This is a genomic window from Streptomyces spororaveus (genome assembly GCF_016755875.1).
Classification (GTDB): domain Bacteria; phylum Actinomycetota; class Actinomycetes; order Streptomycetales; family Streptomycetaceae; genus Streptomyces; species Streptomyces spororaveus.
Map to the genome: position 1 here is coordinate 788,486 of NZ_BNED01000005.1, position 55,353 is coordinate 843,838.

Here is a 55,353-nt window from a genome sequence, read left to right on the forward strand (position 1 = left end):
GGGCGGCGTCCAGGACGAGGGTCCGCGCGGTGGCAGGGGTCTCGGGGATGCGCACGCGGAGCAGGGTGACGTCGTCCGGATCGTCGGGAGTTCGCTCACCACCGCGTCGAGGGCACGCATCAGCTGCCAGGACGGTATCCCGGCCTTCGCCCGTGCGTGGGAGGCGGGCCGCAGTTGCCCCATGACGGCAGCGGCGTCCAGCCCGCGTCCCGTCACATCGCCGATCACCACGCCCACCCGGCCGCCGCCCAGCGGGATCAGGCCGAACCGGCCGCCGCCCAACCCGGCGTCCTGCCGGGCCGGGAAGTAGCGGCTCGCAGTCGGCGTCCCCGGCACGTCCGGCGGTGAACCCGTGAGGCTGCGCTGAGGGTGAGAGCGATGTGGCGCTGCTGCTCGTAGAGCTGGGCGGGCATCTCCTCGGCGGCTTTGCGCTCCGTGACGTCGCGAATGGCCGCGGAGAACGAGCGTCCCGTCGGGGGTTTCCAGGGGACTCAGGCTGATCTCCACCGGAAACTCGCGCCCGTCCCGGCACAGCCCGTACAGCTCCAGCCCCGCCCCCCTTGGGCCTGACCTGCCGGTTGACGAAGTAGCCGTCGCGGGAATCGGAGTGGTGGCCGCGGAACCGGTGGGGTACGAGCACCTCAGGGCCAGTGGATGGACTGCCTGGACGGCGGGGTGGAGGCCGTCACGATCGGATATCCATAGGATCATCGCACATGCAAACTCCATGGAATGAACGTACCGCGCAGAAACCGTTGGCCCACCAACGAGTGCTGCTACCAATTGCCATGCGCCCGAGCCCGAGTTGGGAAACCACCTCGTGGTCGTGCGCGAGTCCCCCGCCTCCGGCAAGAACGGAATCCACCCATGGCAATCGCACTCCGCAAGACGCTCGCCGTCGCAACGCTGGCCCTGAGCGCCTCCCTCCTGCCGGCCGTCGGGGCACAGGCCGTAGACACCGCCGCCCCGTCCCTGCGCGCTCCCAGCCTCTACTGCCTCGCCAACGCCTGGGAAACCCCGAATGTCTCCACGAAGCCGTGCGATGCCGCCGACCGAGGCCAGCACTGGACCGTCTCGGGCCAGCAGATCTCCCTCAGCAACGCGCGGGGCTACTGTCTCGCCAACACGTGGAACGCTCAGGACGTCTCGGTGAAGCCTTGCAACCCCAAGGACCAGGGCCAGTACTGGACTGTCTCGGGCCAGCAGATCTCCCTCACCTATGCGCCGGCCTATTGCCTGGCCAACGCCTGGCAGACCCCGAACATTTCAACCAAGCCGTGCGACTCCGCCGACCGCGGCCAGCGCTGGGTGATCTTCAACGACCAGATCAGCCTCGCTGCAGCCTGACCCCTGCCCACCGCCGCACCCTGCCTCTGCCCGGGCTCCCCGCGGTCCGGGGGAGGCGGGTGAGGAAGGCCGCCCTCAGGATCGAGAGCGGGGACGAGCCCGTCCGGAGGTCTCACCGATCGGTGATCACGATCTCGCGCTTGAGGATCTTGCCTGTGGGACCCTTGGGGAGCTCGGCCGCGAAGGTGACGATCCGGGGGTACTTGTACGCCGCCACCCGGTCCCTGACGTACGCCCGGATCTCCTCGGCCGTGGCCTCGGCACCGGGCCGGAGCACGATCACCGCCGCGATCTCCTCCCCGTGGAACGAGTGCGGCACGCCGACGACGGCGGCTTCGGCGACGGACGGGTGTGCGTACAGCACCTCCTCGACCTCACGCGGGTACACGTTGTAGCCACCGCGGATGATCAGGTCCTTCTTGCGGTCGACGATGAAGTAGAAGCCGTCCTCGTCGACACGCGCCAGGTCACCGCTGTGGAACCATCCGCCGTGGACCGCCTCCGCCGTGGCCTCGGGGCGGTTCCAGTAGCCCGTCATGAGGTTCTCGCCGCGGATCGCGATCTCGCCGACCTCTCCCGAGGGCACCGCGCCGCCGCCCTCGGCCACGAGCCTCATCTCGACCCCGCGGACGGGCTGTCCGATCGAGCCCGCCTTGCGCGGGCGGTCCGGGTGGTTGAAGGCCGCGACCGGTGAGGTCTCGGAGAGTCCGTATCCTTCGAGGACGGTGACCCCGAAGCGCCGCTCGAAGCCGTGCAGCACCTCTACCGGAAGCGAGGCGCCGCCGGAGACCGCCAGGCGGAGCCCGCGGGCGCTGAAGCCTTCGGGGAGCTCGGCATGGAGCAGCGCCGCGTACATCGTCGGCACGCCGAGGAACACGGTGACCCCGTCGCGGGCGATGGTCTCCAGGGCGCGCTGCGGCTCGAACCGCGGCAACAGCGTCAGTGTGGCGCCGGCGGCAACGGCCGTGTTCAGCGCGCAGGTCTGGCCGAAGGCGTGGAAGAGGGGCAGGCCACCGAAGAGCACGTCGTCGGGTCCGACCCGAAGCAGCGTCTCGGCCGTGGTGGCGGCGTTGGTGGCCAGGTTCCGGTGGGACAGTTCGGCGCCCTTCGGCGTCCCGGTCGTGCCCGAGGTGTAGAGGATGAGGGCCGGGTCGTCATCGGTACGGTCGACGACGCCGGGCGCCGGTTCGTGGGCCCGCAGCAGGTCGTCGAAGTCCGCGGGCTCGGTCACCAGGCATTCGGTTCCGGTCTCGGCAGCGGCCTTCACGGCCTCCTCCGCGAACAGAGGGAACACCAGCGCGACCCGCGCCCCGCAGTCGCGCAGGGTGAAGGCCACCTCACGGGCTCTGAGGAGCGGATTCATCGGCACGACCACACCGCCGGCCCGCAGGATGCCGTAGTAGACGACCGGGAACAGCGGCACGTTGGGCATGGTCAGCGCGATGCGGTCGCCGGGCCGGACGCCGCGGTCGCGCAGGAGGGCGGCGACCCTGGCGCTCGCGTCGTCCAACTGGGCGTAGGTGAGCGTGCTGTCGTCGTGGCGGACGGCGATGCGATCGCCGTGGGCCGCGGCGGAGTCCACGAGGAACGTGGCGAGGTTGGTCATGTCGGCAATCTCCTTGGGTTCGTCTCGGTTTGCGACGAGGCAGCCCGAGGGCGGATCACGTCACGAGGGTGGTGACCCCGTCGCGGGCGCGGGCGGTACCGGTGCCGTGCGACCGGGCCGACCGGAGCCGCAGCCATGGCGCCTGAGCCCGGTGATGGTGTGGGTGTTCCGCCCCGGTGCGGCGACGGGCCCGATCGGGGCGCGTGCGGCGGCTCGACCGCGCGCGTCACACCGTCCATGTCCGCCTCCGTGCCCTCGCGTGTTCGCCGGCCCAGGGCGGTCGCCAGGTGCGGACCGGGCCGGTGAACGGCGCCATGCTAGGTTGCCCACTCCACGCCGCGCTTATCCTGGCGTGACATGAGACTTTTCTTTTCGGGACAGTCTTGGAGCGTGCACATGAGGCCCCTGGTCCGCACCGCAGCCCTCAGCGGCTACGTCGAGCTGTGTCGATCGCTCGGTATCGACCCTCAGCCGCTGATGAAGCGCGTGGGCCTGGACACTGCCGCCCTCGCCGTCCAGGACCGGTGGATCTCCGGCTCCGCCGCGGTCCAGGTGCTGGAACTGTCGGCAGCCGCCACGGGCCACGAGGACTTCGGATTGCTCATGGCGGAGTTCCGGCGCTTCTCCAACCTCGGCCCCATCAGCCTGGTCGTCCGCGAGGAACCCGATGTGCGGAGCGCCCTGGGGCTGTTGATCCGCCATCAGCACATGTACAACGAGGTCCTGGACACCCGGCTCTCCGAGGGGGACGGGCTGGCCACCTTGAAGGTCGACCTGCGTCTCGGCGAAGCGATGCACACCCGGCAGGCCACGGAGCTGGCCGTCGCCGCCTACCACCGGATCCTGCGCGACTTCCTGCACACCCGGTGGCAGCCGCTCTCCGTCTGGTTCAGACACCCGGCACCGGCAGTTGTCTCGACGCACCGGCGCGCCTTCGGCCCCATCGTGGAGTTCGACCGTGAGTTCGACGGCATCGTCTTCTACGCGGGCGATCTCGACGCGCCCAACGCGATGGCGGATCCGCTCCTGCGCGCGTACGCCCACCAGTACTTCGAGGCGATCACCGTGCCCCGGGACACCACCGCCGCGGACCGGGTGCGCGAGCTGATCGAGGTCCTGCTGCCGACCGGGCGCTGCTCGATCGAGCAGGTCGCCCGCAGCCTGGGCGTGGACCGGCGGACCGTCCACCGGCACCTGGCCGCCTCGGGCGAGACGTTCTCCTCGCTCCTGGGCGCCACCCGCCGGCACCTCGCGGAGCAGTTCGTCGCGAATCCACGGCGCTCACTCACGGAGATCTCCGACCTGCTGGGCTTCTCGTCGCTGAGCGGCTTCTCGCGCTGGTTCCACGAGCAGTTCGGATGCAGCCCCCGGGCATGGCGCAGCGCCAGGAGCCGACCCCGGCTCCCCGGCCAGGACTGACACCGCGGGCCGGCCGGGCTCGGCCGAGCCATGCCACGCCGGCCCACTCGGCACAGCCCACGCGATGTCCCCAAATGACAAATTATCTGTCCCTGAGAGTCAAGCGATCGCCGTTGCCCGCCCCTACCTTGGCACCACCGCAGAGACGCGGTCGGCCGCCGGACGGAAGCGGGGTCCCCTGTGCACGCTTCCCCCGAATCGGCCGATCGTACGAGGGCCGCCATGCGCCCGCTGTCCCCGGTGACCCGCATCCATCCTCGCCGGGCATCTCAGCCCCTCGCATCGCGCGCGGCGATGCTTCCGGTGAGTGATCACCGATCGCACGAAGGAGACGGACCGTGCATTTCCACGACGACTCACTTTTCCCGGAGAACCAGGAGAAGCTGGTGATCCAGGCTGCTCCCTACGGGCCGGAGTGGCTGCCCGGCGACGCCGACGACCTCCCCCTGACGATGGACGAGCACGTACAGGCGGCCGTGGACTGCTACAACGCCGGAGCCACCGTGCTCCACATCCACGTACGTGAGCTCGACGGCAAGGGCTCCAAGCGGATGTCCATGTTCAACGAGCTGCTGGGCCGGCTGCGCCAGGCCGTGCCGGACATGGTCCTGCAGATCGGCGGCTCGATCTCGTTCGCTCCGGAGGGCGAGGGCAGCGAGGCCAAGTGGCTGAGCTACGACACCCGCCACCTGCTGGCCGATCTCGACCCCGCGCCCGACCAGGTGACGATCGCGATCAACACCAGCCAGATGAACATCGTCGAGATCATGACCGACGACGACCTGGCAGGAACCTCGATTGCGAAGCCCGAGTACTACAAGGCCTACCGCGACATGGTCGTCGAGGCGGGCCCCGACTTCTACCTGGAGCACCTGGAGCGGCTGCGCGAGAACGGCATCCAGCCGCACTTCCAACTCGCCACGCTGGCCCAGCTCGAAACCGTGGAGCGGCTCATCCGAGCCGGCGTCCACACCGGCCCGCTGATCCTCAACTACGTGGCCATCGGCGGCGGTTTCGCGGGCCGGCACCCGGCAGACCTGATCGAGTTCGTCCGTCGCACCCCGGACGGCGCCGTCCTCACCATCGAGAGTTCCATGCGCGCGGTGGCGCCGATGAACGCGATCGGCATCGCCCTCGGTGTGCACGTGCGCGTGGGCAACGAGGACAACCTGTGGCGGCGGAAGGGCGAGCGCATGACCACCCTTGAGCAGATCGAGCAGATGGTGCACATCTCCGAGGCGCTCGGCCGCGACATCGCGACGGGCGCCGAGGCCAAGAAGATCTACAAGCTCGGCGAGTACTACTCCGGCGCCAACGAGACGCTGGCCCGTCTCGGCATGGTGCCGAACCGCCGTCCCGGTCAGCGCGGCCCCATGCTGCGCGTCGTCTGATCGCGGCACGGGACCACCACGCCGCCGTGCCGCCACGCGGCTACGGACCCCCGGGGCTGCCAGCCCCCGGGGCTGCCGTGACCCCCGGCACCGGCGGCCCCTTCCTCTCTTACCCACCTCCCACGAACAACGGAGCACGCCCATGGCTCACGCCATTCGCTTCAAGGAGACCGGCGGTCCCGAGGTCCTGCGCCGGGAAGAGGTCGTCGTCGGCGACCCCGGTCCGGGCGAGGTACGGATCCGGCACGAGGCCGTCGGACTCAACTTCGCCGACACCTACTTCCGCAGCGGCCTGTATCCCGCACCGCTGCCCGCCGGACTGGGTGTCGAGGCCGCGGGGGTGGTCCAGGCGGTGGGCGAAGGCGTCACCCATGTCGCCGAGGGCGACCGGGTCACGTACACCGGAAGCCCGCTCGGTGCCTACAGCACGGAACGGGTCATGCCCGCCGGCCCTCTGATCCGGCTGCCGGACGGCATCGGCTTCGAGACAGCCGCCTCGATGACCATGCGCGGCCTCACTTCCGCCTACTTGTTGCGCAGGATCCACCCGCTGAAGGCCGGGGAAACGATCCTGCTGACTGCGGCGGCGGGTGGCGTCGGCCTCATCGTCTGCCAGTGGGCCAAGCTGCTCGGGCTGACCGTCATCGGCACCGTCTCCACCGAGGAGAAGGCCGAGCTCGCCCGTGCCCACGGCTGCGACCACGTCATCCGCTACCAGCGCGAGAACGTGGCCGAGCGGGTGCGCGAACTGACGGACGGCGTCGGCGTCCCGGTCGCCTTCGACAGCATCGGCAGGTCCACCTACGCCGCCTCGCTGGCCTCGCTACGGCGCCGCGGTCTGCTGGTCTGCTTCGGTACGGCGTCCGGACCGGTCCCACCCATCGACGCCATGCAACTGGCGGTCAACGGCTCCCTTTTCGTCACCCGGCCGGCTCTCGCCGACTACATAGCCGACCCCGCGGAGCGGGCGGCGCTGGCGGGAGAGCTCTTCGACCACGTCGCTTCCGGACGCATCGCCATCGAGATCAACCAGCGCTACGCGCTCGACGACGCCGTACGGGCACACCGCGAGCTGGAGTCGGGGCGGACCACGGGATCGTCCGTCTTCGTCCTCTGAGCCGCTGCCACATCACGCGCGTCTCCACCCTCTCCAGGAGGAAGCATCATGGAAAACACCGTCTCTTCGCCGGAAGGCGCACCCTGGTCGGTGCGCGCCCACTCCCACGGCTCGATCAAGGTCGAGCCGCTGACCTGCACCATCGGCGCCGAACTCTCCGGAGTGAACCTCGGCGACGCCGTGCGCGACGACGACCTGTTCGCCGAGATCAAGGCCCTGCTCCTGCAGTACAAGGTGCTGTTCCTGCGGGAACAGGACATCACGCGCGCCGACCATGTCGCCTTCGCCGAGCGCTTCGGCCCGCTGGAGGACCACCCGGTGGCCGGCAGTGACCCCGACCACCCCGGCCTGGTCCGGATCTACAAAGACCCGGACAGCGCGCCCGAGCACTACGAGAACGCGCTGCACACCGACGCCACCTGGCGCGAGAACCCGCCCATGGGCGCCGTCCTGCGCTGCATCGAGTCGCCCCCGGTGGGCGGTGACACGATCTGGGTCAACATGGCCGAGGCCCACCGCCGACTGCCGGAGCACGTCAAGACACAGATCCAGGGACTGCGCGCCCGGCACAGCATCGAGGCCACCTTCGGCGCCGCCATGCAACAAGAGGAGCGTCACGCGCTGGCAGCGCGGTTCCCCGACGCGGAGCACCCGGTGGTGCGCACCCACCCCGAGACGGGCGAACAGATCCTCTTCGTCAACGCCTTCACCACGCACTTCGTCAATTATCACACCCCCGAGAACGTGCGCTTCGGGACGGACTACGCCCCCGGCGCGGGCCTCCTGTTGAACTACCTCATCAGCCAGGCCGCCGTCCCCGAGTACCAAGTGCGCTGGCGCTGGACGCCGAACAGCGTCGCCATCTGGGACAACCGCTCCACCCAGCACTACGCAGTCCAGGACTACTGGCCCGCCGTCCGCAAGATGGAGCGCGCCGGAATCGTCGGCGACCGGCCTTTCTGACCCTTTCCCTTTCCGCCAAGAGCAGTTGAGGTGATGACAATGGGGTTTCTCACCACTGCGGAACCCGCCCCGGGAAGAACCGGTTCCGGTTCCTCGGAGTGGCCCGTGTCCCGGCGCTACGCCTGGGTGGTCTTTGCACTGAGTTTCGGACTCCTGCTCTCGGACTACATGTCCCGGCAGGTCCTCAACGCCGTCTTCCCGATGCTGAAGGCCGACTGGCTGCTCTCGGACTCCCAACTGGGTTCCCTGAGCGGTGTCGTGGCCCTGGCGGTCGGTCTGCTCACCCTTCCGCTCTCGCTGCTGGCCGACCGGTGGGGCAGGGTGAGATCCCTGGTCATCGCGGCCGCGATGTGGAGCCTGGCAACCCTGGGCTGTGCGGTGGCGGCGAGCTACGACCAGATGCTCACCGGCCGGCTCTTCGTCGGCATCGGCGAGGCCGCGTACGGCAGTGTCGGTATCGCCGTGGTCCTCAGCGTCTTCCCGCACGCCCTGCGGGCGACGCTCTCGGGGGCCTTCATCGCCGGCGGGGCCTTCGGCTCGGTCCTGGGCATATCCATCGGCGGCGCCGTGGCCCAGGCGTACGGCTGGCGCTGGGCGTTCGGCCTGATGGGCGTCTTCGGCCTGGTGCTCGCGGGCGTCTACGCCGTGGTGGTCACGGAGAAGCGGCTGGCCCCGCGGCAGGACCCGGTGGAGGACGGGTCCGGCGCGGATGAACGCGACCGTCTGCGCGTGCTCCTCCCGCGGCTGTTCTCCTCCGTCTCGGTGGTCAGCGCCTACGTCGGCAGCGGTCTGCAGCTGTTCATCGCGGGCGCCCTGATCGCCTGGCTGCCCAGCTACTTCAACCGCTACTACGACATGCCCACCGCGAAGGCCGCTGCGACCGCGGGCCTGTTCGCCCTGATGATCGGTATCGGCATGATCGTCGGCGGCATCGTCTCGGACCGGATCAGCCGGCGCGCCCCGGTCCGCAAGTGGGCCGTCGCCATCGGCTGCAGCGTGGGCTCCCTCGTCCTGCTGATGACCGCGTTCCGCCTGCCGGCCGGCCCCGTACAGCTGCTCGTGCTGGGGCTGGGAACCGTGCTGTGTGCCGGAACGGCCGGGCCCGGGGCCGCCATGGTGGCGAACCTGACGCCCGCTGCCATCGCCGCCACAGCGTTCGCCACGCTCACGCTGGCCCAGAGCCTGCTCGGACTCGCCCCCGGCCCCGCGGTCACCGGGATGCTCGCCGACCGGCTCGGTCTGCTCGGCGCGCTCCGGCTCGTCCCGCTCGTGGCGGTCGCGGCCACGGCAGCGTTCCTGATCGGCCGCCATTCCTACGACCGTGACGTACGCCGTCTGACCGGGGTCGCTCCGCGGACGGAGCCGCAGAAGGCGGAGGTGTCCTCATGAGCGCCACCACCGAGCCGGTGGTCGTGATCGTCCCCGGCCTGCGCGACCACGTCGAGGAGCACTGGCAGACCCTGCTGGCGAAGCGGCTCACCGAGGCCGGTCGCGGCGTCCGCACCGTTCCCCCGCTGACGCGGGACCGGCTGAGCTGCGAGGCAGGGGTCGCCGCGCTGGACAAGGTGATGGTGCAGATCGCGGGGCCCGTCGTACTGGTTGCCCACAGCGCCGGTGTGATCACCACCGTCCACTGGTCCCGGCGGCACCCGGCGCAGGTGCAGGTACAGGGGGCGCTGCTGGTGACGCCGCCGGACTTCGAGCGGCCCTTGCCGGAGGGCTACCCCACCACGGACGTGCTCGACGGGAACGGCTGGATCCCGGTGCCCCGCTCGCCGCTGCCCTTCCCCGCCATCGTCGCGGTCAGCTCGAACGACCCGCTGGGCACCGTCGGGCGAGGAGCCGAGCTGGCCCGGAACTGGGGCGGCCGCCTCGTGGAACTCGGCGATGTCGGCCACCTCAACCCCGCCTCCGGCCACGGCCCGTGGCCGAGGGCGGAGGAACTCCTCCGCGAGCTCGGACACAGCTGATCCCCCGGTGAGGTTCGCAGAGTGCGGCAGGCGCAGGTCCGGGGTTCGTACATCGGCTTCAACCGTGCAGCTGGACCGGCCCGGTTCCGGGGCTACTGGTGGTCGGGAACGTACTGGTAGCCAACGCGGCGCACGGTGGTGATGCGGCCCCGGTGAGCGGGCCCGAGCTTGCGGCGCAGCCTGGCCACGTGGACGTCGACCGTACGGCCGTCGCCGATGTGTCCGTAACCCCAGATGTCCGAGATGAGGGCCTCACATGTGTGGACCGTGTACGGATGGGCCACCAGGTGGGCCAGGAGGTTGAACTCCAGGTAAGTGAGGTCCAGTTCGCGTCCGTCGACCTCGACCAGCCGACGCGCGCTGTCGACCCGGACGGCATCGTCGAGCCGGACGGCGTCGGGGTGCGGGGCCGGTTCCGGCTCGGGTGCCGGAAGGGTCCCGGGTTCGAGGGGATGGGTCTCCGGGCGTATGCCGTGCGCGATCATCACCGCGGCCGGGTCTGCGTCCGCCGGCAGGAACACGAGGTATCCGACGCGGGCGCCGCCGATCCCGTGGGCGGAGACGGCGGGCGGACGGTCGCCGACCAGCTGGAGGCGCGGGGCCGGGGAACGGCGGACGGCGGTGGCGGGTACCGGTGCGGGAAGTGCGGTGGTCACGATGAGCCCCTTCGGCTGCTCGGAATGAGGTACGGACGCCGAGTGTCGGGCCGCGACAGGGCAGGGGTCTCCGTGACGGATGCGGCGCGAGGGCCGACGCGCCGCACGCGGGGCGGAACCCGTACGACTCAGAGGGCTGGGGTCACGGGAACAGCGGGCGCGCGAAGACGAGCGGCAGCCGGAGGGCTGGCGCACATCCGGGAAATGCCCTGTCGAAGAAGCCCTAGACAGGTCGGCAGACGGCGCTGGCGACGCGACGGAGGTCAACGTGCCTGCGGCGTACGAGCAACGGCTGCGACGGGGACATGGCCACATCGTGAGGTGCGCGGCGGCCGCGCGTCAATACTTTCCTATTCATTCACTAGGAAAGGCCGCCGACCTGCACGGTCTCTCATCCCGAGATCGTGTCGTCCGCGATTCGGTCACACTCTTGCCCGGCAGGCGGCTTCGAGCGAGTATCCCTATCAATCCGATGGGAAAGGTGGGGATTCGGTGAACCGGCCGGCCGATGCCACCCAACAACGTTCCGGAGTAACCGAAATGACCACCGCCATCCCCCATGGCACCGACGGCCGGCGATCCACCGACGAGCAGCGCCGCTCGCTCCTGCGTACCGCCCGCGACGTGGCGGACGACTTCGCCGCAGACGCCATCGCCCGTGATCAGGCGGGCAAGCCGCCGGCCGACGAGACGGCCCGGCTGCGCGAGGCGGGCCTGCCGGCCGCCCTCACCCCGCCCGGGCCCGACCGCGGGACGGACTGGCGCACCGGATGCGCCGTCATCCGGGAGATCGCCGCGGCGGACAGCTCCGTCGGCGACCTACTCGCCCGCCACTACGTGCACACCTGGAGCGGACGCTTCTACGCGAACCACCACCACGCGACCGCCCTCGAAGAGGAGTCGGTGGGCGAGCAGTGGCTGTGGACCGGTGCAGTCAGCGCTCCGCTCTCCCACGACGACACCGACGGACCGGGGCTCACGCTGCGGCGGCGCACCCCCGGCTACGTGCTGAGCGGGCGCCGGTTCGTGGACACGGCGGCGACCGCGGCCGACCAGATCGTGGTCGACGCCGTCTACGCGGCGACCGGGGACGTCCTCGTCGTACGGATCCCACCCAGCGCACAGGGGGTGACCGTCGAGTCCGCCCACGACCGGCTCGGGCAGCGCCTCGCCGGAGCGGGCGAGGTCGTCCTGGACCGGGTCGCCATCACGCCCGAACAGGTGCTGGGCCGCCGGCCGCACGACGAGGAGTCGACCGCACCCTTCACCGCACTCGCGGAGCCGGCGCTCCGGCTCGCCCTGTGTCACGTCGCCCTCGGCATCGCCGAAGGCGCCCTCACCGAGGCGCGCGACCTCAGCAGGGGCGGCCGCGCGCACCGGCTGCCCGGCGAGGACCCGGACCTCTTCCTGACGTACGGGGAACTCGCCTCGGCCGCCCAGACGGCCACCGCCGTGGTCAACCGGGCGACGGACGTGATGGCGCGGGCCCTCGACACGGGTCCGCACCTCGACGCGGAAGGAGCCGCTGGCGTCGCGGCCCTGGTCGCCACGGCCGAGACCGTGACGTCGAAGGCCGCCCTGCGCATCACCGCCCGGGTGCTGGAACTCGCCGACGCGCCCGGCCTGGACCGGTTCTGGCGCAACGCCCGGGTCCTGACGGCCCACCGCCCGGCCGCCCACCGCCTGCGCTCCATCGGCGAGCACTACCTCAACGGCTCCCACCCCGCGGTGACTGCCTTCCGCTGACGCGGGCCCGCGCACCTGCCCGGCGGCCGGCGGCCACCCGCGAGGGGACAGCGGCCGGATCGATGCAAGATAATGTCCGTATGCGGATCTCAGCCAGGGCGGACTACGCGGTACGTGCCGCACTGCAGCTTGCCGCGTCGCAGGATGACGGGCCGGTGAAGGCAGAGGCCATCGCCGACGCCCAGGACATCCCGCACAAGTTCCTCGAGGGCATCCTGAACGACATGCGCCGGGGTGGTCTCGTGCTGAGCCAGCGGGGCGGCAACGGCGGGTACCGGCTGGCCAAGCCCGCCCAGTCCATCAGCATCGCGGACGTGATCCGTGTCGTGGACGGACCGCTCGTCTCGGTGCGCGGGGTGCGCCCTCCGGACCTGTCCTACACCGGCCCCGCCCAAGCACTGCTCCCCCTGTGGATCGCGCTGCGGGCCAATGTCCGCGAGATCCTCGACGGCGTGAGCCTCGCCGACGTCTCGTCGTCCGACCTGCCCGCGGACGTATCGGCACTGGCCGATACCCCTGGCGCCTGGACCAATCCCTGACCCCTGCCCCACCTGCGCATTCTCACATAACGAGATTATGCCGTCCATTATTCGGTCACCCTCTTGGGGCGGGTGTCCGCCTCTGCCAATATGCCTACCAACCAGGTGGGAAAACTAGGAATCAGGGGAGGCGAGCCGTGCGAACACTGCATCGCGCAGGCCGGATGCTGTCTCTGACCTCCCGCCGGCACATCGACCTGCTCCGCACGGCCGGCGCCATCTGTCAGCCCGGCTGACATCACCCTCCGGACCCCGCTCCACGTGTAGTCAGCGCTGAGCACCGTCGGACGTGCCTCTCGGCCGACCACGCCGACCGCGTGGAGTCGAGCGCGGGCGTCCGCATGACGGGCTCGACCTCCGACTCCGAGTTGTCCGACACCCCTTCGTTCCTCGCGACCGCAACCCCGTCGCCCACCGCTCACCGCGCTCACCGCCGGCCGTCGGTTCCGTGTGCGTCGGCGGCGTCGCTTCGGCCTTCTCCGCACCTCCTCGAACCCCATCCCGTGAAAGGACACCTCCGTGTCTGCCGCAAGACCGCTCACCACCCTGCGCGCCATCGCCGTCACCGCGACGCTTCCCCTGCTGCTCACCGCCTGCGGCTACGGCTCCGAGGCCAAGAAGGACGAGCCCAAGGCCGCGGACGCCGGCGACGCCGGCAAGAAGCTCTCCGCCTCCGAGGTACGGATCGGCTACTTCCCGAACCTGACGCACGCCACCGCTCTGGTAGGCCTCCAGGAAGGCCTGATCGAGAAGGAACTGAACGGCACCAAGATCAAGCCGCAGTCCTTCAACGCCGGCCCGTCCGAGATCGAAGCCCTCAACGGCGGATCCCTCGACATCGGCTTCATCGGCCCCTCCCCGTCGATCAACGGCTACGTGAAGTCCAAGGGCTCCAACCTGCGGATCATCTCCGGATCCGCCTCCGGCGGCGTGAAGCTCGTCGTGAACCCGGACAAGATCAAGACCCTGGACGACCTCAAGGGCAAGAAGATCGCCACCCCGCAGAAGGGGAACACGCAGGACGTCGCGTTCCTCAACTGGATCTCCGAGAAGGGCTGGAAGGTCGACCCGGAGTCCGGCAAGGGCGACGTCTCCGTCGTCCGCACGGACAACAAGGTCACCCCGGACGCCTTCAAGCAGGGCTCGATCGACGGCGCCTGGGTGCCCGAGCCCACGGCCTCCAAGCTCGTCTCCGACGGCGGCTCCGTCCTCCTCGACGAGACCGCCCTGTGGCCCGACAAGAAGTTCGTGATCACGAACATCATCGTGTCCCAGAAGTTCCTCAAGGAGCACCCGGACGTCGTCGAAGCCGTACTGCGCGGCACCGTGAAGACCAACGACTGGATCCACGCCAACCAGGACAAGGCGAAGGCCTCCGCCAACGCCAAGCTGCAGGCGGACAGCGGCAAGGCCCTCGACGCCAAGATCATCGACCCGGCATGGCCCGGCATCGCCATCACCGACGACCCGCTGGCCTCCACGCTCAAGACGCAGTCGGAGTGGGCGGTCAAGGCCAAGCTCATCGAGGAGCCCGACCTGGCCGGCATCTACGACCTCACGCTCCTGAACAAGGTACTGAAGGCCGCCGGCAAGCCCGAGGTCTCCGACGCCGGCCTCGGCGCCAAGTAACCCCGCAATCCAGCCATCCCAGGAGGTGACGACCATGGCTCCCGGAGAGCACGTCACCCTCCTGGGTACCCCGGGGTGGGGAAAGCAGCAACAGCCGCTGCCCCATACCGTCGCCAGCCCGGCCCGCTGAAACCGTTCGATGACATCGCCGTCCGACGCCTCCGCATCCGCATCCGCCAGGAGACCCTCACGCTCCTCCACGACCTCCTCGTTCCCGCTGACGCGGAACTACGCCCTCACCCCCGAGGGCCGGCGGACAACGCAACACGAAATCCAGCCGCGCAGCTCCCCCTACGCCCCGGCATCCGACAGATCAGTGGGACAAAACCACCGACAGAACGTCGAGCCCAGACGATGCGGCATGCCGACATCACGAGCCGAAGAACCTGAATGTAATCAACACCTAATTACAGCTTCCGAACGCGACAGCGAGCCGCAGCTCACATCCCTTCCGGCCGCAACGGCAGGTCGCGATACCGATCGAATGCCTCGCGGGCGTCTGGAACGAACCCGCGATGACGGACCAGGGCAGTCAGTTCGGACTCAGTCAGCCAGTCGTACCAAGCGACCTCCGAAGGGTCGGGCTGAAGCGGTTCTGTGACAACGACCTCATGCAGACCGAGCCAATACGGGCTGATCGCACCCTCGCACAAGAACTTGAACACGAAACGAGGACGGGTGCGAACGCCAAGTTCTTGCTCCAACTCCCGCGCAGCAGCATCCTCATACGACTCGGCCACATCCACGGCGCCTCCGAACATCCAGTTGAGCTGCCCCGGGAAAAGAGCGACATCGTCTGGACGGCGGTGGACGAGGATCCGTCCCGCACTGTCGCGACACACGATCGTCGCTATGCGGTGCAACCACTGGTGACGGATTGCCTCCCCCCTGTCCACAACAGCCAGCACCTCGTCACGCTCGTCGACCCGCTCAACAAGTTCACTCATGGAGCCCACCCTCCCAGAGGGAACCATGAAGTGCGTTGAGAAGGTCCAGTGCCTCGCGTACGACCCTGGCGTCACACGCCGCGAGGGTGGACTTCCCTGACTCGACGTCCTCAAGAACGTGATCAGCTCGATCGGATGACCTCGCCGGGGCCGTTGAGGGCGGCCAGGATGGGGGCGCCCCGGCCGGTGAAGGCGAAGTCGTCGATTCCTGCCACACCGGTGGCCCGGGTCCGGACCGGGTCGAAGCGACCGTCCCGCAGGACGGAGGTCGGCATCCAGGTGCCCGCAGGCAGCGTCCGCCCCGGTGAGGCGCCGGAAGCCGCCGCTCTGCGCGAGGCCCGCGAGGAGACCGGCCTGCCGGACTTCAAGATCGTCCGCAAGCTCGGCGAGACCGAGTACGACATCAGCCCGTACCGGTTCGAGATCCAGCACCGGCACGTGTTCCACCTGGAGCTCACCGAGCCGACCCCGGAACGGTGGATGAGCCAGGAGGACCACGACGGCGAGCAGGAGCCGACCTACTGCGAGTGCTTCTAGCGCGCACCGTAGCGCCGTCGGGGCCGACCTACCTCGGCGTTGGTCCCGACGGCACATCCACAAAGACGGACAGCTACTTCGCGGCCTCTGCCCGAAGGATGCCGGCGCCGATGGCGCCCCGGAGGACGTGGGCGATCTCCTCGGGCTCGAGGTCGATGCCGTCGAGCCTCTCCACGGTCAGCGGAATCTCCTCCAGCGCGTACTCGCCGCGGCCCTCGGCACTGAACTCGGGCCCGGTGCGGTCCTCGAAGGACCAGGTCGCGATGCGGGCGAGGTAGAAGAGCTGGCGCTCGTCCTCGGACTCCATGGTGTGAAGGAGGCGGACGATGTCGGCCTTCCCCGCAATCTCCTCGTGGATCTCACGGTGGAGAGCGGCCTCCCAGGACTCGTCACTGGCTTCGACACCACCACCGGGCAGGACCCAGTACACCGGGATGCCGGGCTTGGTGCGACGGATGACCAGCATGGTGTCGTCGGCGGTGACGAGGACGGCGCGGACTCGTTCGATCATTTCGGTCTGTCCCCCTGCTTGTTGACGGTCTCAGTGCAGCAGTCAACCACCGTCGACGGGGACGGATTGGCCAGTGATGAACGAGGCGGAGGGGCCCACGAGGAACGCCACCAGAACCACGACGTTTTCGGGCCGTCCACGGCGAGGGACGCACTGTCGCTTGCGAGAGAGCGGGTGAGGCCCAGTAGCCCGGCCTTCGCGGTGCTGTACGCGACGAGGTTCGTCCGGCCGGCGCGGGCGTTGACACTGCCGATGTTCACGATCCGGCCCCAGCCGCGTTCGTTCACGCCGGGGGTCACGGCATGGCAGGTGCGGTAGTGGGCGGTGAGGTCGACGTCGAGGGAGTAGTTCCAGGCTGCCTCGTTGGTGTCCTGCCAAGGGACGCAGGGGTAGGAGCCGGCGTTGTTCGCCAGGATGTCGATGGGCCCGATCTCGGCGGGGACGAGGTCGAGCATGGTCTGGACGGCGCCGGGGTCGGTGAGGTCGGCGTTCGCCGCGATGCCGGGGCTGCGCGCTCGAAGGCGGCGAGGAGGGCGTGGGCGTCGGGGTCCTGGCCGAGGTGGTTGACCGCGACGGTCGCGCCGGCAGCGGCGAGCGCGCGTCCGATCTCGGCGCCGATGCCGGTGGCTCCGCCGGTGATGAGGGTGGTGCGGCCCTGGAGCGGGCGGGCCTGGAGAGGGGTCTCAAGCAGGGGCAGGGACATGGTTGCTCCGTTCGCCGGAGTGGGGGTGAGGGGCCGGTGTGGTCGTGAAGAAGGCGTCGATCGTCGTGAGCGGGTCCTGGCTCTCGGCGAGCCTGATCAGTACGAGCAGCAGGTCGTGGCCGGTCAGCCGGGCGGGCGGGATGACGCCGCCGACCAGCTCCGGCGGTACGGCTTCACCACCGAGATCGACCCCGCCTCCAGGAGGAGATCGACACCGAGTGGACCTGGGCGAACTACTCCATGCCCTGGTGCTCCCGCGCGGAGATCCGCGAGGTCGGCGCCGCGGCCCAGCGCATCCACGACGACATCGCCGAAGGCCGCCTGACCATCCACCTGCACGCCGACGACGGTTACACCACCGTCGCCGTCGGCTCGTACGCCACGGGCGTGCGCCGGCACGTCCACCTCCACGGCGAGAACCACCTTCGGCAGGTCTGTACCTCGTACGACGACGAAACCGAGGCCGTCACCGAGTTCCAACGGCTCTACTCCGTAGCCGTCCGACCCGGCCCCGCCCTGCTCGCCGACCTCGAACAGGCCGTCCGCCGGCTCCTCGGGGGCACGATCCCGTCCACCTCCGAGGAGACCTCCGCGCCCGCGGTCGAGGCTCCGATCGCGTAGCCCGGCGAGCAGGAGGCTTTCCTCTCCTCCATGTTCGACGAGGAGCGCCAGTGGGAGAGGTACCGCCCCTTCGACGAGACGACCATCGCCTCCCACGAATCCCTGAGCGTACGAGTCGAGTTCGACCACGAAGCGCGCCACCGAACCGACGTAGCCTGGACGATCGCCGAGTACGACGGCTCGGTCGGCGAGCGCCTCTGGCACGCCACCCTCACCGCCGGCACCCCCGTCCCCCTCATCCACACGATCCTGCAGCACCTCGACGCCCCCCGCTCACCACTGCGGGCCACCCGGACGACGTCCTTCGCGACGCGGCCTGGCACCCGGCGAGCCACCCCGCCCGCGCCACCTGGACGACGCCGGACCGGAGCATCGTCTTCGAGTCCACACCACACGCCGTGGCGGACCGATGGACGCTGTACTGCGGAGAAGACCTCGACCGGGCGGCGTGGAGCATCCGGCTGTCCTACGGGTTCCCCACGATCTCGTGGCCCAGCTCGTCGCCGACGCCGCCGAACTGTTTCCGTCACCCGCACGGCCGAGCCCGAAGCCGCTTCCGGCGCCCGTCCGCGGGTTCCCGCAACCGTGCCCGCCCAGCGCGTCCGCGGTCGGTAACCGGCCCCGGACAACACGCCTAGGGGCTGCTGTTCACGATCTCCGCGTCAGCCGCGAGGCCGTGTGGGTGCTGCGGCGTCGACGCCGATCACGGCCGCTCCTGTACCGCTGTCAGCCCGGTAGCGGGTGACATCCCGGACATGCCGCATCGCCCTCGGGCCACACGGCGTATACCCACTCGCACCTGGAACACATCACGATGTGAACGTAGTTGCAGGGGCACATGTCGTCAGTGCACGACGGCTGGCCAGGGCAGACGTACGGCTCCCGCGCAGGCGCCGGACGTCGCAGTCGCTCTGCTGGAGTCAGGGTCTCCAGGTAGGCGATGTAGTCCGGACGCTCCCGTGCCGGGCATCCCTCCGGGCAGGGGCCCGAGACCCACGAGTCGTGCCCGGGGATCGGGTCGTCCTCCTCGCAGCGGGGAGCCACCCACGGGTCCCAGACGGGAAGGTTGTACGAGCGGCGCAGGGCCTTGGCGGCTTCGGTGTACGACTCTCCGGTGGTCGCCTGGCGGCGGCGTACGGGGCCCTTACGGGCGTGGTCAGCGGGCATGGCAACTCCAGGGCATCCAGACGGGGATCTGAATGCGCTGGCGCCGAGCACCTTGTCCAAGCGCGTCAGCGGAACCGACCACGCGGGCCTGCGCAGGGCCCACCCCGCCAACTCGCAGGGCGTGCCGAGCCTAGCAGCCCCCGGGCGCCCCGAAGGGCGTCATCACTCGTACGAGGGACAGGGTGGCGGGCCAGCCTGTCCCTCAGCCACGATGCCCGAATGCAGGATGACGAACCGCTGGAGGAGTGGGCTCGCCGACGCGACGCACGCCAGGCCGCCTCGAAGGGCAAGCGGCGTGCGGTGCCGCTCGGCGAGGGCCCCCACCGCGGGGCCCACGTCGACCCCGGCGCGCCACGAGCGATCGAGGAGTGGACCGGCACGGACTGGACGGTGATCGGCATCGTCGAGAGCCTTGCCGCCGCGCAGGCCCTCTTGTACCCGCCGCCGCCCGTGCAGGAGAAGCCTGCCGAGTGGGACCGGCCCGCGATGGGCAGGGGGCAAGGTCGGCACCGAAAGCCGACCTCGGCGGAGGAGCGGGAGCGGTAAGCGGCACAGCGCCCAGGCGCAAGGGGGTGTGATCGCGAACTGGCCCAGCCGGGCGGTACCTTCAAGGGGCTCGGTATGGGATTCGGGGGCAGGGGAGGGGACAGCATGTCGACGGACAATATGTCGATGGGCAAGCGGGTGTTGCGCGAGATTGGCATGGTGGCAAGAGACGCGGCCAAGGAGAGCGTGCTGGCCACTTACCGCCAGGAGTACGAACTCGGCTTCGACGATGCCGCTCAGACCTGCCTGGGCGTCCTGTCGGAAGCCGCAGACGAGCTGCGGGCAAAGATGAAGTCCGGGAACTTGTCCAAGCAAGAGCAGCCGCTGCTCGCGCGGCTGGAAGAGCTGAAGGAGGAGATGGGCGAACGGCTCCAGAGCGCCTGGGAAGCGGAGCCTGCGGGAGAAGCCTTGCCGCAGCCGTCCGTCAGCCGCCGCCAGCAAAATCGGCTGCCCTGATGGTTACTTCCGAGGGTCGGCCCCGTACGTCACGACGTCGGGCACACCGAGGACCATGCCGGTGATGCAGCCCTTGTTCCAGGCTTCGCGCTCGTCGCCGTCCAGGCCGTCGGGCATCTCGTCTGCGCACTCCCGCTGTCCCACGGAGACGGGATATCGGGTGTCGGGGCCGCCAGGGCGGGTGCACATGTCCTGCCGGGCGGCCACCTCCCCGCCGGTCGTGCAGTACGTGAAGTTGGTGTCGATGACGCGCTTCGCGTAGTCCGTCGCTGTCTGCTCGCCGAACCGATAGCCGTCCCAGTACCTCGCGGTCTTGTCCTCCTCAGTGGTGCAGCCGGCGAGCACGAGAGCGGCGAGGGCGAGCGGTACGAAGGTGCGTCGCATGCGCCGGAGCATACGAGAAGAGCAGCGCGCGCTTCCTGCCCCGCACCCCAGCGCCCCCGCCGGCAGTCGTGCCCGACCGCACCAAGGCGGCGGAGGAGAGGCAGTCGCTGCTCGCGATCGCCACCGCCCACCCGCTCAGCGGTCCCGGCATCGCTGAGCAGACCGGTCGCCTCGCCTCCCAGCGCGACGGTGCCGGTCTCGAACAACAGCGGGCCCGCACGTACCAAGTACGTGCGGGCCCGCTTGCTGAAGAGATCAGACCTTCCATGCCGGTCAGATCTGCAGGATCAGCGTCTCCACCTGATCGAGCGACGTCACGCTGGTCCGGGCCGCGTCCCGCGCCTTCGACAACTTCTCCATCCACTCGATCCGCTGATCGGCCGGCAGCGGATCTTCTCCGATCTGGGCCCGCAGACGGCGTGCCTCCTCAAAGTCCGTCATCAGCGTGTGGGCGGAGTCCACGGCCCGCTGGTAACTCCCCTCGACGAGCTCGACACGGGCGGGCAGCTGCTGCCGCAGCGCGTCCAGCTGGTCTCGGGGGTCGACCCGCACCTCCTCGCGGGAGGTGCCGCCGTCGCCGGCACCAGCACTGTTCCCGGTGCCCATGGAAGTGCTGGCGTCTCCTCCGGCCAAGGCCGGGCGGCCGAGCTCCACGGGGAACATCTCGACGAACCACACCTTGTCGGCGACGTAGGCGGTGGGCCGGCCCTCGATGTCCGGGGCGATCACCATGCCCGCGGTGATCGGCGTCCGGTCCTTCTCGCTCCCGTGCTGCTCGCCGTAGCAGACCAGGGGCGTGCCGTCCTGCGCCTCGGGCGGCTGCGTCGCGTCGTCGCCGGCCCCCACTTCCCGCACGATCGCCTCGGCTGTCTGCCTCACCGCGGGAGACAGTCCCACAAGGCCTGCTTTTCCACTGCCAAGAACACCCTATGCCCCAGCAGGCTGCGCTGACATGTCGCCCCGCTGGGTGTTCCTTTGGACGAGGCAGGCGGGCACCGTTCCGGCTGGGGCCCGCTCAGCGTGGTCATGCACAGATCCTGCGCTCGTGCGAGAACAGCCGAACTCGGCAACGCTGCTGAAGGTCCCTACCCGGACCAGGGGTTACTCCGGAGAAGGTTTGCGCCAGATACGACCTTGATCGGATCCTCGGGCTCTCAGTAGGAGTTGCGGGAGACCTTGATCAGGTTGCACTCGATCTTGTCACCGGACTTCGCGGACCTGGCCACGTCGAAGGCCAGGGCCCCCGCGTTGTCGTCCGTGTACTTCTGGCCGGGTGCGAGGTTCTGACCAGTGGAAAAGATGTCGCTCTTCTTCTCGCCGTTGACGGTGATCTCGCCCTCGGCGAGGTAGTTGAACCGACGGTCACCGCTGTTGATGTACTCGATCTTGAGGTCGAGTTCCTTGACCCCGTACTCGCCGGCCTTCACCTTGCAGGACGTGACCTTCACGTCCTTGGTGATATCCGGCTCGTCGACCTTCGAGCTGCCGCTGCCCCGGGCAGCACCGTCAGGAGCGACGGCTGCGGAGTCGTGGTTCTTGTCGAGCTCCTTGCCTGCGTCGCTTGCGGCCTTGGTGAACAACAGCCCACAGCCGCCGATCAGAATCAGACCGAGGACAGTGGGGATACCGCATCCCAGCGCCACCTTGAGACCCGTGCTCATGCCCTGCTTCGGCGGGGGCTGGTACCCGGCCGGCTGGTGCGGATTGCCGTGACCGGACTGCGGCTGCGATGACATGGAACAACTCCTGGGGGTCTGCGTGAGCAGCGCTCAAGTACGAGGCAGGTGGCCTGAGCCGGCCGGTGCGTGAGGGCGAAAACGAACTTCAAGCCGCCGGGCTCGGAGCGCGAGGACGCGGAACCGTCGAGGTACGGGATACCCGCGCATCTTGGACCGCCTCGAAGCCAGGTGGATACAACAGCCCAACGCCCCTGGCTCAGGCCGGTTACCGGCAACACGCCCAACGAAGCCTCCGAGATCCACAATGGCCAGATCTCACACCACGTGGCCGGTCCTGCATCCGATGACCCGCAGGCTGGGGCGCTAGCTCATCCCCGTACCGGCCAAGATCCGCCGTCCAGACACCGGCGAAGGGGCCATCGGTCCGGTCCCGAGCACCCACAGAGCCGCCAGCGCGCTGGCCACGACCACGACGTGCCAGTCGATCGACAGGACGAGCACGCCGGGGATCATGCCGAGGGCCGCGGCCGACAAGGCCCACCCGATCCGTCCGGCGTCGAGGGCGAGGTCATCTCCAAGGTCCGCGGAGGCCGCCACGCGCGGACCGTGCTGGGAGCACAGCCAACCCGGCGGTGGGTGTGTCCTGCGCTGCAAACGTCGGCCTGCCGACGCTTGCCGGTCACGTTCGCGGCGGTACCGCCCAGCCGTTCCGTACCGCGTAGGCGCCGAGCTGCATCCGGCTGCGGACTCCGGCCATGTCCATCAGGTGACGCAGGCGCCGGTGCAGCGTGCGTGGTGACAGACCGAGTTGTGCCGCGGCCGTCGGGTCCGTCAGGCCGGCCAGGAGCAGTCCGAGGATCCTGCGGTCGAGCTCGGTCGGGCCTTGCGGACCGACCTCGACGGTGGTTTCGGTCTCTCCACCGGTGGCTGAGAGCGCGAGCGGGTGGGCGGTGCGCCATACCGTCTCGAACAGGGCGTCCAGCGCGTCCAGCAGGCCGCTGCGGTGCAGCAGCACGGCGCCGGGCTCCCCGTCCGGTGTGACCGCGAGGGGGACGAGGCCGAGGTCGGCATCGGCCAGCACGAGCTTCATCGGCAGCTCGTCGGCAACACGGAGCTGCACGCCCTTGCCCAGTGAATCGATCGCGTCGTCGACGATGCCCGGTTCGGCCAGCACGGCCCTGTCCAGCACCGCCCGGAACTGCACGCCGCGGCCGATGGCCACGGGCTCAGCCGTGTTCTCGTCGGGCGGCAGGGCGACGAACGGTGCGGTGATGAAGGACCGGACCTGCGCGCGGGCTGCCTGCTGCACCTGAAGGAAGCGGTGGCGGATGGCGTCGGCGCCCGTGACGACCTCGATCAGATCGTCGATGCTGCTCCCGGTCATCGCCGCCCGGTGCTCCTCGGCGAAGGTCACCAGGGCGTGTTCGGCCATACGCAGCCCGTCCCGGCGCTGGCTGATGAGAGCGCCGAGAGCCATGGCCGGCGGCGCGGCGGTAAACCGGTCGTCCGCCGACCTCGTCACCAGCCCCCACCCCACAAGACGGGACAGAGCCTTGTCGACGTGGGCGTACGGGAGGGCGACCTCGTCGCTCAGCAGGATCGCGGTGGAGTTCGGCCGTCCGAGCAGCGCCCGGTAGACACGCTCGTCATCGGGTTCGAGGCCCAGAACATCCAGCATCGGCGACCGACTCCCTTCCGCTTGCCGCAGCGGGGAGAGTATCCGCCATGGTGGCAGACCCTGAATAGTCCCTGCTGGGAGCCGGTGCGAGGGGAAGGGCCCCGGGGAGTCACCGCCCCGGGGCCCGACAGCGCGGTTCATCGCAGGCCGTACGCCCGGATGATCTCGTTCCTGACGCTGAAGCCGCTGTCCGTCTCGGCGCTCGCGCGCACCGAGATGAAGCCGCCGGGCTTCTTGGCGGTCCTGAACGAACCGGTCCAGCGGCCGTGTGCGCCCTTGGCCACGGTCACCTTCTGCCAAGTCGCGCCGTCGTCGTACGAGACGTCCAGTTTCACCGACTTGACGGTGCCCGGGACCGTGCCGACGCCCATTGACACCGGCTTGAGCGCGATCTCCTGGGTCGCGTTGGCCTTGATGTCGCCGTGCAGGTCCGACTCCAGCGCGTAGTCCAGGTTCAGCACCGGGAACGGCTCGAAGAAGTCCGAGACGACGGTGTCGGACATGAACGTCCATTCAGTGTGGGTGCGCGTCGACAGTCGGAAGAGGTCACCGGGCCGCTCGGCGTCGAGGACGGCGCGGTAGGGCAGGTTGCCCCCCGGGACCTCCACCCACTGCATGTCCGTGCTGTGCGGGTTGTCGTGGATCAGCCTGTCGCCCTGGAAGACCTGCAGGTGGGTCGGCGTCTCGCCCCACTGCAGGAAGCCGCCCAGCCGCATGGTGTCGCTGGAGGAGGCCCACGCCTGCACGTTCCAGGTCATGTGGTTCTGCCAGCGGGAGTTGTACACGCCGAAGGACTCGCTCTGGGCGGGCCGGGTCGCCGGAGCGAACCAGTCCAGCCGGGTGGTGCTGCCCTTGGCGTACGTGTTGTCGCCCGACACCATCACCCACGGCAGGGCCGTGTCGACGCCCTGGGCGTGGAACTCCCTCCAGACCTGGCCCGGGGTCACCCACTCGATGCGGGTGCCCGGGTGCCACTCGCGCTCGGGGAAGTTGACCGACGGGCTGAGAGTGAAGTCGGACCGGTAGCCCTCCGCCGACCGGCCGTCCGTCGCCGAGAAGTAGCGGGCGTCGATCCGGGCGAGGTCGTCCTTGGCCGGCTTGTAGACCAGGGCCCGGTCCGGAACCCGGCCGGGGTACTCCCGGGTCAGGTCGTAGACGAACGGCGTGTACTCGGTCTGCTCCACGGTCAGCTTGTGGCTGCCGGCCTTGGCCATCGCGACAAGGGCCGTGCCCGCCTCGCGGTGCACGGTGGCGACCGGGATGTTCGATTCGCCGACGTACTCCATCAGCCCGCCGACACCGTCGTTGACCACGATCAGCGCCTTCGCACCGGCCGCGACCGCGGCCTCGGTGCGCTCCTGGGGCGAGACCCCGTCGCTGCGGTCGATGACGACGACCTTGCCCCTGGCCTTGACCTTCTTGTACGCGGCCGTCGCGCCGTTGCCCGCGTAGACGGCGTCCAGCGTGTCGCGGGCGGTGCCCAGGGCGCTGCCCGCCTGTACCAGTGCATCGAATGGGAGCCGGCCGCCCGGCGTGCTCAGGCCGAGCTGCGGCTGGCCCTTGCGCCAGCGGGTGGTCAGCATGAACTCGCCCTGTTTCATCGGCTCCGTCGGCGCGACGTAGACGTCGTCGTACATCGGCGGCAGAACATACGCGCTGCGGTAGTCCGTGAACGGGTCGAGGCCCTTGTAGTGGACGTTGAAGTCGACCTTGCGCTGTCGGTCCTCGGTGCGCTGCGGCGCCTCGGTCTGTAGCAGGCGCGCTTTGCTCGCGTCCAGCACCACGTCCGCGGAGCGGTCCCTGAGTACGGTCTCCGGGTCGACCAGCACGGCCAGACCCGAGCGGTCGGCCTTCTCGCCCGCCACGTCCAGGTATCCCGCGGCGGTGTACGTACCGGGTGCCATGCGCATGGTGGTCGAGCCGTCGACGTAGAGCGACCAGGGCCAGAAGTCGCCGGCCTGGTTGACCGTGACCCAGCCGGCGGCGGGCTTGCCGTCCCGGCCGACCAGCTTGATGTTCAGGTCGTAGCGCTCCTCCTCCTTGAGCAGCGCCACGGACGTGCGGGTCACCGGCTGCCCGGTGGCGGCGTCGGTGGCCGTTACGTGGCCGACGTGCCGGCCGGCGGCCGCTGCTTTCGGGTCGCCGGTCACCGGGACGGCGGCCGTGCCGCCTGCCGGGACGGTCACCCTCGTGGCTCCCAGCGTGAACGGGCCGCCGCCGGTCACCGCCAGGTTCAGGATGATGTCGGCGGAACCGGTGTTGGTGAAGGTCAGATCCTTGGTCACGGCGGCGTCGCTCGGCTCGTGCGGCCATGTGTGGTTGCCGAAGAAGAGTGATCCCGTGCCGCGGACCGTGGTGCGCACGGCGGCGGCCACGTCGACACGACCGGTGCCGACCTCGTACGGCGAGTACCCGCCGTCCAGGCCCTTCGCGGTGCTCATCAGGTGTTCCTTGAGCTGCGCGCCGGTCCAGTCCGGGTGCTGCTGGGCCAGGATGGCCGCCGCGCCTACCACGTGCGGGGTGGCCATCGACGTGCCGCTGAGGGTGCGGTACGGGCCCTCGCCACCGCCGGTCATCTCCTGCGAGCGGGCCGCGGTGATGTCCACGCCGGGCGCCGCGATGTCCGGCTTCATACCGCCGGAGTGGGCGAGCGGGCCGGTGCTGGAGAAGGACGCGAGCCGGTCCTGCTTGTCCGTGGCGGCCACGGTCAGCGCGGAGGCGGCCGCGCCCGGGGCGGAGATGCTCTCCGGGCCGGAGTTGCCAGCGGCTATGACGAACAGCGTGCCGTACTGCGCGGACAGTGCGTCCACCGTCTGCGACATGGGGTCGCTGCCGTCCGTCGGGTAGGAGTCGCCGAGGCTCATGTTGACGACGTCCGCACCGGACTCCGCGGCCCACTGCATGCCGGCCATGACCCAGGAGTCCTGGCCGGAGCCCTCCGTACCACCGAGGACCTTGCCGACGAACAGGTCGGCGCCGGGGGCGACGCCCTTGTTGGCACCCCCGGAGGCGGCGCCCGAACCGACGATCGTGCCGGCGACATGGGTGCCGTGCCCGTTGACGTCGGTGACTGCCTCACCCGGCACGAAGCTCGCCGTGCCGTCGATCAGCCCGGCGAAGTCGGGGTGGTTGACGTCGATGCCGGTGTCGAGCACCACGACCTTGACGCCCTTGCCGTCGTACCCCGCCGCCCAGGCCTCGGGCGCCCCGATCAGCGGCACGCTCTCCTTCAGGCTGGCCTTCACGCGACCGTCGAGCCACAGCTTCGCCACGCCCTCGCCCAGCGACGGTCTGCCCTGCGGCGCGACGGTGGTCCAGAAGGTGCGGGCCTGTCGCTTCTCGGTGCTGAGCGCGGCACCGCCGATGCCCTTGAGCTGGCGGGTCACCTTGCTGCCCCGGGGGGCCGTCGGCTCCCCGGCCGAGCGGGACTTCGACTGGGTGTACGTCGCGATCAGCGGTACCGAGGCCGACTTCGCGTCGTCGTAGCCCATCTCGATCAGGTCGGTGACGTTGAACAGCCGCCGGTCCAGCTCCGTGCCCAGCAGCGGCGCCGCCTCGTCCGGGATGACGAACAGGTCTCCCTTGACCTGCTGGATCTTCACGCCGCCGACGGCACTGTCGGGCCGGTCGACTTCGGCGGTCTGCTTGCCGTCGGCCATCGTGGTGACCGTGACGACGTCGCCGGTGACCAGGGTGACCTTGTGGGTCGCCGAGGACTTGGCGGGATGGGTGGGCTTGCTCGGAGCGGCTTGTGCGGGCGCTTGCAGGACCGCAAGCCCCGACGCCAACAGCGGAAGCGTGGTGGCGGCTGAGATCAACTGCCAGCGCCGACGCCGGAAGGCGGAAACATGAGAGGGGGAGGACATGCCAAGGGTCTATCGACCCGAGAGTGCCGGCGTGAAGGCATCATGACGGCAAGTCCTCGCCATGGCAGATGCTTGTCAACCGTGAACCGCGCGATAGCGGGTGTAATGACGTCATACGACGTGGGCATTGGCGACCACATGCCGTCTCGGTACGGTCTGCCGTCACTCGATGTGCGGTGACCTCATCCGCTGGCGGCGGCGAGTAGGTGAGCAGCGGCCGTCCGGAGGGCAGAGGCGGCCCGTCCGCGCGCGGGACTAGGGACGCGCTGTCGGGATGCCGGCAGGGCAGTCTCCATTGGGGCCATCCCTTTGGCAGGTGAAGGTGCAGTGCCGAGCGGGTGAAGGGGCGTTACCCAGCTTCCTCTGCCCCGCTGTCCACACCGCCTCAGTCAAGCAGCAGCGGGCGGGGGAGGCTCCCCGATCAGCCCTCCCGGACCAATCACGGACCAGATTCGATGTCGAAGGCAGCGGCCCCCAGGACCAAGCCACCGCCCCTTCCCCGCCCGCCGCATACGCCAAGATCCGGTCCGCGACCTCCAGGGGGCCCGGACGCGATGGACGACAGTATCTGTTCGGCGTGTGCGGTGGCCTTGCGCGCGTAGGCGTGGGCGTGGCGGGGACAGGAGCCGGGGCCGGGAGCCGTTCCCCGACCGAAGACAGGGCGCCGGACTCGTGGCCGGTGATGGTGAACTGGGTCCCGAGGGCGATCGCGTACGTGTTGTCGGTGGGCAGGTCGGCGGGGACGGTCCATGCGTACGTGCCGGAGGCACCGTCCACCGCGGCGATCTGCGCCACCTGCTGGAGAGCCGTGGCCTGTCCCTTCATCAACCTGAGCGACTGGGTTCCGGGGGGCCCGTCGGTCCACACGATGGAGTAGGTCTTGCCCGCCTCCCGGACGACATTGGAGATGGGCTGTGCGAACTTGGCAGCCGCGGCGGCGGGCTGGGGCTGGGTCACGCCGGTGATGGCGCTGTACGCGAGGGCCAGGACGGCGGCCGCGAGCACCAGGTGAGGACGCCGCCGGGCGGTAGCGAGGGTTTCCATGACCTGCCTAACGGGGTCCGGCCCGCCGGTCACCTCGTTGGCGTTCTCCACGAGAGCGGACTCTGGTCCAACTTCCGGAGGGCGTCGACACCGGCGTCAAGGCCGGCTTCGAGTACGACGGTCGGGGTGCGGGTGAGCCCCTGCCGGACCGGGCCGACAGCGGCGGCAAGACGGCCACCCTGGTGGACGGTCTCGGGCACGTCACGCTTGAGGAGAGGCGCCACCTCATGCCCGGCTCCATCGGCACAGCCGCCAAGATCCTCGAGGTAGGCCTCGCCGCGCGAGAGCTCGGCGGGGATTCCGCCCACTTGGCGTGTCGCCGGAGCAGGTGCGGCATCGGTGCGGCATGTTCTTCTCGCTGGCGAAATAGGTAGAAAACGCAGAAATCGGCGGTCGATGGAGGTGCCCGATGGGCGCGAGCGGCATCGGGCAGGGCCAGCCAGACGACGTGCCACCGCCAACGGGCAAGGAGCCGCGGAAGCCTGACGCCCCGCCTGCGGCTGGATCTCCGCCCGCTCGGGCTGCCGACGCCCGGAAGCCGGCCCCGGCGAAGGTCCGGTCCGGTCCGCTGACGCGGCTGCGGGAGGCTGGGAGCGCGGCCCTGGGATCGGGCCCGCCTCCGGGGCCGGCCCGTCCGGAGTTCTGGCGGAGTCCGCTGCGCGGGCCGTGGCTGACCGCGGTGTTCGGGCTGGTCCTGCTGTTCGGGATCACGGTGCTCTTCGTGACGGGTCTGCTGTCGTACGCGGCGTACAACCCCGATCTCGCGGCGGTCAACGACCAGACACCGAACAAGGGATGGCTCGGCTTCTACCTGTTCTCGTGGCCGACGTCTCCGTACTGGCTCTACCGCCTCACCCAGGGCGTCCACGTCACGCTGGGGATCGTCCTCGTGCCCGTCCTGCTGGCGAAGCTTTGGTCGGTCATCCCGAAGCTGTTCGAGTGGCCACCGGTCCGCTCGGTCAGCCACGCTCTGGAGCGGCTGTCCCTGCTCCTGCTGGTCGGCGGCGCCGGCTTCGAGTTCGTCACCGGCATCCTCAACGTCCAGCTCCACTACAACTTCCCCGGCTCCTTCTACACCCTGCACTTCTACGGAGCCTGGGTGTTCATCGGCGCCTTCGTCGTCCACGTGACCTTTCGACTCCCGAGGGCCCTGCGGGCCGTACGGGAACGGCCCGGGGAGCCCGCGGCGGGGACCGAGGAAGCGGTCGGGCTCGTCTCGCCACGCCCCGCGGCGCCGACCATCTCCCGCCGGGGTGCCCTGGCCATGGTGGGGCTCGGTTCGGTCGCGCTACTGGTCGTCACGGCGGGGCAGAGCATCGGCGGATGGTGGCGGCGGACCGCCCTGCTGGCCCCGCACGGCCGGGACCCGGGTTCGGGCCCGAACGGGTTCCAGATCAACAAGACCGCCGCCTCGGTCGGTATCCGGCCCAGCGATGTCGGTCCCGCGTGGCGGCTGACCGTACGCGGCCCCGGGCGTCAGGTCGACCTGACGTACGAGCAGCTCCTGGCCATGCCGCAGCACGAGTCGGCTCTGCCCATCGCCTGCGTGGAGGGCTGGTCGACGCCCGACCAGCGGTGGGGCGGGGTCCGTCTCACCGATCTGGCCGCGCTCGTCGGACTCGGTGTGAACACGCCCGAGGCCCTCGTCGAGTCGGTGCAGCGCGGCGGCTCGTTCAGCTCCGCCGTACTCAGCGACCATCAGGTCCGCGACAGCCGCTCGCTCCTGGCCGTCCGCGTCAACGGGGCGACCCTCTCCGCCGACCACGGCTACCCGGCGCGGGCCATCATCGCGGGGGCACCGGGGGTCCACAACACCAAATGGGTCACCCGCCTCACCTTCGGAGAGCCCGCATGAGCGCCCCGACCGCCTTCCGGCGCCGCTACGGCGCCTCCCCCCTGCACCTGCTCCTCGTACTGGCCTCTTTCGCCCTTGCCGTGTACGCCGGTCTGCGCCTGTTCCAGGGGGACACCGTCGGGGTGGCCGTCTGGTTCGTCGGAGCGGCCCTCCTGCACGACCTGGTCCTGCTGCCCCTGTACTCGCTGACCGACCGCGCGGTACAGGGGCTGTTCCCCCAAGGGCCGAGCGATGGTCGGCTCGCACCCCGGGTGAGCGTGAACTACGTGCGCGTACCCGCGTTCGTCTCGGGTGTTCTGCTGCTGGTCTGGTGGCCGCTGGTCTTCCGCCAAGTCGCGCACTACACCGCGGCGACAGCCCTTCCGGCGGACGGGTTCCTCGCACGCTGGCTCCTCATCACCGCGGCGCTGTTCGCCGCCTCGGCCGTGGTCCTGGTCGTACGGGCATGGCGCTGGAGCCGCGCTCAGCGACAGGCCCGCAACGCGACGAAGTGACGCCCGCGGGCTCCGGTCCACCGTTCGGCCTCGATCCACCCCGACGCCGCGGCATGGCGGCCGAGGGCGGTGGCCCCGACCACGGCCCAGGGGAAGACTGTGCTGACCGGCTGGTGACCGGCGTGGATCCGGACGCGGCGACGCTCGTCCACCTCACCGGCGGCGGTCTCCACCAGGAGGAGCCCGTCCGGAGTAACGACTTCCCGGATCCGGTGCAGCAGCCGTCTGGGCTCGCCACCGATCCCGATGTTGCCGTCGATCAGCAACGCCGTCCCCCACCGACCCTCGTCGGGAAGCGGTTCGAAGACCGATTTGCTCACCGCGGAACCGCCCCGGCAGGCGGTCGTGATCACTGCAACAGGGCAGACATCGATACCGAGGGCGTGGTAGCCGCGCCCTGCAAGTGCCTCGACCATCCGGCCGGCGCCGCACCCGATGTCCAGGACCCGGCCAGTGCACCGCCGCAGCACAGTCCGGTCGGCCGCGTCCGCCCGGGCGCACCACCTTTCCAGGTCCAGAGGGAAGGACCAGCCTTCCGCATCGCACAGGAACAGGGACAGGGCACGTCGTGGGGCGTGGATCGCCCGCGCGTAGGAGCCTGTGCTCCAGGCCCGGTATTCATGAGCGGTCACTCCCCATGTCTCGCCCCGCCCCGTGACCATGGTGCGTTCTGGGCCACCGATTCCCCCGGACGGCCTTCTTTCCGTGATCACCGCGACACGTGGTCGGCCGGCGCGGGAGCGGCCGCTGATGAGGGCATCCTTGGGCGGTGTCTTCGATATCAGCGCAGCCTCAACCGCCGTACGCAGATGGGCGGATGGTCGTGTGCGGTGACGACGGGCTGGCCCGTCGTCTGGCCTCCGAGCTGCAGGAGGTCTACAAGGAACGGGTGACGCTCGTTGCCCCTGCCGGCCGTGATGCCCAACCGAGCGTGGGCCGTGCACCCGGCTCACCGGGACGGGGTCTTCTGGACCGGGTCCCGCTCACGCGGCTGCGGAGCCCTGCCGGGGAGCGGCCGCCGGCGCGGGAGCCGTGGGTCCTGGAGGCGGCGGAACCCGACGAGGAGGTGCTGGCCGCGGCGGGGGTGGCCGGGGCCGCCGCCTTGGCACTGGTGCACGAGGACGACGACACCAACGTCCGGGCGGCCCTGGTCGCGCGTCGGCTCAACCCGAGGCTGCGGCTCGTGATCCGGCTGTACAACCGCAAGCTCGGCCAGCACCTGGAGGAGCTCCTCGACCAGGCCGCGATGGTGGCGGAGCCGGGGATCGACCTGCGGGAGCTGGACTCCTCGACGACCGTGCTCTCGGACGCCGACACCGCGGCCCCCGCGCTGGCGGCCAGCGCCGTCGCCGGTACCAGCAAGGTGGTCCTGGCCGACGGCCTGCTGCTGCGAGCGGTGGAGCGTACGCCTCCGGGAAGGGGCGAGGTGGCCGATCCGGGACTGTGCACCCTCGCCCTCCTCTCCGCGACGACGAGCGACCCGGCCGGCGCGGAGGGCGCGGAGTCCAGCGGGGATCGCGGCCCGCAGCTGCTGCCCGACGACCGGGCCGTGGCCATGGCTACGGGACGGGGCATCGTGGCCCTGGAGACGGTCGCCCACACGAACGCGTCCCAAGCCAGGCCCAGGCTGGGCGCGGGGGCCCTCCCAGTGGCTTCCCTGTTCTCCCGTCGGTTGCGCTGGTCGATGGCCGGAATGGTCGCCGCTGTGGCCGCACTCGCGCTGGCGTCGTGGGCGACGACCGGCGATCACCCCCTGCACGCCGCCTACATCACCCTGCTCGACATCTTCGCGATCAACGACCCGGCGGTGGGCGACGCCACCGAGCGGCAGCTGCTCCAGATCCTGTCCGGGTTCGTGGGCCTGCTCCTGCTCCCCGTCCTCGTGGCCGCGGCCCTGGAGGGGTTGGGCTCGTTCCGAACGGCGACGGCCCTGCGGCGGCCCCCGCGCGGACTGTCGGGCCACGTGGTGCTCCTGGGGCTCGGAAAGATCGGCGCACGCGTCCTGGCCCGGCTGCGGGAGCTGGAGATCCCTGTCGTGTGCGTGGAGTCCGATCCGCAGGCCCGGGGCATCGCCCTGGCCCGCGGGCTGCGCGTTCCGGTGGTCATCGGCGACGTGACCGACGAAGGCGTGCTGGAGTCGGCCCGCATCGACCGCGCCCACTCCCTGCTCGCCCTGACCAGCTCGGACACCACCAACCTGGAAGCCGCTCTGTACGCCCGCGCGGTCAAGCCCGATCTGCGGGCCGTCCTGCGCCTGTACGAGGACGACTTCGCGACCGCCGTCTACCGGACCCTGCGGGCCGCTCACCCGGCCGCCCTGACCCGCAGCCGCAGCGTGACCCACCTCGCCGCCCCCGCCTTCGCCGGCGCGATGATGGGCCGCCAGGTTCTCGGGGCGATTCCGGTAGAACGACGGGTCCTGCTCTTCGCCGCGGTGGACGTGGCCGGCCACCCGCATCTGGAGGGCCGCACCATCGCCGAGTCCTTCCGCCCGGGCGCATGGCGGGTCCTCGCCCTCGACACCACCTCGCCCGCCGAACGCCGCCCCGACCTGGCCGCCGCCCGCGCGGAGGGGCCCGCCCCGCAGTCGGGGCTGGTCTGGGAACTGCACCCGGGGTACGTCCTCAAGCCGGAGGACCGGGTCGTCCTGGCCGCCACCCGGCGCGGGCTGGCCGAGCTCCTCGGCCGCGGCGCCACCGCGCTCAGCCGGCCCGATGGCCGGATCTGAGACAACCTCGTCATTGCGGATATCAAGGCGGGGGCGCCGCCAAGCAGGACGCCGACAGCCGCATCTGGCTCGGGGTGCACTTCCCGTGGGACTCCACCGACGGCCTCGCCCTCGGCGACAAGGTCGCCAACCAGGTCTTCACGACCAAGCTGCGCACCCTGTGACGTGAACGGCGGGGCGGGGTCCTGTACCCCTGCCCCGCCGTATGGGAGCCTGGGGCCACCTTCTCTTCCGCGCTGCCAGGAGACGCCCCGTGCCCCGACCCTCTTCGACCGGGCGGGTGTCTCCCCTGTTCGTTTTCGGGGCCGTCCTCACCGCCGCGGGTACGGCCCTGTACCTGCACCCGGGCCCCGGCCTTCCGCTGCTCGCTCTCGGCGCTTCCGCGCTGGCGGCAACGGTGGCGGTCTGGCTCTCGGCCCGGCAGCGCTGAGCGCGTCAGCCGTACGACCCAGCACGGCCCGGATGCCGCCCCCGTTGCTGTGCCTCGGCATCCGGGCCGTGCTCGGTTTCCCCCGTGCCCTGATCCTGCCTTCCCGCCACCCGGCACACACTGCCGGTGACCGGCAGTCTTTACGCCGCTCTGGTGCCGACGATGGCTTCGTTCCGGACACGTGGCACCCTGGTGGCCGCGTCAAGGGATCATCAGGGACGCGTCATGACTGGGGGAAATGCGTGACGGACCGTACGGCAGCAGCGGATCATCTGGCCGGCTACGCCGACATCGTCGGCGCGGCCTGCGCCACGGGCCGCCGCCTGAGCCGCGACGAGCTCGAGTCCCGCCGGACGGAGGGCGAGCGGGCGGCGGAGGCCGGCTTCCCGTTGCGCGGCCTGATACGGGACCACCTGGCGGCGGCGCAGACCGTGCGGCCGGCCGCCCCTTCATCGTCCGACGCGCTGCTGTCCGTGGTGGAGCAGGCCGTGGACGCCTTCCTCGAAGGCTACGAGCGTGCGCAGCAGCAGGCGGTCCGTCAGGAGGAGGCCGCCCGACGTGAGTTCGTCGACGACCTCCTCTACGGTGGGAGCGACCTGGGACGCCTCGCGGAGCGGGCCGAGCGGTTCGGGCTGCGCCTGTCCCAGGCCCACGCCGTGGCCGTCGCGGCCGGGCCAGAGCCCTACGGCGACGGCTTCCGGGTGGCCCGGGGCATCGAGACGGCCGTGCTCACCCGCTTCCCGGGCCGACAGATCCTGCTGACCACCAAGGACGGCCGGCTCATCTGCGTCGCTCCCGGGGACCAGCCGGACGTCCTGGCGTTCTTCGCCAAGCAGGCGTACGCCGCCACCGATGGCGGCCGGGTCGCCATCGGGCGCTCCCACCCGGGGGCCGGCGGGGTGGTCCATTCCTACGAGGAAGCCCTCAGCGCCCTCGACATCGCCGCGCGCATGGGGCTCGACGGGCCCGTACTGCACGCCGTCGACCTCCTCGTCTACCCGGTCCTGACCCGTGACCGGCAGGCCATGGCAGACCTGGTGGAGAGCACGCTCGGTCCCCTGCGCACGGCGCGGGGCGGCGCCCAGCCCCTGATCGACACGCTCACCGCCTACTTCGACAGCGGATGCGTCGCCACCGAGGCCGCCCGCCGCCTGTCGCTGAGCGTGCGGGCACTCACCTACCGGCTGGAACGCATCCACTCCCTCACCGCCGCCGACCCGGCCGACCCCGCGACCCGCTACACCCTCCAGACAGCGGTGATCGGTGCCCGCCTGCTCGGCTGGCCCGGCGACGAGGGCTGAGCTAGGCGAGGGCGAAGTAGCGCAGCCACAGGTAGAGGGCGGAGAGGGCGACCGTCGCCACCGTGACCACGAGGCCGTACTTGGTGAATTCCCAGAAGCTGATGGGGTGGCGGTTGCGTTCGGCGATGCCGAGCACCACGACGTTGGCGGAGGCTCCGATGGCGGTGGCGTTGCCGCCGAGGTCGGCGCCCAGCGCGAGCGCCCACCACATCACGTGGTCGGGGTCGCCTCCCATGTCGCCGACCAGCTCGCTGGTGATCGGGGCCATGGTGGCCACGTAGGGGATGTTGTCGATGATCCCCGAGAGGACCGCGGATCCGCCCAGGAGCACCATGGATCCGCCGAGTTCGTTCCCCCCGATCGCCTCCGCGAGGGAGCCGGCCAGGCTCCCGATGACACCGGTCTCGATCAGCGCCCCGACCATGACGAACAGCCCGGCGAAGAAGGCGAGCGTGGGCCACTCCACCTCGCCGAGGATCTCCCCCGTCTCGACCTTGGAGATCGCGATGAGCAGGCCCGCGCCGAGCAGGGCCACGACGCTCGGCTCGTAGTGCAGCACCGGGTGCAGGACGAAGCCCGCCACGACGAGCGCGAGGACGCCGAGGGCTTGGGCCAGGAGCCGGGGTTCGGTGATCGCCTCGCGTTCGCGGAGGTCCATGAGCTCGGCCGCGCGCTTCTCGTCGTAGACGAAGTGCTTCGCGAACATCACCCGGCACAGCAGAACCAGTACGGCCACGAGCACGACGCACAGCGGGGCGAGGTGGACCAGGAAGTCGTTGAAGGTGAGCCCGGCCCGGCTGGCGATGATGATGTTCGGCGGGTCCCCGACGAGGGTGGCCGTGCCCCCGATGTTCGCGGCCAGTACTTCGGCGATCAGGAAGGGTACGGGGGACAGCCGCAGCCGGTCGCAGACCAGCAGTGTCACGGGTGCCACGAGCAGCACGGTGGTGACGTTGTCGAGCAGAGCCGAGGCCAGCGCCGTGATGACGATCAGCATGGCCATCACCCGGAAGGGCCGGGCCCTGGCCTTCTTCACCGACCAGATCGCCAGGTACTCGAAGAGCCCGGTCCGCCTCAGCACTCCGACGATCATCATCATGCCCAGGAGGAGGAAGATGACGTTCCAGTCGATGCCGGTCTCATCGGAATGGAAGGCCGCGCCGTCGTCGGTGGCACCGATCGCCAGCATCAGCCCGGCCCCGCCCAGGGCCGCGGCCACGCGGTGCACCTTCTCACTGATGATCAGCGCGTACGCGCCGGCGAAGACGGCGATCGCGGCCCAGCTGTGCCAGTCGCTCACGCCTGGTCCCCCGCGGCGAGGAAGTGCCGCATCAGGGCCGCGGCCGTCACGACCCCCACCAGACGCCCGCGCTCCTCTCCGCTGTCGCGCTCGACGACGGCGACGAGCGGGACGTGCGCGCGGGCCATCACGGCGGCGATCTGGAGCACGCCCGCGTCCGGGCCGACGTACAGGGGTTTGAACGTCCGGCGCGGCAGCCACTCCGCGACCGTCCGGCCCGCCAGCCCCTCGGCGAGCGCGTCCGCGTGCCGCTCGTCGATCACGGCGGCGAGCAGCGGGTCCTCCATCACGTATTCGGGCACCACCTGCCCCACTACCTGGGAACCGGGTACGACGGCGTACGGGATGCCGTCGGTGTCGAGCACCAGCAGGGCGGGCAGGTTCTGCTCCGCCAGCAGCCGGGCCGCGTCGACGGCGGGGTCGTCGGTGGTCACGTGGGGGTAGGGCTCGGCGAGATCACGGGCTGGCATGGTGCTTCTCCTGGTCGGGCGTGTCGCACGCGTGAGGCAGGCAGGTCTGGTTGCGGCGGTCGGGGTCGGTCGGGATGCCCGCGAGGCCGTCGACGTGGAAGAGGCGGGCGATGGGCACGTCGGTGCTGCTGTGGGCGATGATCGAGAAGGCGATGCAGACGGCGATCAGTGTGTACGCCTCCTGGCCCTGGGGAATCCCGGCCTGGAGTACGAGGAGGCCGTAGACCACCGAGGCGAAGCCCTTGGGGCCGAACCAGGCGGCGACCAGCTTCTCGCGCCTCTCGATCCGCGCGCCCAGCAGCGACACGAGCAGCGACGCCGGCCGGATCAGCGCGATGGCCAGGACGACGGTCGCGTAGCCGCCCGCTGAAAGGTCCCCGAACAGGGCCGGGGTCAGCAGGGCGCCGAAGACGAGCAGGGCCGCGAACTTCGCGAGTTCGGCCAGCGCCTCTCCGAGGGGCTCGAAGGCGGTCTTCGCCTCCGGCGAGACCGAGGCGAGCACGGCGCCGGCGGAGAACGCCGCCAGGTAGGGGTTGGCGTGGGTCAGGTGGCACGCGGCATAGAGGATGACCCCGGTCGCCAGCGGCAGCAGCTGCTGCAGCTTCGATTCCGCACCGAGGAGGCGCAGGCGCACCAGCCAGGCCACACCGAGCGGCAGGACGACCCCGAAGGCAAGGCCCATGGCGAGCTCCAGGGCGATCTCCCCGACGGATGCCTGCGCCTTCCCGGAGGTGGGTCCTGCGGCGGCGATCAGGATGAGGACGACCGGCAGGGCGAGGCCGTCGTTGATGCCGCTCTCCACGTTGAGCAGCTGGCGCAGCTTCGCCGGGACCTCCTTGCGGCCGACGATCGCCGAGGCAAACACCGGGTCGGTGGGGGCCAGCACGGCCCCGACCAGGAACGAGGTCGTCCAGTCCAGTCCGACGAGGTAGCGCGTGAGCAGCGCCGTGCCGGCCATCGCCAGCGGCATTCCGAGGCCCAGCGCCCTCGCGGGGTTCGTCCAGTTCCGGCGCAATGCGGGGAGGGCGACGTGCATGCCGTCCGTGAACAGCACGGCGAACAGGGCCAGATCCGCTGTCACGCCCACGATCTCGCTGTCGGAGGTGATGTGGATGAGCCCGAGGAAACCGTCGCTGACCAGGGCCCCGCCCAACAGGAAGAGCAGCGAGGTCGACAGCACCGTACGGGCGGCGAGCCCGGACAACAGCACCGCGACGAGCAGAGCGATACCGAACACAACGACGAGCACCATGGCGTCGAGCCCCGATCTACGAAGAGAGTCATCCCCTGTTCGCCGACCAGGCTTCCCGGCACACCAGCGGCTACTTTATACGTTCCTTACGGTTCTTTATCGGGTCCCTGACAGAAGCAGCGCCGCCGGTTCCCTGCCGGACTCCGGCATTCAGATCGAACGCGCCACGCTCTAGTCTGTGCGGGTCCCCAGAGAGGCACGAATGAATGGAAACCCGGCGTTCCGCGCCCTCACCGAGTTCCGCACGGCTGTCACCGCCGTTCTCGCGGGATCCGCGTTCACCGCGGCGGGCGGCGCCATGTACGCCCTGCACCACGATGGCTTCCCGGGGTTGGCGATCGGTCTGCCCCTGCTGGCGACGGGCCTGGTCATGCTGGGGTCGGGCACGGTGAAGCGCTGAGCCCCGAGAGCCTTCGACTTCCTCGTCCGGTCGGTCAGTGGCCGGAGACCGAGCCCGTGAGCCGGGCGTGGAGGTCGGCGCTGGCGCGGTTGAGACCCGTGATCTCGACCGTCTTGCCGCGCGCCGCGTACTTCGTCTCGACGGCATCGAGCACGGCGACCGAGGACGCGTCCCAGACGTGCGCGTCCGAGAGGTCGATGACGACCCTGTCGGGGTCCCCGGCGTAGTCGAACCGACCGACGAGGTCGTTGGCGGAGGCGAAGAAGAGCTCTCCGGTCACTGCGTAGACGGCCGTGGACCCGTCGGGGTCGGTGACGGACGTGACCTCGGCGAAGCGGGCGACGCGCCGGGCGAAGACGACCATGGCCGTGACCGAGCCGACGACGACCCCGACTGCGAGGTTCTGGGTCGCGACGACGCAGACCACGGTGAGCACCATGACCACGATCTCGCCGGCCGGCATCCGGCGGAGGGTCGCGGGGGCGACGGAATGCCAGTCGAAGGTGGCGAAGCAGACCATCACCATGACGGCGACCAGAGCGGCCATGGGGATCTGGGAGACGACCGGGCCGAACACGACACACAGCACCATCAGGAACACACCGGCGAGGAACGTCGAGAGCCGGGTGCGGGCGCCGGACACCTTCACGTTGATCATCGTCTGTCCGATCATCGCGCAGCCGCCCATGCCTCCGAAGAACCCGGTGACGATGTTGGCCACGCCCTGGCCGACGGACTCGCGGGTCTTCGAGGAACGGCTGTCGGTGATCTCATCGACCAACTGTGCCGTCATGAGCGATTCCATGAGGCCCACCAGCGCCATGGCGAAGGCATAGGGGGCGATGGTCGTCAGCGTGTCCAGGGTGAACGGGACGTCGGGCAGGCCCGGCATGGGCAGGGAACTCGGCAGTGCGCCCTTGTCGCCCACGGCGGGCACCGCGATCCCGGCAGCGACGGTGATCACGGTGAGGATGACGATGGAGACCAGTGGCGCCGGAACCAGGGTGGTCAGCCGCGGGAAGAACACCATGAGCGCCAGACCGGCCCCGACGAGCGGGTACACCGGCCACGGGACGTTTCTCAGTTCCGGCACCTGCGCCATGAAGATCAGAACGGCGAGGGAGTTGACGAAGCCGACCATGACCGAGCGGGGAACGAACCGCATCAGCCTGGCCACGCCAAGCGCCCCCAGCACGATCTGGAAGACGCCTGCCAGGATCACCGCCGCGACCAGGTAGCCGAAGCCGTGCTCCCTGTTCAGCGGTGCGATCACGAGCGCCACTGCGCCCGTGGCGGCGGAGATCATCGCGCTTCGGCCGCCCACGACGGAGATGACCACCGCCATCGTGAACGAGGCGAAGAGTCCGACGGCCGGGTCCACACCGGCGATGATCGAGAACGAGATCGCCTCGGGAATCAGCGCCAGCCCGACGACGAGGCCGGCGAGCACCTCCGTACGCCACACTCGGGGATCGGACAGCCAGTCGGGGCGCAGGGCGCGCACGCGCGCGACAGAGGACATCGAGGAAGGGCGCAAGGGTCAGGGCCTGTCGGGCTGGGGCACCCGCGTCGGCGGAGCGGGGTGCGCGGGAGGAGGCGGAGGCGCCGCCGAGGCTCCTCCGGATGCCTCTGGGCGGCCGACATCACCGGCGGCCGCGAAGCGGAACGGCAGCCAGGTCCATGACCACCCTGCCTCCGGAAACTCTACCCCGTGGATCATCCCGCCCTGCGAGGAGACCAGCTCGGCATCAGGAACGCGTAAAGACTGCCGAAGTACGGCAGTGCGGGCAGACGGCCGGGCCGGTCAGGATGGGGATCGGGGAGTCCGGGGACGGGGCGCGATGCCGAGTTCCGGAAACGGAACGGTGTCCACCACCGTGTGGGAACTCCGTGACAACGAGGACTGACGATCGGGGGGATCATGGGCGAATTCGTCGCCGCCGCGCTCGGCTTCCCCGCCGCGCTGTTCAGTGCCGCTCTGATCGTGGTCGTCGGTTTCTGGCTCCTCGTCCTGCTCGGCGGAGCCGAGCACGACAGCTTCGACGGGCACGTGCATGGCGACGCAGCGGCCGCTGGCGGCGTGCCGGTCACGGTCGTGGCTTCCCTGGTGATCGCGATCGCCTGGTTCACGAGCCTCACCGGTTCGGTGCTCGTACGTCGTCTGGACGTGCCCGCCACGGTCCGGAGCGGCCTCGCCGTCGCCGTGCTCGCCGTCGCGCTGCTCCTCTCCTGGAGTGTCACCCGGATCCTGGTGCGGCGTCTTCGGAGCCTCTTTCCCGACCTGCCACCGCCGTCCCGGCTCGACTTCGTGGGCCTGACCTGCACCATCCGCACCGGTTCGGTCTCCACGACCTTCGGCCAGGCCGAGGTCGCCGCGGCGGACGGTTCGACCGCGGTGGTCCAGGTCCGGCAGCACGGGCACGACGACCTGCGATCCGGCAGCACGGCGCTGCTGTACGCGTTCGACGAGGACGGCGAGTTCTTCTGGGTCGCGCCTTTCGATCCGGCGCTCGACCCACGCGCCACGGCCTGAACCGCGCTGCTCGCCCCTCTTCTCAGTCCCTCTACTCCGCTTTCGCCACACCTTCATCGCAAGGACCTCACCATGGATGCCATCTCCCTCGGCTTCGGCATACTCGTCGCCGTCGTCCTGCTCGTCGTCATCACGTTGCTTCTGGTGGTCAGCAGGCTGTTCCGCAAGGTGGAGCAGGGCCGGGCCCTGATCATCTCCAAGACGAAGAAGGTGGACGTCACCTTCACGGGCGCCGTCGTCCTGCCGGTGCTGCACAAGGCCGAGTACATGGACATCTCGGTGAAGACGATCGAGATCCGCCGGACCGGACGGGAGGGGCTGATCTGCAAGGACAACATCCGCGCCGACATCCACATCAGCTTCTTCGTCCGGGTCAACAAGACCGTCGAGGACGTCATCAAGGTCGCCCAGGCCATCGGCACGGCGACCGCCAGCGACAAGACGGCCATCCAGAACTTCTTCGCGGCCAAGTTCTCCGAAGCCCTCAAGACCGTGGGCAAGCAGCTCGACTTCGTCGACCTGTACACCAAGCGCGAGGAGTTCCGGGACCGGATCATCCAGGTGATCGGCACGGACCTGAACGGCTATCACCTCGACGACGCCGCCATCGACTTCCTCGAGCAGACGCCGATGACACAGCTGGACGCCGCCAACATCCTGGACGCCCAGGGCATCCGCAAGATCACCGAGCTGACGACCGTCGAGCACGTGCGCACGAACGAGTTCCAGCGCACGGAGGAGAAGGAGATCACCCGGCAGAACGTCGACGCCCGCGAGGCCATCCTGGAGCTGGAACGCCGCCAGGCCGAGGCCGAGATCAAGCAGCGCCGTGACGTCGAGACCGTCCGGGCCCGCGAGGAGGCCGAGACCGCCCGCGTGCAGGAGGAGGAGCGACTGCGCGCCCAGGGAGCCTTCCTGCGCACCGAGGAGCAGCTCGGCATCCAGCGGGAGAACCAGGCCCGTGAGGTGGCGGTCGCCGCAAAGAACCGCGAGCGGGTCATCGCGGTGGAGAACGAGCGCATCGAGAAGGACCGGATGCTGGAGGTCATCGCGAGGGAGCGCGAGACCCAGCTGACCCGGATCGCCGCCGACAAGGAGGTCGAGACCGAGAAGCGGGACATCGCCGAGGTCGTGCGCGAGCGGATCGCGGTGGACCGCACGGTCGCCGAACAGGAGGAGTCAATCAAGAAGCTCCGCATCGTCGAGGAGGCCGAGCGGTCCCGGCAGGCCGTGGTCATCGCCGCCGAGGCCGAGGCCCAGGAGCGCCTGGTGAAGGACATCAAGGCGGCGGAGGCGGGCGAGGCGGCGGCCGTGCACCGGGCCGCCGAGCAGCTCACGCTGGCGGAGGCCCGCGTCAAGGCCGCCGAGCTCGACGCCCGCGCCAAGCTCAGGCTCGCGGAAGGCATCCAGGCCGAGACGGCGGCGCCCGGGCTGGCCGCCGTACAGGTCCGTGAGAAGGAGGCCGACGCGATCGAGAAGACCGGCCTGGCGGAGGCGCACGCCACCGAGGCACGGCTGAAGGCCCAGGCCGAAGGCACCCGGGCGCAGGCCGCCGCGGACGCGGCGATGATCGGCGAGAAGCTGAAGGCGGAGGCCGCCGGTCTGACCGAGAAGGCCGCCGCGATGGCCGCCCTGGACGAAGCCTCGCGCGGGCACGAAGAGTACCGGCTGCGGCTGGCGGCGGAGAAGGAGATCCGGCTGGCCGGTCTCGACGTCCAGCGGCAGGTCGCCGAAGCACAGGCCATGGTGGTCGCGGCCGGGCTGGAGAAGGCCGACATCAACATCGTCGGCGGCGACTCGGTGTTCTTCGACCGGCTCGTCTCCTCGATCTCGCTCGGCAAGGGCATCGACGCGTTCGTCCAGCACTCCGACACCGCGCAGGCGCTCGCCAAGCCGTGGCTGGACGGCACGTCCGACTTCACGGAGGACATCACCCGGGTCCTCGGTTCGGTCTCGACCTCGGACGTGCAGAACCTGACCGTGTCCGCACTGCTGATGAAGCTGATGCAGGGCGGGAGCGCCCAGGCCGGGCCCTTGGGCGAGCTGCTGGAGAAGGCCGGCCAGCTGGGACTCGCCGACATGCCCCTGACCAAGCTGGGCGCCGGCCTCAACGGCTCGGCCAAGACCAAGGCCTGATCCGGATCTCCCGGCAGCCGGATCTCCCGACGGCCGGGGCCTCCGTACACCACACGGCGACTCCGGCCCGGTCCACGCCCGATCACCGCACGTCCCGCACGCACCCGCAGGGAGCCACACCATGACCACCACGTCCCCCACGGACGCGGGCACCTACGAGGTGCTGCGCGACCGGCTCGCCGCGCAGGCCGACGAGCTGGCCCGGCGGGCCGAGGCGCTCAACACCCTCCGAGTCGAGGAGTTCGGTTCCACCGGACTGGCCCTTGACGCGACCGAGCACATCCGCACCGAGCACCCCTGCGCTCCCCGCGACATCGTGGCCGTCGGCGACACCCTGCTCTTCGGCTACAACGCCGCCTCCACCGGTCTGAAGCCCGAGACCGCCGTGGGTGACGTCCTCGCCTTGTACGGCCGCGACCTGGAGCGGCTTCCCGAGACGACCGTCCCCGGCCTCCTCGACGACCCCGCGTTCCTCCGCGAGTTCGGGGCCCTCCACCGCTACTACCGCGAAGCCCGCCTCCTCCAGCTCCGCCATGTGGAAGGGAAACTGCTCGCCGTCTTCCGGACGGGCGAGACGAGCGAGGACATCCGCGTCCTGCGCTGGGCCCTGGCCCCGGACGGGACCGCCACCTTCCTGGACGGCCGGGGCGAGCGCGACCGCGTCCTGCCGCCCTCCCACGACTTCGAGTGGACCACCGCCACCCGCGAGGACCACGTCCTCGGCCGTCACCCGCACGTTTCCATCGGCGGCGCGGTCTTCGTCTCCACCGTCGGCGGCGCCCTCACCCTGAAGACCGACGACGACACCGAGACGGACGAGGGCATCTTCTCCGAGCCGGTCACCGAACCGCTCCAGTCCCTCGCCGACGCGGACATCGAGTACGCGCACGTCGGACCGCTGGTCCTGCTGCGGGTGCGCCCGTACAAGGAAGAGGTCCGGCGCCATCTGGTGTTCAACACCCTCACCAGGACCGCCGTACGCCTCGACGGCATCGGACAGGCCGCCCGCACGCTGCCCGACGGCCAGGGGATCGTCTTCCCCGGCGGCTACTGCCTCGCCACCGGAACCTCCAAGACCTTCGACACCGCCACCGATGGCCTGGAATACGAGCGGACAGTGTTCTCGCCCAACGGCGAGGACGTGCTGTACGTCTTCCACGCGCGGGCGGAAGGTCGCAATCTGCTTCTCCCCTACAACGTCATCCGCAACGAGATCGCCACTCCGATCTCCTGCCACGGCCACGCCCTCTTCGATGACGGCGCACTGCTGGTGCTGCGCGCGGACTCCGACGAGCCGGCCCGGGTGCATCCGCTCCAGCGCTGGAGCTCCCCGTACGTCTCCGATACCCACGCGGCCGCCCTGCCCGTCGGCGGCGGGGCACTGGCCCGCGTCGGCAACGCCGACCTCGTCCGCGGCATCTCGGACTGCCTCTCCCTCGCCGGTGCGGCGTCCTCGACCACGCCCACCGGCGACGGGTACACGGCCCTCGTCGAAGCCTGCGTCCGGGCCGCCGACCGTTACCACTGGCTCGGCGACCACGAATTCGGCGACCTGCGCGCCCCTCTGAGTGAGCTCCGTGCCACCGCCGAACAGGTATTGGCCGAGTTCGAGACCGTACAGGCCCTGACCCGGCAAGCTGCCGAGGTGCTGGCCGGGGCCGCGGCGCGAACCGCCGCGCTCGTACGCCGTCTGCGCGGGGAGGCGCCCCGCAGCGCCGGTGAGTGGGTGGACGGTCTGACCGAACTGCGACGCGCCCAAGGCCGTCTCCTCGGCGTCAAGGAGCTGCGGTACGCGGACACGGACCGCGTCGACGAGCTGGCCGCCGAGGTCGAGGCCGACATCGTCGCCTTCGCCGGCCGGGCCGTGACCTTCCTGGCGCGCGAGGACGCCTTCGCCACCCACCACGAGGACGTGGACCGCCTCGCCGAGAACGCGGCTACGATCACCACCGTCGCCGAGGCCGGACCCCTCTCCGCTCGTCTCGACGAGCAGACCGAGGGCCTGGAGACGATCACCGAGGTCGTCGCAGGACTCGACATCGGCGACGCCACCGTCCGTACGTCCATCCTGGAACGGATCGCCGAGGTGCTCGGCGGCGTGAACCGGGCCCGTGCCACCCTTGATGCCCGCCGCCGCGAACTCCTGGCGCGCGAGGGGCAGGCCGAGTTCGCCGCCGAGTCCGCCCTGCTCGCCCAGGCGGTCACCGGCGCGCTGGCCGCCGCGCACACCCCGGACTCCTGCGACGAGCAGCTCTCGCGGCTCCTGCTGCGGCTGGAGAACCTGGAGTCCCGCTTCGCAGAGTCCGACGCGTTCCTCGCCGACCTCGCCGCCAAGCACACCGAGGTGTACGAGGCATTCTCATCCCGCAAGCAGACCTTGCAGGACGCCCGCGCCCGCCGGGCGGAACGGCTGGCGGATTCGGCCCCGCGCGTGCTGGAGACCGTCACCCGCCGCGCCGCCACCCTCGACGACGCCGACGCGATCAGCGCCTTCTTCGCTTCCGACGCCATGGTCGCCAAGGTCCGCCGCACGGCCTCCGAACTGCGGGAACTGGGCGAGGACATCCGGGCCGAGGAGCTCGACGGCCGGCTGAAGGCCGCCCGGCAGGAAGCCGGGCGCGCCCTGCGCGACCGCGCCGAGCTCTACGCGGACGGCGGCCGGACCGTCCGCCTCGGCCGCCACCGGTTCGCCGTGAACACCCAGCCCCTCGACCTCACCCTGGTCCCGCAGGGCGACCGCCTCGCCTTCGCCCTCACCGGAACCGACTACCGATCCCCCGTCACCGACCCCGGTTTCGAGGCCACCCGCCCCTACTGGGGCCAGTCGCTGCCCTCGGAGAACGCGGACGTCTACCGCGCCGAGTACCTCGCCGCCCGCCTGCTCACCGAACACGGCCCGGCCGCCCTCGCGGAGGCGGACCTCCCGGCCCTCGTACGTCACGCCGCCGAGGCCTCGTACGACGAGGGCTACGAGCGCGGGGTCCACGACCACGACGCCACCGCGATCCTGACGGTGCTGCTGCGCCTGTACGAGTCGGCCGGCCTGCTGCGCTATCCACCAGAGGCCCGCGCCGAGGCCCAGCTGTTCTGGGCGCACCGCACGACCGCCGAGGAGCGGACGGCCTGGGCCCACCGGGCGACCTCGCTCGCCCGGGTCCGGGACGCGTTCGGGGCGCCGCCCGCGATCGCCGCATTCCAGGACGAACTGGCCACGGCCATCGCAGGGGCCGACAGCTCGGCGGCCGCCGAGTACCTCTTCGAGGAACTTGCCTGCGGCCAGGGCGGATTCGTCACGAGCGCCGCGGCCCGGACGCTGCTGGAGAAGTTCCGTCGCGCGGTCGGCACCTCCGCCTTCGAGGAGGACCTCGCCGCGCTGCCCGCCCTGGCGGACCGGCGCCAGCTCGCCGAGGCGTGGCTCACCTCGTACGCCGCCGCGGCCGGTGAGCCCATAGCCCCGGGTGATCTCACCGAGGCGGTGGCCGTGGAGCTCTGCCCGGACCTCGACCGCTACGAGTCGGAGGCGCCCGTGGCCGGGGCCGTCGAGGGCCTGCTCGGCCGGCACCCGCGCGTCAGCGGGCGGTCCCTCGCGGTGAGGATCGACGAACTACTCTCCCGCACACGAGACTTCGCGGCGACCACCGTGCCGGGCTTGCGTGACTACCAACGGCGGCGCTCGGCCCTGGTCGCCGCCGAACGCGCCCGCCTGCGGCTGGACGAGTACCGGCCCAGGGCCCTGTCCTCCTTCGTCCGCGGCCGTCTGCTCGACGAGGTGTTCCTGCCCCTCGTCGGAGACAACCTCGCCAAGCAGCTGAGCACCACCGGCGAGACCAAGCGGACGGACAGCAACGGCCTCTTGCTGCTCGTCTCCCCGCCCGGCTACGGCAAGACGACCCTCATGGAGTACGTGGCCGACCGGCTGGGCCTCGTCCTGGTCAAGGTCGACGGCCCGGCGCTCGGACACGCGGTCACCTCACTCGACCCGGCCGAGGCCCCGAACGCCACGGCCCGCCGCGAAGTCGAAAAAATCAACTTCGCACTGGAGGCGGGCAACAACACCATGCTCTACCTCGACGACATCCAGCACACCTCGCCGGAGCTGCTGCAGAAGTTCATCCCGCTGTGCGACGCCACCCGCCGCATGGAAGGCGTGTGGGACGGCGAGGCACGCACCTACGACCTGCGCGGCAAGCGGTTCGCGGTCTGCATGGCCGGCAACCCGTACACCGGTTCCGGGCAGCGCTTCCGCATCCCCGACATGCTCGCCAACCGCGCCGACGTCTGGAACCTCGGCGAGGTCCTGACCGGCAAGGAGGCGGCCTTCGCCCTCAGTTTCGTCGAGAACGCCCTCACTTCGCACCCGGTCCTGGCCCCGCTCGCCGGCCGCGACCGCGCGGACCTCGACCTGCTGATCCGTCTGGCCTCCGACGACCCGGCGGCCCGCGCCGACCGGCTCGTCCACCCGTACGCTCCGGCGGAGCTGGAGCAGGTCCTCGCGGTGTTGCGGCACCTGCTGACCGCCCGGGAAACGGTCCTGGCCGTGAACGCCGCCTACATCGCGTCCGCCTCCCAGAGCGAGGAAGCCCGCACCGAGCCGCCGTTCCTGCTCCAGGGCTCGTACCGCAACATGAACAAGATCGCCGCCCGGATCGACCCCGTCATGAACGAGGCCGAGCTGGCGGCGGTCATCGACGACCACTACACGGGTGAGGCCCAGACCCTCGCCACCGGCGCCGAGGCCGGCCTCCTCAAACTGGCAGAGCTCCGCTCCACCCTCACCCGGGCGCAGGCCGAGCGCTGGACGGCGATCAAGAGCTCGTACGTACGGGCCCGGACCCTCGGCGGGCCCGAAGCCGACCCGCTCACGCGCGCGGTCGCCGCCCTCGGGCTCCTGGCGGACCGCGTGGCGTCCGTCGAGTCAGCCATCACCCGGGCTGCCGACCCCCGCCGTACGCCGGATCATCCGGCGGACGCGGAAGGGCCGTGATCAGCAGCACAGGACCGTAACGTGCTGAACGAGGTTGTTGGCGAAGCCACCGCGGTTCCACGACTGTTCGAGGGGTTGGGTGTGTCCCTCGGCATCGGTGGCGCGCGATGGGGGTGTACGTCCCGGGGGCGGCCGTCCAGTCGCATTGCCATGCCTGCCATGCCCACGTGCGCCGCGTCCCCGGGGCCACCTCGGCTTCCGCCCAGGCGCGGCCCCCATCGTCGCTGACCTGGACCCGCGCGACCGGGGCGTCGAAGCCGTCTTCACGGGCGCCGACCAGCATCGGCGGCGGGGCCCCGGCGGGCGGGCGCCCGTACCGCGCAGGACAGTGGGTGCATGACGTACGACGAAGGGCTGGCCCAGCGGATCCGGGAGCGGCTCGGCGAGTGGTCCGCCGTCACCGAGAAACGGATGTTCGGCGGTCTCGCGTTCCTGCTGCACGGCAACATGACCGTGGGCGTGTCCGGTGAAGAGGTCGTTGTCCGGGTGGGTCCGGACCGGACCGAACAGGCTCTCGCCCGCCCGGAGGCCCGGCCCATGGACTTCACCGGTCGCCCGATGCGCGGCTGGGTGACCGTGAGCGGCCCGGCCCTGGCGGAGGATGCGGTGCTGGATCACTGGATCACGACGGCAGTGGCGTTCGCGGACACGCTGCCGCCCAAGTGAGATCCGTGCTCACCGCTCCAGCAGTGCCTTGAGTGCCGCCAGGTCCTTGTGCTGGGCGCGGCGCATGGCCGCCGCCATCACGGTGGCGCCGAGGGAGGCGAATCCGCTGGGCTCGCCGCAGTTGCGGAGGGTCATGCGGGTGTGGTCGAAGCGTTCCCCGTACGGCTCCCAGGTGTAGGTGGTCTCCATGGGGAAGGGGCCTTCGTCCGTGCACATCACCAGTCGGCGCCCGGGTTCGTACGCGGTGATCTCGTACGTGTAGGCCAGCCGCCTGCCGAGGAAGCGGGCGACGAAGGCGACCTTGGAGCCGACCGCCACCGGCGGCGGGGTCCGCCAGTCGGCGGAGGTGATGTTCGCGTACCACTCGGGTGCGTGGGTGGGGTCGGTCGCGTAGGCGGCGACCCGGTCGCACGGGGCGGCGATCACGCCGTCGGTCAGCACGTCGACCTTCATCGGAGAGCCTCCGGTCAGGACTCGGGGTCGGTCTTGGTGACCCGGTGGCGCTGGTAGTGGCGGGCGACGCGGGCGCGGTTGCCGCAGCCGGCCGAGCACCATTCGCGGCGGGGGTGCTGCTTCACGAAGTAGAGCACGCAGCCGGGCGCCAGGCAGGCACGCAGCTGCGGCCGCATGTCGCCGGTGAACAGGTCGACGGCTTGTCCGGCGAGCATGGCGACCACCGCCTGTCCCGCGAGGTCGCCGGTGCGCACGATGCGGGTCGGGTCCGCGCCGGAAGGCCAGTGGAGCGTCGCCCACACCGGCGTCGCGCCGCACGCCTCGTTCAACGCCGTGAGTGCTGCGTCCCGGGTGGCGATGGCCGACTGCGCGTCCGGCCGAGCGTCCTCGGTCGCTTCGGCGGCGAGCCTGCGCAATGCGTCCCTCAAGCCGCGCAGCCGAGCGGCGGTCTCTTCCGCTCCGGCGGGCCGTTCGGCGTCGAGCCAGGCACCGACCGCGGGAGCTGAGGGCGTCAGTCGGGGGCCGACGGCCCGCATCCAGGCGACGGCTCCGTCGGGGCCGGCGATCGCGTCGTGTACGCCGTCTCGGTCAGCCCAGATCGTGTTCATCAGCTCGATCGGGAGCGGTTCGCCGAGCAGCGGTGCGCTCGTACCGGGGTCTGTGCTGTCCACGCGCCCCAGCCTACCAGGGGCCTAATGGCTGAAGCGCCTCTCCACCATTTGACTTCTCCGAAGACAGATACCTATCGTTCTAACGACACGAGTGCATCACAACCATTAGAACGATGGTGCCGGTGTCGCCCTCTCCCCTCAGAAAGGCCATGAACATGTCGAGGCTCACCCCGATCGACCCCGCCACCGCGACCGGCCCGGCGGCCCCGCTGCTCGCCCAGGTGCAGAAGTCCCTCGGCCTCACACCGAACATGACCAAGGTGATGGCCAACAGTCCGGCCCTGCTCAAGGGCTACCTGGCGCTCTCCGGCGCCCTGGCCGGCGGCGCCCTGGCCGCAGGCGTGCGGGAGCAGCTCGCGATCACAACCGCCGAGTACAACGGGTGCGAGTACTGCCTGTCCGCCCACACCTACATCGGTGAGCACATCGCCAAGGTCGACCCCGGTGAACTCGAGCGGGCCCGCCACGCCGAGGCGTCCGATGCCCACACCGCCGCCCTGCTGGCCCTGTCGGACGCCATCGTGCGCGGCAGGGGCGCGGTGGACGACGGCGCCGTGAAGGCGGCGCGGGACACAGGCGTCACCGACGCCGAGATCGGCGAGGTGGTCGGCCATATCGCGCTGAACGTGCTGACGAACTACTTCAACGTGCTCGCCCAGGTGGAGAACGACTGGCCTGTCGTCACTCCGCACGCGCACGTCGCCTGAGTGGAGTCCGGCCCGCCCACTTCCCGGGCGGGCCGGGACACCCGCCACGCCCCGCCCGCCACCGGCAATCCGTCCCGCCACGATCAGGAGACGGCCATGAGCAGATCGAACGAAACGCCTCCCGTGGGCTTCCACACCGGCGAACTCGCCGTACAGCAGCAGGCCGGCGTACGCGCACAGGCTGACCGGCTCTCCGGCATGCTCAGCCCACCCGACCTGCGAGGCGGGGCGGCCAGGTTCCTCGCCGAACGCACACTCGCCGCGCTCACGGCGCGCGACGACTCCGGCAGACTGTGGATCTCACCGCTGACCGGACCCCCCGGCGTCCTCGACGTCATCGCGGCATCCACCCTGCATGTACGCACCGCACCGGCCGCGGACGACCCGCTCCACGGCCTCCCGCCCGGTCAACAGGTCGGTCTGCTGGCCATCGACTTCGCCACCCGCCGCCGCTTCCGGGTCAACGGGACGCTCGCCACCGCGGACGAGGACGGGCTCATGCTCCAAGTCGATCAGGCTTACGGCAACTGTCCCCAGTACATCCAGCGGCGTCACCTCCAACCCGGACCCGCCGTCGCCGAGGGCGGAGACGGCTCCCCGGTGCGGTACGCCACCTCCTTGGCGTCCGGTCAGGCCCGCCTCATCCGTGCGGCCGACACCTTCTTCCTGGGCACCGCCCACCCGGAGCGCGGCAACGACGCCTCGCACCGCGGCGGGCCGCCCGGATTCGTCCGCGTCGAGGGCGACAGCCTCTGGTGGCCCGACTATCCCGGCAACAACATGTTCAACAGCCTCGGCAATCTCGCCGTTGACAGCGCCGCGGCCCTGCTGTTCGCCGATTTCGCCACGGGGCACACCCTGCTCCTGTCCGGCACGGCGGTCCTGGAGTGGTCTCCTGATGGCTCCGACGACGATGAGGGCGGCACCGGCCGCCGGGTCCGCTTCCACATCGGCAGCGTGGTCGACGGCTCCGGCGCGCCACGACACGCGCCGCATCCGGTCCGCCGTCCACCGCACAGAAAGGACTGACGGCCATGAACGAGCCGACTCCGGAATCGAACGGCCGCACCCGCCTCGCCTACATCCTCGGGGTGCCGCTCGCCCCGGAGGTCGAGCGGCAGTGGCCCCAGATGGGCGAGGTCGTCCGCGGCAGCAAGCTCATCGGAGAGGTCGAGGGGAACTTCCCCGAGCTCACGCTCGAAGTGGGACGACGGCTGCGCCTCGACGACGACGTCATCGTCGTGGAATGGACCTGTGACTACGGCGACGGCCGCCTCTACCGCAACGTCACCATCGCCGAGCTCCGCGACGGCCGGGCCGTACGGGTCACCGACTACTGGGGCGAGCCCACCTCCACTCCCCCGTGGCGCCGACCGCTCACCGCCCGCCTCGACATGCCGGGCGACGGCATCTGGAAGGACCACGACCACCTGGGTCACCACTGACTCTCAGCGCTCCCGCATGACGGAAGTCTTACGTGCACGCGTGGGAGACCTCCCGGGGGCCGCGCACTGCGTAGCGTCCTCGGCATGCGCGTACTCGTCACCGGAGGAGCCGGGTTCATCGGCTCCCACATCGTCACCGCCCTCAAGGACCGGGGGCACGACCCCGTCGTCCTCGACGCCCTGCTGCCCGCCGCCCACCCCGGCACACCACCCCTGCCCGAGGCCGAGTTCGTCCGCGCCGACGTACGGGACGCCGACGCGGTCCGGGCCGCGCTGCGCGGAGTGGACGCGGTGTGCCACCAGGCGGCCATGGTCGGGCTCGGGAAAGACTTCGCGGACGCGCCCGAATACGTCGGCTGCAACGACCTCGGGACGGCGGTGCTGCTGGCGCAGATGGCGACCGCCGGGGTGCGGGAACTCGTACTCGCCGGGTCGATGGTGGTCTACGGAGAGGGCCGGTACACCTGCGAACGGCATGGAACGGTACGCCCCGGACCGCGGCGGACCGAGGACCTGACGGCGGGCCGGTTCGAACCCCGCTGCCCCGACTGCGGAGCCGACCTCGCCCCGGGCCTGGTCGGCGAGGACGCCCCGACGGATCCGCGGAACGTGTACGCGACGACGAAACTGGCCCAGGAGCACCTCGCGGCGAACTGGGCCCGGTGCGTGGAGGGCCGTGCGGTGTCGATGCGCTACCACAACGTGTACGGGCCGGGCATGCCGCGCGACACCCCGTACGCCGGGGTGGCCTCCTTCTTCCGCTCCTCGCTCGCCCGGGGCGAGGCGCCCCGGGTCTACGAGGACGGCGCTCAGCGAAGGGACTTCGTCCACGTCACGGACGTGGCCTCGGCGAACGTGGTGGCACTGGAGGCGGTCGCCACCCGGCAAGCCGGCGCGCTCACCGCCTTCAACACCGGCAGCGGGGAACCCCACACGGTCGGCGAGATGGCGGTCGCGCTGGCCACGGCGCACGGCGGGCCCGACCCGGTGGTGACGGGCGAGTTCCGGCTCGGCGACGTACGGCACATCACCGCCGACTCGGCCCGGCTGCGCAAGGAGCTGGGCTGGGGTCCGTCGGTCGGCTTCGCCGACGGCATGGCCGAGTTCGCGCGGGCCGGCCAGCGCGAGTCGGCGGGTGTGACCGGCTGAGCCGGGGATCCTGCCGACGTCGTCGGCCGGATCCGCACGGCCTACGCAGGTGCGGGGAGGGTCAGTTCGAAGCGGCAGCCGCCAGGCATGTTGTGACGCCCGCGTGCCCGGATCGACGATTGCCAGGCCCAGGCCCGCGCCCGCGAGAGGGGTGCGGGCCTGACTGCCGCGCCAGCCGGTATCGAAGGCCCTGGGCAGGTCGTCCTCCGGGATGCCGCCGCAGGGGTCGGTGACGGACAGCACCACCGCGTCCGCGCGGTGTTCCGTGGCGATCGCGACCGCTCCGTCGGCCGGGGTGTGGCGGATGGCGTCGACCAGCAGGTTGAACGGCACCCCGCGTCATCTCCTTTCCATTGACCTCGACCGGTAGCGGGGCCACGCCCGTACCTTGCCAGGCGCACTCCGTGCTCGCGACGACGAGGTCGGGCCAGTGCCGGGGCTCGGTCGGTTTCGTTGCGGGATGCCATGCGAGAGTGGCCCCGTGCGGTGCCGCGTCGCACTGGCCCTGCCGCCACCGACGCGGTGTCCGCGTTTCGTAAGGTCTTCCGGCGCCGTTCTTGGCCGTCCGGTTCCTACGGTGTGGAGGGTGACTCCTTCTGCTTGTCGTCCGCCTCTCGCGGACCTCGTACTGCCGTGCCTCGACGAGGCGGAAGCCCTGCCCTGGGTGCTCGCGCGGGTGCCGGCCGGGTGGCGGGCCATCGTCGTCGACAACGGCTCCACCGACGGCTCGGCGGACATCGCCCGCTCCCTCGGCGCCACCGTCGTGCACGAGACCCGGCGCGGCTTCGGCGCCGCCTGCCACGCCGGACTGCTCGCCGCGCGCGCCGAGTTGGTCTGCTTCTGCGACTGCGACGCCTCCATGGACCCCGGACTGCTCGCGCCCATGGCCGAACGGGTCGCGGCCGGCGAAACGGATCTGCTGCTCGGCCGGCGCCGCCCGCAGGGCCGCGGCACCTGGCCCGCGCACGCCCGGGCGGGGAACTTCGCCCTGGCCCGCATGCTGCGCCGCCGCACCGGACTGCGGCTCCACGACCTCGGACCGATGCGGGTCGCGCGCCGCGAGGCCCTGCTCGGCCTGGACCTGAGCGACCGGCGCAGCGGCTACCCGCTCCAGATGGTCGTACGGGCCGCCGACGCGGGCTGGCGGGTGGCCGAGACGGACATCCCGTACCTCCCCCGATCCGGGAAGTCCAAGGTCACCGGCACCTGGCGGGGTACCTGGCACGCGGTACGGGACATGCGCAAGGTGCTCGCCGAGCCGCCGGGCGCCCGACCCGCACCGACCGAGGGGGTCTCCGCATGAGCACCCTCCTCGTCATCGCCAAGGCGCCCGTCGCCGGGCGCGTGAAAACCCGTCTCACCCCGCAGTTCACCCCGCAGCAGGCAGCCGACCTGGCCCTCGCCTCACTCCAGGACACCCTCGCGACGGTCCTGGCGACTCCGGCCGCGCGGCGTGTCCTGGTCCTCGACGGGCAGCCGGGTCCTTGGATCCCGGAGGGGATCGAGGTCGTCCCGCAGTGCACGGGCGGCCTGGACGTCCGACTGGCCGCCGCCTTCGCCCTGGCCGAAGGGCCGGCCCTGCTGATCGGCATGGACACCCCGCAGATCACTCCCGGCCTGCTCGCACTCGGGCTCGACTTCACCGAGGCGGACGCCTGGTTCGGTCCCGCCGACGACGGAGGGTTCTGGGCACTGGGCCTGGCCGACCCCGACCCGGCCCTGCTGCTCGGCGTCCCCATGTCCGTGACCCACACCGGCGAGGTCCAACGGCAGCGACTGACCGATGCGGGGCTGGCCGTACGCGACCTGCCCGAGCTCTGCGACGTGGACACCCCCGCCGACGCGAAACGGGTCGCG

Annotated in this window: 54 protein-coding genes and 1 pseudogene (2 of these 55 only partly in view); 32 read left to right on the forward strand and 23 right to left on the reverse strand. The window is 70.6% G+C overall.

The annotated features are described in order from the left end of the window. Window positions 1-729 carry the 5' portion of a SpoIIE family protein phosphatase gene (locus tag Sspor_RS06295; RefSeq protein ID WP_308445524.1) on the reverse strand. It extends 81 nt beyond the left edge of the window, so the window shows 729 of its 810 coding nt (coding positions 1-729); its start codon is at window positions 727-729; its stop codon lies beyond the left edge, outside the window. 138 nt (window positions 730-867) lie between these two features. Here Sspor_RS06295 and Sspor_RS06300 point away from each other — a divergent pair, with 138 nt between their 5' ends. Beyond that, window positions 868-1,347: a ricin-type beta-trefoil lectin domain protein gene (locus Sspor_RS06300; RefSeq protein ID WP_202198171.1), complete on the forward strand. Its 480-nt coding sequence runs from the start codon at window positions 868-870 to the stop codon at window positions 1,345-1,347. A gap of 112 nt (window positions 1,348-1,459) precedes the next feature. On the opposite strand, the gene Sspor_RS06305 is transcribed toward Sspor_RS06300, so the two are convergent. Continuing rightward, complete coding sequence (locus tag Sspor_RS06305) at window positions 1,460-2,953, reverse strand: long-chain-fatty-acid--CoA ligase (protein WP_202198172.1); 1,494 nt, start codon at window positions 2,951-2,953, stop codon at window positions 1,460-1,462. A 396-nt stretch (window positions 2,954-3,349) separates the two neighbouring features. Here Sspor_RS06305 and Sspor_RS06310 point away from each other — a divergent pair, with 396 nt between their 5' ends. From Sspor_RS06310 to Sspor_RS06335, 6 genes are all read left to right on the forward strand, one after another. Next, entirely contained in the window at window positions 3,350-4,372 is a 1,023-nt protein-coding gene (locus Sspor_RS06310; protein WP_202198173.1) for an AraC family transcriptional regulator ligand-binding domain-containing protein, read from the forward strand. 338 nt (window positions 4,373-4,710) lie between these two features. After that, a complete protein-coding gene (locus Sspor_RS06315; RefSeq protein WP_202198174.1) occupies window positions 4,711-5,763 on the forward strand; it encodes a beta-keto acid cleavage family enzyme in 1,053 nt (350 codons plus the stop codon). A gap of 142 nt (window positions 5,764-5,905) precedes the next feature. Further along, entirely contained in the window at window positions 5,906-6,880 is a 975-nt protein-coding gene (locus Sspor_RS06320; RefSeq protein WP_202198175.1) for a quinone oxidoreductase family protein, read from the forward strand. Between the two features lie 48 nt (window positions 6,881-6,928). Continuing rightward, on the forward strand, window positions 6,929-7,843 hold the full coding sequence (locus Sspor_RS06325) for a TauD/TfdA dioxygenase family protein (protein ID WP_202198176.1): 915 nt from the start codon (window positions 6,929-6,931) through the stop codon (window positions 7,841-7,843). A gap of 105 nt (window positions 7,844-7,948) precedes the next feature. Continuing rightward, window positions 7,949-9,232, forward strand: a complete 1,284-nt coding sequence (locus Sspor_RS06330; RefSeq protein WP_237403693.1) for an MFS transporter — start codon at window positions 7,949-7,951, stop codon at window positions 9,230-9,232. Further along, the gene (locus tag Sspor_RS06335; protein WP_202198178.1) at window positions 9,229-9,813 is read left to right on the forward strand and encodes an RBBP9/YdeN family alpha/beta hydrolase; all 585 of its coding nucleotides are present in this window, start codon (window positions 9,229-9,231) and stop codon (window positions 9,811-9,813) included. The genes Sspor_RS06330 and Sspor_RS06335 overlap by 4 nt, the downstream gene beginning before the upstream one ends. Window positions 9,814-9,905: 92 nt before the next feature. On the opposite strand, the gene Sspor_RS40275 is transcribed toward Sspor_RS06335, so the two are convergent. Both Sspor_RS40275 and Sspor_RS41475 read right to left on the reverse strand, forming a co-directional pair. Further along, complete coding sequence (locus tag Sspor_RS40275) at window positions 9,906-10,469, reverse strand: winged helix-turn-helix domain-containing protein (RefSeq protein ID WP_237403694.1); 564 nt, start codon at window positions 10,467-10,469, stop codon at window positions 9,906-9,908. Window positions 10,470-10,692: 223 nt separating this feature from the next. Further along, window positions 10,693-10,827, reverse strand: a complete 135-nt coding sequence (locus Sspor_RS41475; RefSeq protein WP_353963690.1) for a putative leader peptide — start codon at window positions 10,825-10,827, stop codon at window positions 10,693-10,695. Window positions 10,828-11,009: 182 nt separating this feature from the next. Here Sspor_RS41475 and Sspor_RS06345 point away from each other — a divergent pair, with 182 nt between their 5' ends. The 4 genes from Sspor_RS06345 (at window position 11,010) to Sspor_RS06355 (ending at window position 14,383) form a co-directional block, all read left to right on the forward strand. After that, window positions 11,010-12,215, forward strand: a complete 1,206-nt coding sequence (locus Sspor_RS06345) for an acyl-CoA dehydrogenase family protein (RefSeq protein WP_202198180.1) — start codon at window positions 11,010-11,012, stop codon at window positions 12,213-12,215. Between the two features lie 80 nt (window positions 12,216-12,295). Next, window positions 12,296-12,754: an RrF2 family transcriptional regulator gene (locus Sspor_RS06350; protein ID WP_202198181.1), complete on the forward strand. Its 459-nt coding sequence runs from the start codon at window positions 12,296-12,298 to the stop codon at window positions 12,752-12,754. Between the two features lie 164 nt (window positions 12,755-12,918). Then, window positions 12,919-12,990: a putative leader peptide gene (locus Sspor_RS41480; protein WP_353963696.1), complete on the forward strand. Its 72-nt coding sequence runs from the start codon at window positions 12,919-12,921 to the stop codon at window positions 12,988-12,990. Window positions 12,991-13,273: 283 nt separating this feature from the next. Next, entirely contained in the window at window positions 13,274-14,383 is a 1,110-nt protein-coding gene (locus Sspor_RS06355) for an ABC transporter substrate-binding protein (RefSeq protein ID WP_202198182.1), read from the forward strand. A 440-nt stretch (window positions 14,384-14,823) separates the two neighbouring features. Here the strand turns inward: Sspor_RS06355 and Sspor_RS06360 are convergent, their stop codons facing one another. Next, window positions 14,824-15,330 (reverse strand): NUDIX hydrolase, encoded by a 507-nt coding sequence (locus Sspor_RS06360; RefSeq protein WP_202198183.1) that lies wholly within the window; start codon window positions 15,328-15,330, stop codon window positions 14,824-14,826. Between the two features lie 122 nt (window positions 15,331-15,452). Then, window positions 15,453-15,605, reverse strand: a complete 153-nt coding sequence (locus tag Sspor_RS40280; RefSeq protein ID WP_237404455.1) for a hypothetical protein — start codon at window positions 15,603-15,605, stop codon at window positions 15,453-15,455. Window positions 15,606-15,609: 4 nt separating this feature from the next. Here Sspor_RS40280 and Sspor_RS06365 point away from each other — a divergent pair, with 4 nt between their 5' ends. Further along, window positions 15,610-15,867, forward strand: coding sequence for an NUDIX domain-containing protein (locus tag Sspor_RS06365; RefSeq protein WP_237403695.1), 258 nt, complete (start codon window positions 15,610-15,612; stop codon window positions 15,865-15,867). A gap of 73 nt (window positions 15,868-15,940) precedes the next feature. Here Sspor_RS06365 and Sspor_RS06370 read toward each other — a convergent pair whose 3' ends face one another. Both Sspor_RS06370 and Sspor_RS40285 read right to left on the reverse strand, forming a co-directional pair. Further along, on the reverse strand, window positions 15,941-16,378 hold the full coding sequence (locus Sspor_RS06370; RefSeq protein WP_202198185.1) for an NUDIX hydrolase: 438 nt from the start codon (window positions 16,376-16,378) through the stop codon (window positions 15,941-15,943). Then, window positions 16,375-16,833 (reverse strand): SDR family NAD(P)-dependent oxidoreductase, encoded by a 459-nt coding sequence (locus tag Sspor_RS40285; protein ID WP_237403696.1) that lies wholly within the window; start codon window positions 16,831-16,833, stop codon window positions 16,375-16,377. The genes Sspor_RS06370 and Sspor_RS40285 overlap by 4 nt, the downstream gene beginning before the upstream one ends. A 488-nt stretch (window positions 16,834-17,321) precedes the next feature. On the opposite strand from Sspor_RS40285, the gene Sspor_RS06380 reads away from it, so the two are divergent. From Sspor_RS06380 to Sspor_RS06395, 4 genes are all read left to right on the forward strand, one after another. Next, a complete protein-coding gene (locus Sspor_RS06380; protein ID WP_202198186.1) occupies window positions 17,322-17,702 on the forward strand; it encodes a hypothetical protein in 381 nt (126 codons plus the stop codon). 30 nt (window positions 17,703-17,732) lie between these two features. Further along, window positions 17,733-18,317, forward strand: a complete 585-nt coding sequence (locus Sspor_RS41485; protein WP_202198187.1) for a DUF317 domain-containing protein — start codon at window positions 17,733-17,735, stop codon at window positions 18,315-18,317. A gap of 771 nt (window positions 18,318-19,088) precedes the next feature. Then, window positions 19,089-19,415 (forward strand): DUF6087 family protein, encoded by a 327-nt coding sequence (locus Sspor_RS06390; protein ID WP_202198188.1) that lies wholly within the window; start codon window positions 19,089-19,091, stop codon window positions 19,413-19,415. A 105-nt stretch (window positions 19,416-19,520) separates the two neighbouring features. Further along, window positions 19,521-19,871: a hypothetical protein gene (locus tag Sspor_RS06395; RefSeq protein ID WP_202198189.1), complete on the forward strand. Its 351-nt coding sequence runs from the start codon at window positions 19,521-19,523 to the stop codon at window positions 19,869-19,871. Between the two features lie 3 nt (window positions 19,872-19,874). On the opposite strand, the gene Sspor_RS06400 is transcribed toward Sspor_RS06395, so the two are convergent. From Sspor_RS06400 to Sspor_RS41490, 7 genes are all read right to left on the reverse strand, one after another. Then, a complete protein-coding gene (locus Sspor_RS06400) occupies window positions 19,875-20,255 on the reverse strand; it encodes a hypothetical protein (protein ID WP_202198190.1) in 381 nt (126 codons plus the stop codon). 273 nt (window positions 20,256-20,528) lie between these two features. Next, window positions 20,529-21,134 carry a hypothetical protein gene (locus tag Sspor_RS06405; protein ID WP_202198191.1) on the reverse strand — a complete coding sequence of 202 codons (606 nt, stop codon included), beginning with the start codon at window positions 21,132-21,134 and terminating at the stop codon, window positions 20,529-20,531. Window positions 21,135-21,409: 275 nt separating this feature from the next. Continuing rightward, window positions 21,410-21,991 carry a hypothetical protein gene (locus Sspor_RS06410; protein WP_202198192.1) on the reverse strand — a complete coding sequence of 194 codons (582 nt, stop codon included), beginning with the start codon at window positions 21,989-21,991 and terminating at the stop codon, window positions 21,410-21,412. A 306-nt stretch (window positions 21,992-22,297) separates the two neighbouring features. Continuing rightward, on the reverse strand, window positions 22,298-22,531 hold the full coding sequence (locus Sspor_RS06415; protein WP_202198193.1) for a hypothetical protein: 234 nt from the start codon (window positions 22,529-22,531) through the stop codon (window positions 22,298-22,300). A gap of 82 nt (window positions 22,532-22,613) precedes the next feature. After that, entirely contained in the window at window positions 22,614-23,612 is a 999-nt protein-coding gene (locus Sspor_RS06420) for a helix-turn-helix transcriptional regulator (RefSeq protein WP_202198194.1), read from the reverse strand. 137 nt (window positions 23,613-23,749) lie between these two features. Beyond that, window positions 23,750-27,400 carry a S8 family peptidase gene (locus Sspor_RS06425; RefSeq protein ID WP_237403697.1) on the reverse strand — a complete coding sequence of 1,217 codons (3,651 nt, stop codon included), beginning with the start codon at window positions 27,398-27,400 and terminating at the stop codon, window positions 23,750-23,752. 333 nt (window positions 27,401-27,733) lie between these two features. Beyond that, window positions 27,734-28,522 (reverse strand): GPI anchored serine-threonine rich family protein, encoded by a 789-nt coding sequence (locus tag Sspor_RS41490; RefSeq protein ID WP_373318893.1) that lies wholly within the window; start codon window positions 28,520-28,522, stop codon window positions 27,734-27,736. Window positions 28,523-28,931: 409 nt separating this feature from the next. Between Sspor_RS41490 and Sspor_RS06435 the strand changes: the two genes are divergently transcribed. After that, on the forward strand, window positions 28,932-30,377 hold the full coding sequence (locus Sspor_RS06435; protein ID WP_373318745.1) for a molybdopterin-dependent oxidoreductase: 1,446 nt from the start codon (window positions 28,932-28,934) through the stop codon (window positions 30,375-30,377). Continuing rightward, window positions 30,374-30,871 carry a hypothetical protein gene (locus Sspor_RS06440; RefSeq protein ID WP_237403698.1) on the forward strand — a complete coding sequence of 166 codons (498 nt, stop codon included), beginning with the start codon at window positions 30,374-30,376 and terminating at the stop codon, window positions 30,869-30,871. The genes Sspor_RS06435 and Sspor_RS06440 overlap by 4 nt, the downstream gene beginning before the upstream one ends. Here Sspor_RS06440 and Sspor_RS06445 read toward each other — a convergent pair. After that, on the reverse strand, window positions 30,841-31,503 hold the full coding sequence (locus Sspor_RS06445; RefSeq protein WP_237403699.1) for a class I SAM-dependent methyltransferase: 663 nt from the start codon (window positions 31,501-31,503) through the stop codon (window positions 30,841-30,843). The two genes, Sspor_RS06440 and Sspor_RS06445, sit on opposite strands and share 31 nt — an antisense overlap. Before the next feature lie 185 nt (window positions 31,504-31,688). Between Sspor_RS06445 and Sspor_RS06450 the strand changes: the two genes are divergently transcribed. From Sspor_RS06450 to Sspor_RS06460, 3 genes are all read left to right on the forward strand, one after another. Continuing rightward, window positions 31,689-33,599 (forward strand): potassium channel family protein, encoded by a 1,911-nt coding sequence (locus Sspor_RS06450; RefSeq protein WP_202203509.1) that lies wholly within the window; start codon window positions 31,689-31,691, stop codon window positions 33,597-33,599. Window positions 33,600-33,852: 253 nt separating this feature from the next. Then, a complete protein-coding gene (locus tag Sspor_RS06455; protein WP_202204136.1) occupies window positions 33,853-34,029 on the forward strand; it encodes a hypothetical protein in 177 nt (58 codons plus the stop codon). Between the two features lie 242 nt (window positions 34,030-34,271). Beyond that, window positions 34,272-35,330, forward strand: a complete 1,059-nt coding sequence (locus Sspor_RS06460; RefSeq protein WP_237403700.1) for a PucR family transcriptional regulator — start codon at window positions 34,272-34,274, stop codon at window positions 35,328-35,330. Window position 35,331: 1 nt separating this feature from the next. Here the strand turns inward: Sspor_RS06460 and Sspor_RS06465 are convergent, their stop codons facing one another. The 3 genes from Sspor_RS06465 to Sspor_RS06475 are packed head-to-tail and all read right to left on the reverse strand — an operon-like array spanning window position 35,332 to window position 38,352. Beyond that, complete coding sequence (locus Sspor_RS06465; RefSeq protein ID WP_202198200.1) at window positions 35,332-36,630, reverse strand: ArsB/NhaD family transporter; 1,299 nt, start codon at window positions 36,628-36,630, stop codon at window positions 35,332-35,334. Continuing rightward, complete coding sequence (locus Sspor_RS06470; protein WP_202198201.1) at window positions 36,627-37,100, reverse strand: CBS domain-containing protein; 474 nt, start codon at window positions 37,098-37,100, stop codon at window positions 36,627-36,629. Before Sspor_RS06470 ends, Sspor_RS06465 begins: the two co-directional genes overlap by 4 nt. Then, window positions 37,087-38,352 (reverse strand): cation:proton antiporter, encoded by a 1,266-nt coding sequence (locus Sspor_RS06475; protein WP_202198202.1) that lies wholly within the window; start codon window positions 38,350-38,352, stop codon window positions 37,087-37,089. The genes Sspor_RS06470 and Sspor_RS06475 overlap by 14 nt, the downstream gene beginning before the upstream one ends. Before the next feature lie 202 nt (window positions 38,353-38,554). Between Sspor_RS06475 and Sspor_RS06480 the strand changes: the two genes are divergently transcribed. Next, window positions 38,555-38,752 (forward strand): hypothetical protein, encoded by a 198-nt coding sequence (locus Sspor_RS06480; RefSeq protein ID WP_202198203.1) that lies wholly within the window; start codon window positions 38,555-38,557, stop codon window positions 38,750-38,752. 34 nt (window positions 38,753-38,786) lie between these two features. Here Sspor_RS06480 and Sspor_RS06485 read toward each other — a convergent pair whose 3' ends face one another. Then, a complete protein-coding gene (locus Sspor_RS06485) occupies window positions 38,787-40,274 on the reverse strand; it encodes a SulP family inorganic anion transporter (RefSeq protein WP_202198204.1) in 1,488 nt (495 codons plus the stop codon). A 399-nt stretch (window positions 40,275-40,673) separates the two neighbouring features. On the opposite strand from Sspor_RS06485, the gene Sspor_RS06490 reads away from it, so the two are divergent. The 4 genes from Sspor_RS06490 to Sspor_RS06505 all read left to right on the forward strand — a co-directional run bounded on the left by Sspor_RS06490 (window position 40,674) and on the right by Sspor_RS06505 (window position 49,071). After that, window positions 40,674-41,285, forward strand: coding sequence for a hypothetical protein (locus Sspor_RS06490; protein ID WP_202198205.1), 612 nt, complete (start codon window positions 40,674-40,676; stop codon window positions 41,283-41,285). Between the two features lie 72 nt (window positions 41,286-41,357). Then, on the forward strand, window positions 41,358-43,421 hold the full coding sequence (locus Sspor_RS06495) for a flotillin family protein (protein WP_202198206.1): 2,064 nt from the start codon (window positions 41,358-41,360) through the stop codon (window positions 43,419-43,421). A 121-nt stretch (window positions 43,422-43,542) separates the two neighbouring features. Then, window positions 43,543-48,405 (forward strand): DNA repair ATPase, encoded by a 4,863-nt coding sequence (locus Sspor_RS06500; protein WP_202198207.1) that lies wholly within the window; start codon window positions 43,543-43,545, stop codon window positions 48,403-48,405. A gap of 336 nt (window positions 48,406-48,741) precedes the next feature. After that, complete coding sequence (locus Sspor_RS06505) at window positions 48,742-49,071, forward strand: TfoX/Sxy family protein (protein WP_202198208.1); 330 nt, start codon at window positions 48,742-48,744, stop codon at window positions 49,069-49,071. A 9-nt stretch (window positions 49,072-49,080) separates the two neighbouring features. On the opposite strand, the gene Sspor_RS06510 is transcribed toward Sspor_RS06505, so the two are convergent. Further along, window positions 49,081-49,524: an SRPBCC family protein gene (locus tag Sspor_RS06510; protein ID WP_202198209.1), complete on the reverse strand. Its 444-nt coding sequence runs from the start codon at window positions 49,522-49,524 to the stop codon at window positions 49,081-49,083. 14 nt (window positions 49,525-49,538) lie between these two features. Continuing rightward, the gene (locus Sspor_RS06515; RefSeq protein ID WP_237403701.1) at window positions 49,539-50,195 is read right to left on the reverse strand and encodes a CGNR zinc finger domain-containing protein; all 657 of its coding nucleotides are present in this window, start codon (window positions 50,193-50,195) and stop codon (window positions 49,539-49,541) included. 149 nt (window positions 50,196-50,344) lie between these two features. Between Sspor_RS06515 and Sspor_RS06520 the strand changes: the two genes are divergently transcribed. The 4 genes from Sspor_RS06520 to Sspor_RS06535 all read left to right on the forward strand — a co-directional run bounded on the left by Sspor_RS06520 (window position 50,345) and on the right by Sspor_RS06535 (window position 53,496). After that, a complete protein-coding gene (locus tag Sspor_RS06520; RefSeq protein WP_237403702.1) occupies window positions 50,345-50,902 on the forward strand; it encodes a carboxymuconolactone decarboxylase family protein in 558 nt (185 codons plus the stop codon). 96 nt (window positions 50,903-50,998) lie between these two features. Beyond that, window positions 50,999-51,931 carry a pyridoxamine 5'-phosphate oxidase family protein gene (locus tag Sspor_RS06525; protein WP_202198210.1) on the forward strand — a complete coding sequence of 311 codons (933 nt, stop codon included), beginning with the start codon at window positions 50,999-51,001 and terminating at the stop codon, window positions 51,929-51,931. 5 nt (window positions 51,932-51,936) lie between these two features. Continuing rightward, window positions 51,937-52,347: a nuclear transport factor 2 family protein gene (locus Sspor_RS06530; protein WP_202198211.1), complete on the forward strand. Its 411-nt coding sequence runs from the start codon at window positions 51,937-51,939 to the stop codon at window positions 52,345-52,347. Between the two features lie 84 nt (window positions 52,348-52,431). Continuing rightward, the gene (locus Sspor_RS06535) at window positions 52,432-53,496 is read left to right on the forward strand and encodes an NAD-dependent epimerase/dehydratase family protein (protein WP_202198212.1); all 1,065 of its coding nucleotides are present in this window, start codon (window positions 52,432-52,434) and stop codon (window positions 53,494-53,496) included. A 41-nt stretch (window positions 53,497-53,537) separates the two neighbouring features. Here Sspor_RS06535 and Sspor_RS06540 read toward each other — a convergent pair. Beyond that, a pseudogene (locus Sspor_RS06540) lies at window positions 53,538-53,969 on the reverse strand (sensor histidine kinase); the annotation flags it as partial. Between the two features lie 113 nt (window positions 53,970-54,082). On the opposite strand from Sspor_RS06540, the gene Sspor_RS06545 reads away from it, so the two are divergent. Together Sspor_RS06545 and Sspor_RS06550 are read left to right on the forward strand one after the other, a co-directional pair. Beyond that, a complete protein-coding gene (locus Sspor_RS06545) occupies window positions 54,083-54,799 on the forward strand; it encodes a glycosyltransferase family 2 protein (protein ID WP_237403703.1) in 717 nt (238 codons plus the stop codon). Continuing rightward, a protein-coding gene (locus Sspor_RS06550) for a TIGR04282 family arsenosugar biosynthesis glycosyltransferase (RefSeq protein ID WP_202198214.1) crosses the window boundary here: on the forward strand, window positions 54,796-55,353 show its 5' portion. Its footprint extends 63 nt past the window's final position; the window shows 558 of its 621 coding nt (coding positions 1-558); it begins with the start codon at window positions 54,796-54,798; the stop codon falls past the right edge of the window. The genes Sspor_RS06545 and Sspor_RS06550 overlap by 4 nt, the downstream gene beginning before the upstream one ends.

Excerpts from the sequence above, each read along its gene's own strand:
- Sspor_RS06305 (WP_202198172.1), bottom strand. The coding sequence starts at position 2,953 with ATGACCAACCTCGCCACGTTCCTCGTGGACTCCGCCGCGGCCCACGGC.
- Sspor_RS06525 (WP_202198210.1), top strand. The coding sequence starts at position 50,999 with ATGAGCAGATCGAACGAAACGCCTCCCGTGGGCTTCCACACCGGCGAA.
- Sspor_RS06505 (WP_202198208.1), top strand. The coding sequence starts at position 48,742 with ATGACGTACGACGAAGGGCTGGCCCAGCGGATCCGGGAGCGGCTCGGC.
- Sspor_RS06500 (WP_202198207.1), top strand. The coding sequence starts at position 43,543 with ATGACCACCACGTCCCCCACGGACGCGGGCACCTACGAGGTGCTGCGC.
- Sspor_RS41475 (WP_353963690.1), bottom strand. The coding sequence starts at position 10,827 with ATGAATAGGAAAGTATTGACGCGCGGCCGCCGCGCACCTCACGATGTG.
- Sspor_RS06360 (WP_202198183.1), bottom strand. The coding sequence starts at position 15,330 with ATGAGTGAACTTGTTGAGCGGGTCGACGAGCGTGACGAGGTGCTGGCT.
- Sspor_RS41485 (WP_202198187.1), top strand. The coding sequence starts at position 17,733 with ATGTTCGACGAGGAGCGCCAGTGGGAGAGGTACCGCCCCTTCGACGAG.
- Sspor_RS40285 (WP_237403696.1), bottom strand. The coding sequence starts at position 16,833 with ATGCTCGACCTCGTCCCCGCCGAGATCGGGCCCATCGACATCCTGGCG.
- Sspor_RS06395 (WP_202198189.1), top strand. The coding sequence starts at position 19,521 with ATGTCGACGGACAATATGTCGATGGGCAAGCGGGTGTTGCGCGAGATT.
- Sspor_RS06350 (WP_202198181.1), top strand. The coding sequence starts at position 12,296 with ATGCGGATCTCAGCCAGGGCGGACTACGCGGTACGTGCCGCACTGCAG.
- Sspor_RS06530 (WP_202198211.1), top strand. The coding sequence starts at position 51,937 with ATGAACGAGCCGACTCCGGAATCGAACGGCCGCACCCGCCTCGCCTAC.
- Sspor_RS06490 (WP_202198205.1), top strand. The coding sequence starts at position 40,674 with ATGGGCGAATTCGTCGCCGCCGCGCTCGGCTTCCCCGCCGCGCTGTTC.
- Sspor_RS06300 (WP_202198171.1), top strand. The coding sequence starts at position 868 with ATGGCAATCGCACTCCGCAAGACGCTCGCCGTCGCAACGCTGGCCCTG.
- Sspor_RS41490 (WP_373318893.1), bottom strand. The coding sequence starts at position 28,522 with ATGGAAACCCTCGCTACCGCCCGGCGGCGTCCTCACCTGGTGCTCGCG.
- Sspor_RS06420 (WP_202198194.1), bottom strand. The coding sequence starts at position 23,612 with ATGCTGGATGTTCTGGGCCTCGAACCCGATGACGAGCGTGTCTACCGG.
- Sspor_RS06390 (WP_202198188.1), top strand. The coding sequence starts at position 19,089 with ATGCAGGATGACGAACCGCTGGAGGAGTGGGCTCGCCGACGCGACGCA.
- Sspor_RS06440 (WP_237403698.1), top strand. The coding sequence starts at position 30,374 with ATGAGCGCCCCGACCGCCTTCCGGCGCCGCTACGGCGCCTCCCCCCTG.
- Sspor_RS40280 (WP_237404455.1), bottom strand. The coding sequence starts at position 15,605 with ATGCCGACCTCCGTCCTGCGGGACGGTCGCTTCGACCCGGTCCGGACC.
- Sspor_RS06320 (WP_202198175.1), top strand. The coding sequence starts at position 5,906 with ATGGCTCACGCCATTCGCTTCAAGGAGACCGGCGGTCCCGAGGTCCTG.
- Sspor_RS06485 (WP_202198204.1), bottom strand. The coding sequence starts at position 40,274 with ATGTCCTCTGTCGCGCGCGTGCGCGCCCTGCGCCCCGACTGGCTGTCC.
- Sspor_RS06410 (WP_202198192.1), bottom strand. The coding sequence starts at position 21,991 with ATGTCATCGCAGCCGCAGTCCGGTCACGGCAATCCGCACCAGCCGGCC.
- Sspor_RS06435 (WP_373318745.1), top strand. The coding sequence starts at position 28,932 with ATGGGCGCGAGCGGCATCGGGCAGGGCCAGCCAGACGACGTGCCACCG.
- Sspor_RS06325 (WP_202198176.1), top strand. The coding sequence starts at position 6,929 with ATGGAAAACACCGTCTCTTCGCCGGAAGGCGCACCCTGGTCGGTGCGC.
- Sspor_RS06310 (WP_202198173.1), top strand. The coding sequence starts at position 3,350 with ATGAGGCCCCTGGTCCGCACCGCAGCCCTCAGCGGCTACGTCGAGCTG.
- Sspor_RS06345 (WP_202198180.1), top strand. The coding sequence starts at position 11,010 with ATGACCACCGCCATCCCCCATGGCACCGACGGCCGGCGATCCACCGAC.
- Sspor_RS06400 (WP_202198190.1), bottom strand. The coding sequence starts at position 20,255 with ATGCGACGCACCTTCGTACCGCTCGCCCTCGCCGCTCTCGTGCTCGCC.
- Sspor_RS06475 (WP_202198202.1), bottom strand. The coding sequence starts at position 38,352 with ATGGTGCTCGTCGTTGTGTTCGGTATCGCTCTGCTCGTCGCGGTGCTG.
- Sspor_RS06520 (WP_237403702.1), top strand. The coding sequence starts at position 50,345 with ATGAACATGTCGAGGCTCACCCCGATCGACCCCGCCACCGCGACCGGC.
- Sspor_RS06510 (WP_202198209.1), bottom strand. The coding sequence starts at position 49,524 with ATGAAGGTCGACGTGCTGACCGACGGCGTGATCGCCGCCCCGTGCGAC.
- Sspor_RS06480 (WP_202198203.1), top strand. The coding sequence starts at position 38,555 with ATGAATGGAAACCCGGCGTTCCGCGCCCTCACCGAGTTCCGCACGGCT.
- Sspor_RS06380 (WP_202198186.1), top strand. The coding sequence starts at position 17,322 with ATGCCCTGGTGCTCCCGCGCGGAGATCCGCGAGGTCGGCGCCGCGGCC.
- Sspor_RS06470 (WP_202198201.1), bottom strand. The coding sequence starts at position 37,100 with ATGCCAGCCCGTGATCTCGCCGAGCCCTACCCCCACGTGACCACCGAC.
- Sspor_RS06495 (WP_202198206.1), top strand. The coding sequence starts at position 41,358 with ATGGATGCCATCTCCCTCGGCTTCGGCATACTCGTCGCCGTCGTCCTG.
- Sspor_RS06450 (WP_202203509.1), top strand. The coding sequence starts at position 31,689 with ATGGTCGTGTGCGGTGACGACGGGCTGGCCCGTCGTCTGGCCTCCGAG.
- Sspor_RS06335 (WP_202198178.1), top strand. The coding sequence starts at position 9,229 with ATGAGCGCCACCACCGAGCCGGTGGTCGTGATCGTCCCCGGCCTGCGC.
- Sspor_RS06535 (WP_202198212.1), top strand. The coding sequence starts at position 52,432 with ATGCGCGTACTCGTCACCGGAGGAGCCGGGTTCATCGGCTCCCACATC.
- Sspor_RS06370 (WP_202198185.1), bottom strand. The coding sequence starts at position 16,378 with ATGATCGAACGAGTCCGCGCCGTCCTCGTCACCGCCGACGACACCATG.